Here is a 50,700-nt window from a genome sequence, read left to right as displayed (position 1 = left end):
GCCGTTCGTCAGATCCCCACGTCCCACAGGACGTGATCATCAACGAACAAGATCCACTTTCGCAACAGACCCTAGGGGCACATCGAGCACAGCGGACAGACATCGGAGGTAGAAGTTCCTGGGCTCTACCTTCGAACGCTCCCAGCGGCTGATGTACTCCCGATCGATGTTCGTACCGAACGCCTCGTTGATCTCGCGAGCAAGGCGTCCCTGCGACCATCCTCGGGCCTTACGTAGGTCGTGAATCAAGGCCCCAACGCTCATAGCCTCATCTTGCCCCTAAGACTGCCCCTACGCAGGCAACCTCTGTGCTTCCGGATCAACTTGACCCTAGAGATGCCCCTAGCTAGTCTTCTCAGCCCTCGGGATGCTTCAGCTCTCGGTAGCGACGGAGCCACGAAGAGCAACTATGCGTGCCTGGCGAGCGAAGCCGGCCGGGCCGTGAAGTTGCCCTGGAGACAGCCTCCTGCGGGCAGACGAGGAGAAGCGGGTGATGACTAGCGTGACGAATGGCGCGAGTACGAGGAACGTTTTCGTGGACGAGGCGCGCGTCATCCTCAGCGACCTCCAGCACGTCGGCAACATGAGGGTGGGCACCTCGACCCGCGCCCAGATCGACGACGCGGTCCGGTTGATGATCCGGAATCTGTCCCGCTTGCTGACGTTCGACTGGGACAGCCGGCCCGAGGTCCGTGCCCTGATCGAAGCGGCGAACAGGCAGCTCGAAGTCCCGCGCCGGCCGAACACGGAGTCCACCACCCACTACGCGTTCAACTGGCTCCGCGACAGCGCGACCGTCGGGGCCAGGCTCGCGAACCTGCACAAGGGCGGACCGACAGAGCCGCCCGGCACCCGGGCCGAGTCGTCCGAGGCGCACGATGTCCGGATCGGCGACTTCTACGAGGCGCGCCCCGGGCTCTTCTACCGGGTGGTGGACATGACGACACCCAAGGTCGGGGTCAAGACCCTGCGCTTCGCCAACGGAAGAACCGCCGTCGTGAGCGGGCTCGTGGACGTGTGGCGGCCCGTCGAGCGCGTATCGAGCGCCGCCGACACCTACGGGCCCCCGCCGTACGCCCCGGCGCGGTGATCCACAAGGCCATGCTGGCCCTGATGCTCATCGCGGTGGGCGCAGGCGCAGCAGCGCTCTACATCTGCACCCCTAAGCCGGCCGCGCCCCCGGGACAGCCCCACCTGGACCCGGCGGCGCGGCCCCCAAGCCTCCGCCCTCGCACCCGCCAGGGCGGTTTCACCAAGAAGAAGAGGAGTGGGAAATGAGCGGCAAGCACAGCGGAGGGTCCGGAAGCGGGACCGGCGGCAGCCAGCAGGACGACTCCAGCAGCGGCGCCAAGCACGGCGGCGGTGGCTCCGACGAGGGCGGCAACACCTCCGACGGCTCCGGCCCCGCGAGCAAGTAGGGCGCAGGTGGACACCAGCAAGAGGGAGGCGGGCCTGAAGAGGCTCGCCTCCGCCCTCCTCGAAAAGGGCACCATCGAATCCGACTGGCTGCCCGCGTTCAACGCCGTCCCGCGCGACGTGTTCCTGCCGGCCCGGGTGTGGCCGGGCATCGCGGACGGCACCAAGCAGGCCGCCGTCGTCGACCGCACCAAGGACCCCGAGCGCTGGTTCGAGGCGGTGTACTCCGACATCCCCCTGACCACCCAGTGGGACGAAGGCCGGCACACCGGCGATGACGTCGGGACCACGCCGACCAGCTCCAACTCCCTGCCCACGATGGTCTTCACGATGCTGAAAGACCTGGACGTCCAGCTCGGTCACCAGGTCCTGGAGATCGGAACCGGCACCGGCTGGAACGCGGGCCTGCTGGCTCACCGCGTCGGGGGAAACAGCGTCACCACCATCGAGTACGACCCCGATGTGGCCCAGGACGGGGCGGCGAACCTGCTCACCCTCGGGATCCGGCCGACCCTCGTCGTCGGCGACGGCCGGCGTGGACACCCCCGCCCCCGCCCCTACGACCGCGTGATCGCCACCTGCTCCGTGGGGAGCGTCCCGCACGACTGGGTCGAGCAGACCCGGACCGGCGGCGTCATCGTGGCCCCGTGGGGCCCCACCTACGGCGGGGAGGCGATCGTTCGTCTCACGGTCCAGGAGAACGGGGTGGCGGAAGGACGCTTCACCCGCAGCAGCGCCTTCATGCGCCTGCGGCAGCAGCGCCCCGACCGCCCGCCCCACCACCTCTACCTGAGGGGCGAACCGTGGCCCGCCGGCGGGGAGACGAGCAAGACCTCCCTGTCGCCGGCGAAGGTCGGAGGGTGGATCGAACAGTTCGTCGTCGGCGTCATGGTCCCGGGAGCGTTCTGGCGCACCGAGCGGTACCAGGACGGCTCGTACACGCTCTGGGTGTACAGCCTGGACACGAAGTCGTGGGCCTCCGCCGACTACGAGCCCGACGCGAACGAGTTCGAGATCGTCCAGGCAGGGGGCCGCCGGCTCTGGGATGAGATCGAGAGCGCGTTCCACTGGTGGCAGGAGCGCAACAGGCCGGGCTTCGAACGCTTCGGCCTGACGGTCTCGGAGGCCGGCCAGATGGTCTGGCTGGACACCCCGAGCCGGGTCGTGGCGTCGATCCCGCACCACTGAACAGCGCGTCGGCCGTCCCGGAGAGTGGGGACTCCGGGACGGCCCCCAACATCGAGCCCCTACAGGAGGGGGAAGTCCATGTCCCACCCCGTTTCCCCGAACACGGTCCTCGCCAACGCCCTGACGCACGCCGAGGACGTCTTAGCGCCGCGCATCCTGAGCTGCCCGCCCGAGCGGATCGTGCTGGTGGTCGGAACCCAGATCAACGGCGCCCCGCACCTGGGTACCTCTCTGGTGCAGACCCTGGCCTTCGCGATGGCGGCCCGCCTGGGAGACCGCTACGGCTTTCCCACCGAGGTGCGCTTCGGGGCCCTCGACAACGCCCCGTACGAGCTGGGCACCGACTTCGTCAGCGGCCACGCCTACCAGCGGGCCTACGCCCAGGCCCTCGGCGAGCAGGCCCTGCACGACGTCGTCGACGCGCTGTACCAGCCCCTCTTCACCGCCCTGTCCAGGCGCCTGGGCATCCCGCACCGCATCGAGACGTACACCCAGCAGCAGGCCGGCGAGCACTACCGCCGCACCTGGCTCCGGCTCCTGCCCCGCATCGACGCCGCCCGCTGGTGGCTCGACCCCTCCCACGGCACCCCGCACCTGCGCGTGCCGTGCCCCCGGCCCGGCTGCGGCTGGGCCGAGAAGCACGCCGAGCGCACCCAGGTCCGCCTCGTCGACAGCGAGACGGCACACGTCTCCGCTGTCTGCCTCCACCACGGCCCGTACGAGGTCGTCATCACGCCCACCGCCGGCGGCTACCTCGACCTGGCCACCCTCTACCGGAACCTGGTCAAGGAACTCAGCCTGGCCGACGACAGGGACACCCTGTACGTGATGGTCAAGGGCGGCGACTGGATCTTCGGCTCCCAGCTCGTCGACGAGGCACTCCGGGCCGTGGGACTCACCGGGGGTCAGCTTCCCGCCCGGCTGTTCTGCCCCCAGATCGTCACCGACACCGGCGCCAAGCTGTCGAAGTCCCTCATCCGGGAAGGCCGTGCTGCCTTGCCCGAGGGGGCAGCGCCTTGGATGCTCGACACCCGGCTGTGGCCCGGCAGCATCACCGAGTACGCCGACCAGCTCCTCGCCATGACCGAGACCCTGCTGTCCGACCCCCGCCACTTCTTCCGCTCGTACTCGGCCGCCGAGGTCGGCCGCCTGATCACCGTTCCGCCGCCCAGGAGTGTTCCTTCCCGATGAGTAACAGCACCACCCGCGTCCACGAGCTGAACCTCTACCGCCAGTACTTCGAGCTGGTCTCCTCCGGCCAGAAGACGACCGAGGTGAGGGTCAAGTACCCGCACCTCGCGGACCTCGCCGCCGGCGACACGATTCGCTTCCGGATCAAGGGCACCGACGAGACGTGCGACGTGAACGTCCTCCGCGTCACCGAGTACCCCGACTTCGAGGCGCTGCTCGACGGGGAGGGGCCGGCCAACGTCAACCCGACCGCGACTCGGGACCAGCAGCTCACCAACATCCGCACCATCTACGGGCCCGAGAAGGAGGCGCTCGGCGCCCTCGCGGTCAAGATCGAGCTGGTCGCCTCGTAGCGTTTCGCGATCGGCGCCCCCTGGCCATAGGGCCAGGGGGCGCTTCTGCGTTGCCGGAAGACCTTCATGCGGCGAGCGGTCTTGCCCTCAAACGCCCTCCGAGCTGCACGAGTTGATTGCTCAGGCGGCTCGTGATTACTGTATGCGTGCACGGGATCACGGATCCTTTGCTTCGGACGCACCGAGGCGATGCCAGTTGCATCGCCGAGCGAGCGAACGTGACATGCCGCCCCTACTCAGTGGGTGCGGTGGTTCCTCAGGGCTGGTCCGACGGCCCATGAAAACGGTGAACGGAACAAGCCGACACCGGAAGCCCGCAGTACCAAAGCAACACCTTGAGTTTCGGTGACCAGTGTCATCCGGTCTCAACGATTACCCGCGTGGGGTAGACAACGCGTGGGGGCACGACTAGCGGGCGGTCGTGTTTGGCAGGAATTGACCTGCCTTCGTTGGGATCGGCGCCCTCCCGTGCGGAGACGCCTTCTCTTCGAAGGCGCCCGCACCTTGGGAGGGAAACATGAGTACTTCGACGACGCTTCAGCTCCTTCAGAGCTATCCGGTGCCGACCTTCGCGCTGGTCCTGCTGGTCATGTTCGCCATCGACCGGGCGACCCGTGCCTGGACGTTCCACGTCTCCATGCGCGGCGCCCCGCCGGCTGATCGCCCGGCCATCATGCGCGAGCACAAGAACATGTGGCAGATCCGCCGCAAGCCGCCCACCATGTACTGACTCTTCGCGAGGCAGGCTCCGAAACGCAAAAAGGCCCCCTCCGCCGTGAGGCAGAGGGGGCCCGAATTGCCCAGCGCAGCGCAGCCCGAGTGGGGGCCGCCTTCCTATTGATCGGATGGCAGGCTCGTAAAGCACTGCATGCCCCGAGATATGAACTCCCCCACGCGTGGGCGGACTGCAATGAAACTCATTGCTCATCCTGTCGAGTAGGCGGGATGGCTGCCTGCGGATCTTTACCGGGGCCTTCAATGCGGACGTTGGTGGGGTAGTCCTTTGGTGTGCCCTCGTCGAGCATTCGCATGACCTCTGCCATTTGCTCCGCCGAAAGAAGTTGCGCTTCCCTGATTGTGATCAGCTTTCCATCGCGCTCAATTGTTACGCGAGTTCCAGAAAGGTCCCTTTCGGGCTTTCTGCGGGCGATTCGAAAAGTTGTGACAGCTAGCGAGAAAGCCACGAGTGTGGCAACTGCAGCCCCAGCGGTGGCAAAGTAGTCGAGACCGGTCATTGTTCCTTCTCCACCTCGGCCAGAACGGTGCTGGTGCCTGTAGTAATAAGTGTGATCGCGAAGAACCACAAGGACAGTTCTGCCATAACATCCCGCCTGACATTCGGATCAGCTTCGGAGCTGGGTGCTACGGCGTCCGCATAGAAGAAGGAGGTAAGGAAGAAAAGTCCAATATTTGTGAAGGTTAGAATGGCATGCAGGAAGCGATGTTTGTTGTTCTTCTTCATGAAAGACTGCCCAACGGCCGCCGCCGTCAAGCCTGCTGACACGATGTAGAGCTCTCCGTGGCTGATCAGATCCGAGAATGAACGATCGCTTTGCCGGGTGATGTCGATCACGTAACCGGCCCCAATGGGGAGTACGGCGAAGATCACACTAAAGAAGGCCCAGTGTAGAACCTTCATCCACGGATCGTGGCCACTAGGTGAAGAGGACGCCTGCGCGGCTGCTTGGGGGGTTGCTGGTGACTCGCTGATCTGTACCGAGCCGTCACCAGTGGCTGTCACGGTGATGTTGCTGGAGTCCGAGGTGTTACTTGCCGATGTGCTGCTATTTACGCTGGCCGGGTTTTCCCCAGTCAGTACTGGTTCAGCCGGTGGCGTCGGAGTGGTCATCCAAGACCTCCATCTCCATCGGGCCTGCGATGTGCAGCCCTCGGCTCGAACGTTTGGCTCACGATTATCCCCCTGTTCCCACAAGTGGCCCTGAGATGCGCCGAGTTCGCGGGGCGAGCACGGAGTCTACCCCTGCCCTGATCCATAGCTCCGGGGCTGCTTCTTCCGGATCACCTTGCGGACCAGATGGAGGTGCTGCTTCAAGCGGTGTGCAGAAGGCTGGCTTTGGGGAGGGCGCGATCGGTCCTGGCCAACATGCGGCAGATCCGCAAGCCGCCCACCCTGTACTGACCATAGGACTGAGTCGGTACTCTCGGCGAGGCCCAGCTCGCACGCTTGCCCCGTGGTGCGCGGGCTGGGCCGCGACGAAAAAAGGCCCCCCTCCGCCGAGTTGGCAGAGGGGGGCGCAGTTCGCCGGGCGCGACCCGGCACGAGACCGGATCACCTCCTAGCTAGGCGGCGGCGTCCTTCTTCAGGAAGGACGGGAGCAGGTTGTCCACGAGCGGCAGCGCCATCAGGCGCGTGACGGCGGCGGCGACGGCGAGGACGACGCCGACGCCGGGGGCCGCCTCCGGGATGCCCGAGGCGTCCAGGAGGAGCGGCATACCTGCGGCGACGGACACGACGGTCTGGAAGACCGTGCGCACGGTACGCCGGGTGGAGTCCTTCATGGTGGGTGATCCTTTCTCTTACCGGTACTGCTGGGTCCACGCCGGGTAGGGGTCCGGCGCAGGGTCGGGGCCACGCCGGGCCAGGCCGTCGCGGTCTTCCCGCCACTGCTGGATCTGGCTCTTCGCGGCCGGGGACATCTCCCGGTCGCCGATCGCCACGGCGTGGATGTGGTAGTCGAAGGCCGGCGGCACGCGCAGCCAGGCGACCAGGCCAGCTCGGCGCAGGGCCTGCACGGCACTGTCCATGCGGGCGCGGGACCAGCCAGAGACAGAGATGTCGACGACGCCGCCACCGTCGTGGGTGCCGGCGCTGGCGGCGACACCGCCGGCGTTGTACGAGCCCTGGGTGAGGGTGAAGGCCCGCCCGAAGTCGGCGGCGGCGGCCTCCAGCATCACCTTCGTGCGGGCGTTGACCCGCTTCCCGCCGTACGTCACGCGCCGGTAGTCATGCGCCGGCTCACCCGGCGCCGGCGGGGGCGTGGTGCCGCCCGCCAGGCGCAGGCCCAGGTGCTCGATGGTCTGGGGCCCCGGGAGACCGTCAGCGCCGTCCCCGGACCAGCCCTGTGCCCGCTGGAAGTCGGCGCAGGCGGCCTTCGTCCGGTCCCCGAAGACGCCGTCGACCGGGCCCGGGTCGAAGCCCTTCGCCTTCAGGGCGGCCTGGAAGTCCTTGACGTCGTCGGTGCGGTCGCCGAACTCCAGGTTCGCCAGGCTGACCTCGGCGCCGACGGGTGCCGGCGGCGGGGGAGGTGCCGGTGCCGGTGCCGGTGGCGTCGTCGGTGCCGGTGCCCGGCTGGGGAGCAGGAGCACCTGGCCGACGTCGATGGTGTAGGGGGACAGGATGCCGTTGAGGGCGGCGATGTCCTGCCAGCGGACTCCGATGGCCTTCCCGATTCGGGACAGGGTGTCGCCAGCCTTGGCGGTGTAGGTGTTGGCGCCGGGCTCCGCCGGGTAGGCCGGGCGGCCGTAGCCGGCGATGTCGTCGGCGTGCCGGACGCGCCGGGCGACGCGGTCATCGGTGTTGCCCTCGATCGTGAGGATGTCGCGGCCGTTGACCCCGGTGACGATTCCGACGTGGTCGATGTGGGCGATGCTGTTCGAGCCCTGCCAGTCGAAGAAGACGATGTCGCCTCGACGTATGCCGGCGGTGTCGGTGTGCCACTGGCCGTTGTTCTGGAACTCCTGCGCGTGCCAGACGGTGTAGGCGAAGTCCTTGCCGAAGCAGACCTGGCTGTAGTTGCCGGACTCGTGTGCCGCCCAGGTGAGGAACATGTTGCACCAGGCGGCGTTGGCGAAGTAGGGGCCGTTGCGGGCCGCGTACCAACGGGTGGCGATGTTGGGCCGGCCGGTGGTGCCGAGCCGGGACTCGACCTTCGCGATCATCGCTTCGAGGCTCACCGGTACACCCCCTCGGCGTCGGGCTCCCCGTAGATCTCTCGGAGCAGCCCTTCCTCGTAGCTGACGGTCGGGCCGTTGCCGGTCTCCCTCAGGCGGTGGTCGACGACCGGGGGTTCCTCCTGCTGGAGAGCCTCGGCGATCTCGATGGCTTCGTCGGCGGTGTAACCGTCCGCGATCACCGCCGCCGTGGCGGCCTTCTTGGGCTTAGGCATCGTTCGCCTCCTCCTCGTCGATGTTGGAGAGGGCGGCTCGGAGCCAGGCTCGGTAGTTCGCACGGCGGGCCTTGAGCATTTCGATCTTCTCGGCCAGCTCGGCGCGCTCGGACTCCAGCCGGTTGAGGATCGTCTGGCGCTCGGCCTCGGCCGTCTGCTTGATGCTTTCGGCGTCGGCGCGGGCGGCGGCCCGGAGCCTGCCGGCCTCCGTGTTGGCTTCGGCCTCGACCTGGTCGGCGGTGCGCTGGGCGGCGGCCAGGATGCGCTCGGCACTGGCGGCCGGGGGGACCGGTATGACGCTGGTGACGGCGTCGGTGGAGGCGCGCTGAGCGGTGGCCAGGTCGGACCGGAGCCGGACGACGCTCGCCTCCAGCTCGGCGACGCGGGCGAGCGCCGAGCGGTAGTCGGCGGCCACGGCGTCGAGGAAGTTGTCGACCTCAAGCTGGTCGTAGCCTTCCTTGATCCGGGTGGTGCCGAACTCCTTCTTGTCGATGTCAGCGGGTGTGAGCATCGATCCTCTCCATGTTCAGTTGTACATTCGGAAGTGTTCGATTTAGTTTGATCAACTTCCTTGACCGCCCTGAAGATCGCGGTACCCTCGGGCTTGTCCCGCCCAGCAGTAGCCCGCCGTCGGCCGCGAACCGCTCGTGCATGTGGCCTGGTCCGCCCGCCTCGGCGACCGCAAGGGAGCCGGGGTGGCAGGTACGACGTACCTGGGGCTGAAGAGGGTTGAGGTTGAAGCTCAACCACAGGACGCGCGCGTGAGGACGCCCTCGCTGAAGCTCGGGCGCCCCCAAACTGGCCGGATCAAACACGACCCAACACGTCGGCTGGACGTCAGACGGTGACCCCGTGGCTACGCAGCCACCTGGTCGGATCCAAGAAGACGCTGGCGGAGAACGCCGTCGGATCCGTTCGCACCTCGAAGTGCAGGTGTGGGCCCGAGCTGTTGCCGGTCGAGCCGACGTAGCCGATCCGCTCGCCTGCGGCGACCGTCTGCCCCTTCGCGACGGTGTAGCCGCTCAGGTGGGCGTACAGGGTGTAGATCCCGCCGGAGTGCGACAGGATCACGTGGTTGCCGTAGGCGGAGCCGGCCGCGTTGATGGCGACCACCGTGCCGGCGGTAGCCGCCCGGACTGGCGTGCCGGACGGGGCGCTGATGTCCAGGCCTGAGTGGCCGCCGGCCGACCGGCTCATCGAGCCGCCAGCGCCGATGATCAGGCTGTCACCGATCGAACCGTTGACCGGGAGGAAATAGTTGCCCGACGGCGCCGGAGTTGTCGGTGCCGGGGTCGGCTTCGGCGACGGTGCGGGCGTCGGCTTCGGTGCCGGGGTGGCGTCGGCGTCGGGCACCGGCTTCGGGTACTTCACCGCGTCCGAGGTCATGTCGCGGAGGTGAGCCCAGCCCTTGGGGCCGATCTGCACGTCCGGCTTGTCCTCGACGGTGCGGTACTCGGGGTGCTCCTCGTGGAAGCGGCCGACGGCTTCCTGCGTCTTGGGCCCGTAGGTGTCGGCGCGCTCGACGGTCTTCGCCATGAAGCCCACGCGCTGGAGCTCGGCCTGGAGGGCCTTCGCGGACGGCGTCTTCTCGCCGGCCTTCGGCAGGCCGTCCTTGTAGGGGTCGGTCGCCGGGGCCTCGTGGCCGGGCAGGGTCAGCTTCATCCCGACCTTGATCAGGTGGGGGTTGGGGCCGATGACGTCCTTGTTGATCTCGTAGAGCTTCTGCCAGCCGCCGTCGATCTTGAGGGTGCTGGCGATCTTGGCGAGGTAGTCGCCGGCCTTGACGACGTACACCCCGTCGTCACCGTCGCTGTCGTCCACCGGGGGCGGCGTCGGCTTCGGCGTTGGGGTCGGAGTCGGCGTGGGGGCCGGCGCCGGGGCGTCGTAGGGGGTGCTGGAGAGGCCGACGCCGCAGACGGGCCAGGCGCCCTTGCCCTGCGGCTTGAGGTTCCCGTGCCCCTTCCACAGGACGCGCTCGGCGACGGTGATCTGCTGGGTCTTGGTGGCGAGGTCGGCGCGCGGAGCGAAGGCGAGACCGCCGTACGCTTCCCACGTCGACTGGGCGAACTGCACCCCGCCGTAGTATCCGTTGCCGGTGTTGATGGACCAGTTGCCCGAGGACTCACACTGAGCGGTGGTCTCCCATTCGGATGCGGTCGCCGCGTTCGCGGATCCGGCGAGAGCAATGGGGACGACGGATCCACCGGACAGGAGCGCGGTGGCGCCGAGAGCTATTCGCTTAGCGGAGTTCGGCTGAGTGGGGCGTGCATGTCGTCCCTTGGACATTTCTTCTTACCTCATTATTCAGTTTTTGAGGTTCACTACGTACATGACGACGGTCGCTATTAGAGAAAGCGATGCCACCAGTACGGCTATGGTGGGGAGCGGGAATTTCCGCTCCTCCAATTTTCGGATGCGGTTCTCGTGGTCTTCGCCCCGGCTCTTGTTCAGCTCCAATAGCTGATCCAGCTTTACTTCGAGCACAGCGAGACGGGTCTCGACGGTGGCCGGCTGCCCCTCAGGAATCACAGGAAGTACTCCACTCCGTTCAAGGACACCCAGTCCGGCGCGGTCGCGGTGTGCGAGTGGGCGCCGCCGGAGAAGCCGTGGTCGTGGCTGGCGCCGAAGCTGTGGTCATGGCCGCCGTCGGAGCTGGTTACGCCGCCGGAGTCGCCGAGGTGGTTGTGCGTGCCGCCCACCGACGTGAAGCCGCTGATGCTCGTGAAGCCGACGTCGCCGCTGACCGTGGAGGTGGAGGTCGAGTAGGTGTGCCCGGTGAGGAGCACCCGGCCGTCGGTGCGGAAGTCGAGGACGACGGACGTGGCGGTGCTGACCTGACGGGCAGCGATGACCGAGCGGTGCGACTTCGGGCGGTACTCGGTGGCCAGGGCCTCCGCGGTGTCGATCATGGTGGACGAGCCGTTCGGGTCCCAGCCGCCGCGCCACTGCATCTTCCAGGAGCCGTGGTCGAGGATCAGGCGGTAGTAGACGTCGCCGTTGCTGTTGCCGTTGTGGGATCCGTTGGAGAGTGTCGCCTTGATCCAGCCGCTGCCGGTCTGCCCGAGGGCCGTCCCGCTGGCGTCGGCGGTGTGGCCAGTGATGACGATGTCCGGACCCTGCTTGCGGATGTCGACCGTCTGGCCGACGACCGGGGTGTAGTTGTTCATGATCCGGACGCCCGAGATCTCCACGGACGTCTCGCCCTGGATCTGGATCGTCACGGTGGGAGGGAGGCCGGCGTGGTTCACCGCCGTGATGACGCCCTTGACGTGCACCGAGGCGTTGGGGTTGAAGCCCTTGACGCCTTGCGACTGCATCACCGCGACCAGGTCCCGGATCGCGCCGTCGAGGTCGGCGTTGTTGATCGCCTGCGTCTCGGCCAGCGAGGGGGCAATGAGGGGCTGGTTAGTTGGGGTTGACATTCGTCGGCCTCTGCTCCCTCAGTGTCAGGGCCTGCGTGCCCGCCCTCAACGGAATGCTGAATGCTTCGACGGAGTAGAGGCCGTCGATCTTCGACTTGGCCCGCTTGACCCGGACGATGTCGCCGCACTCGTACGAGGGATTGACGATGCCGGTGATGGCGATCCGGGAAGCGGCGCCGAGAATCAGGTTGAGCTGGGCCCTCGCTATCGCCTTGCACTGCTCTTCCGTCTTGGCGAGGTTGTCGGTGATGAACACCGGCACCTCGCCGTACGGGCCCAGCCGGTAGGTCGGGGAGGTGGGGTTGTCGTCCCAGATCTCTCCGCGCACCGGCGGGAGCTGGTCGCCGATCGACTCCCCGGTGACGATGACGCCGTTGAAGGCGTTCTCGTCGTTGAACTCCTTGCTGAGATCGACCATCACGTTGCCCTGGCCCTCCACGTACGTGAAGTCGGGCGAGGGAAGGGCGTTGAGGTCGCTCGGAGGCAGGACGGCCAGGCGGCCCTCGACGTCGAAGTAGACCTCGCACCCCATGGACCGGGCGAGCTGGTAGACGGCCTCCCACGGGTCGCTGCCGGCGTCGAACAGCAGGGGAGCGGTGGTCGTCACCGTCGAGGTGATGGTGTCGTACTGGATCGCGGGGAAGGTCATCTTGATGATGTCCTTCAGCGCGGTCATGGCGTTGGTGCCGGAGGCGATGGTGTACGGGACCTTGAACTTGTCCCGCTGCACCGTGCGCGCCCGGTCGTACGCTTCGAGCTGGATCACCGGCGAGCCGGTGTTGCTGTCGGAGATCGACGACTTCGACAGCCGGAACGTACCGAGCTTGCAGACCTCCTGGGTCCCGTCGGAGTACTCGATCCCCCGGTAGGCGCGGAGCTCTGTCCCGTAAGGCGTCAGCAGCTCCCCCTCGTCGCGGGGGGTGAGCAGGCCGAGGGGGTCGATGCACTGGCAGGACAGCTTCCGCCGCACTGCCGCCGACCTGTCGACGTCCACCTGGCCGTCCGTCGCCGGCAGCCGGATAAGCTCCTGGTCCGGGCCGATCACGTCGATCCACGAAACGATCGTGTGAGAGCCGCGAATCTCGCGGTAGAACCTATCCGACTGCGTCGGCATGGCCACTCCGTATTCAGTTGTGCGGTCCGGCCTACTCCTCCGGCTTGACCTGGACGAACTTGCAGGTCACGAACTTCACGGGGTCCGTGGTCCTGCGCTGCTGGCTCACGGCCAAGCTGGAGACGGTCAGGGCGTCGACCGGGCGCACCCACCAGGCGTAGTCGGTGTCGCTCTGGAGCAGCAGAGTGCGTTTGGCCCTCAGCAGCCGGTAGAGCGCCGCCTCCTCCTGCCGGTCGCAGACGACCGTGATGGTGAGCGAGTCGGCCTTGTACCCCTCGGTCACGACCACCGGATAGTCCTCGCCCAGAGGGTGGAAGACGGTCGCGGTGTTGTCGGTCGTGACGACCACGTCCTCGTACTTCACCCGGAGGCGAAGCGCGGTGGACAGGTCATGGAAGTCCTTCAGCCACCAGTTGAGCGCGGAGAACGACACTTCGTTGCTCTCCGGGCCCCAGCCCGAGGCGAAGACCTCGCCCTGGAGCCCGTAGGAGATCGTCTGCACCCGGTACTTCCGCACGTTGAGCGGCACCACCGAATGGTCGACGTAGGCGAGCTGGCCCGTGTCCGAGCGGAACGCTGGCGGGATCAGCTTCTGGCCCGGAAGGTCGGTCCAGCTTGAGAAGCCTGTGCCGGTGTCGTCGGTGTACTGGATGATCGGCTTCGACCAGACGGGATGCTCCGCCCGGGACGTGCCGTTCCTCCAGGCCGGCGTCTCGCCGGCGACCGGCGCCCCGAGCATGAGCCCGACGCGGTCGAACTTCACGATGTCGTCGGTCTCCCGCCCGAGCGCGGACAGGACCGGCCGCATCCGGGTCGTACCCTCCGGCACGGTGAATGTGGCGTACGACTTATTCCAGGTGACGGTGTTGAAGACCGCGCCGTTGGCGGACGCGTCGCTGATCGCCTGGTTGGCCCGGGCGAACTCGATGCCGAGGACGGGAGTGCCGTCGCTCGTGCCCAGGAAGGACGCCATCACGGTGACCTTGTTCCCGGCCAGGTCGAGGATGTCCGGGTCCATCTCGGAGATGTCCACCCAGACGTTCGGCCGCGCCGAGGCGACGTTGGCGGGAACGCTGCTGGCCGGCTTGAGGATGCCGATCCAGGACGCCATCGAGCCGGCGAACCCGTTCCCGCCGCCGGCGAAAAGCCCGTACAGCGATGTGGCCCCGGCCGGGATGACCCCGTTGGAGTCGTACACGGCGGTGCTCATCCACGGGTTGGACGAGCCGTTGTTGTTGTCGACGCGCTCGGTCTCGTTGCCCGGCTGCGCGGGTGGGGCCGACAGCGGCTTGAGGATGCCGATCCATCCGATGGCGGCGAAGAAGTTGCCGCTGGGGACATTCGACTGCGAATTGCTGATTGAGTTGATCTGCCCGGTCCTTTTGTGCGTACCGGTCGAGATCGGCCCATTGGAGTCCGAGAAACTGAGGACCGCATCGGGGAAATTATCGAGACTGGTAGAGGAATCACATCGCTCGGATATGTCCCCTGCGCTCCAGGACGACGCGAACGGCGTGGTCGCACCGAACATGCAGACCCGCCAGGCGGCCGAGTTCGAGTTCGTCACCTCAGGGGTGGGAACCTTGGACGTATTGTGGCTACCGGCGGAATTCTGCGCGATGAACTGATTCGCCGCATCGTCACAATTCCTGTAGGCCACCACCTGGGTCACCTTCGGCTGCCCGGCGGCGCTGTGCGTCCCCGTCCAGGAGTGGGGCTCGGAGGAGCCCGCCGTCCGCTTCAGGATCGCCATGGTGACGTCACCGGAGTGCACGCCGCCGTCGCTGGAGCCGGAGAAGGGCTGCGAGTGCCACTTCACCAGGGTCCACCCGGCCGGCGGGGTGACCGTGGGGGCGTAGCCGCTCATCACCACGGACGCGATCATCAGGTCGCCGGACTGGACGCCGGTCGGCTTGTGGATCGTGTACGAGGTGGTCAGGCTGTGCTGCACCCACTTCGAGGAGGCGCCGACGAACGAGATCGGCGGAGCGTCCGCGCCCGGCGGAGCCACCCGGTTCGCCGAGAAGGTGGCGCCGGCCAGGTCGTCGCTGGCCGCGAAGGCCCCGACCCGCCACGCGTTCGGGTCGGTGTTCTGGACGATCTGCGTCCGGTGGACCGGGGAGCCCCCGGGATCCTTCCTGATGTTGTCGGCGATGAACTGGTCATCGGCGTGCGCCGTGCCGCTGTACGCGACCACCACGGCCGTCCTGCGGGACGAGGCGGTGGCCAGCTTGCCCGTCGTCCAGGACGAGGGGTCCGAGGACGTCGCGGTCCGCTTGAGGACGTGCAGCGAGACGTCGTACGTCGAGTCGTCGTCCACCGTGGCGCTCGCCACCAGGGACCAGCCCGTCGGAGGCACGATCGAGCCGCCGGCCGTCGAGGTGACGAAGGCCAGGAGCAGATCGTTCTGCACCGTGCCGGCGGGCTTATTCAGGGTGTAGTTCGTGCCGGACGTCGGCGACGTGAACACCGTGCCCGTCGCGCGGAACGCGATGGCCGAGGCGGCCCCCACGTACTGCATCTGCTGGCACAGCAGACCGTGACCGCCGGTGCCGGTGACAGCCGTCCGCGTGACAGTCGTCGCCGAGTTCGCCTGCTCCCATTCCTCGACCGCCGACTCGGGGTCGTCGGCCGTGGCCAGGTAGGAGGAGAGGAGGTTGTGCGACTGGTGGCCGCCGTCGGTCCAGGCGGAGTTCGTCCCGTACATCAGGCCGGCGTGGTCGACGTAGTGGACCTCGGACAGGTTCGGGGTGACGATCTCCACCTTGAGCTTCGCGTACAGCGCGGTGGCCGGCGTCGTGCCGGTGCCGACCAGCTCGCTCCAGGTGGTGGCGGAGTCGGTCAGGCTGACCGCCGTCGTGCTGCTGATGTACGTGAAGGTCTCGTCGTAGAAGTCGGCCCACAGCCGCGCGGTGCGCGCCGACGAGCCGGCGAGCACCTGGGCCCGGCAGGTCACCGGAAGGCCCGGCGCGACCTCGACGAACGTCGTCTCCGCCGACATCGTCGCCGCCGCCGTCGCCGTCATCGACATCGAGGCCAGGCCGCCGCCGAAGGCCTTGGAGACGACCCGCGCCAGCGAGGCGCCGGACGCCGTCCACTCCAGCGGATCGGAGGCGATCTCGAAGTCGGCCTGCTGGACGCTCAGGAGGTTCGAGGCGTCGCGCATGCGGAGCTGCGCCGAGGAGGTGTAGGTGTCGGGGATTGCGGAGGGGACGCCGACGCCGGGGGTGCCGCCCTCGCCGGCGTTGTCGTCGCCGGGGACGCCGGGCGACGGGGCGTTGATGGTGAAGTCCTTGTAGGCCCAGGTCGACTTCGCGTTGTGCTCGGACCAGACCCGGACGTACACCCGGTACCCGTTGTTGTTGAGCGTGGTGCCGATCTGATGCTGGGGGGCGGAGCCGGTCTGGGTCTGTTTGTAGAGCGGGGGCTCCGTCTCCGGGTTGAAGGTGTTGACCGCCGCCACCTGCTGCGAGGTGAACAGCTTGATGTCGGCCTTGAGCTGCGGCTCGCCCTCGGCCTGGGTGTAGTTCCACTTCACCAGGGGAGAGGGCGAGACGCTGGTGCCGGTCGGCGCCGTGACGACCGCCTTCGGCTTCACGTGGTAGTTGACCTTCACGTAAAGCTGGGAGATCTGTACGGCGTCGAAGAGATCGTTGAGAGAGTAGATCCGGAGCCGGAGCTTGTTCAGGCGGTGGATGTCCCACGCCTTGCCCATCGGATCCTTGGTGTAGGTGCCGACCTCGTGGGTGGTGAACGCGCTCGTCGCCTGGAGCGTGCGCGACGTGTACCGCGACATGTTCTCCGACGAGAGCACGTTCACCGTCACGGTGCGGGGGCCCGACCCCGCGCTCGTCCTCATGCGGACGATGACGGTCACCGAGTCGATAATGGCCCCCGCAGGGAGATCTTCCGAGTCGATCGGGAAAGACACCGTGGCGCTTCCCCGATACACAGGACACCGGACGTAGCAGTCGTCCTCCAGCCAACCGATCACTTCCCACACCTCGGTGACACTGGAGCCGACGAGTTCCCACCCGTCGTTCTCGATGTCACCGCTGGGGAGAAGCTGGAACGACTGCGCCATCGTTAGCCTCCTATTCGCCTCCCGGTACCCGCCTGAAGAGCGGTACGGAGCTTCGGAATTGCCTCGTCCACGGCGCGACGCACGTCTTCGCCGTTGCTGACAGGACCGTTGAATGTGAACTCGACGTTGATGCCGCCGCCGTCCGAGACCGAGCCACGAACGGAACCGGCGCTCGCCTCCATGAGGGAGGTGAACTCTCGGCGCCCGCCGTCGGAGCGGAAGAACTGCGACTTCTTCGGGTTCCAGCCCCGTCGTCGGCGAAGCCCGCTGGCGAACATGCTGCTCGCCAGGTGCGGCATGACCTCTTCGCCGCCACGCATGCGCAGAAGCTCAGGGCCGGCCTCGCCCACCCACGTCCAGCCGGGGGGCGCGTTGTTCGAGCCCCTCGCCAGGTTGCCGGGAATACCGAGGCCGGAGCCGCCGGCGTAGTAGTCCTGGACCTGCCACCTTGCCTGCGGAGACAGGTCAGGTGCACCGGGAAGGATCATGTGAGCGTGCTCGTTGCCGGCCCAGGCGGGACCCGAGCGGATCCAGCCGATGAAGCCAGCAGCGATCATGGCGTCGAAGGCTGAGACGGGCACGTCGACGACACCGCCGCCTGTGTGCGTTCCCGCACTCAGGGAGCCGTCGCTGTACGGGCCCTGGATGACCTGAGGGTTACCGGCCCGGGCAAGGGCCGCCTCCAGGTCGCTCCCGCCGTTGACGCCACCGCCACCGGCGCCACCACCGCCACCGCCCGACGCCGCAGCAGCAGCTTGGGCTGCCGCCAGGGCCTCGGCAGCAGCGATGGCCGCCTCGGTGGCTGCGATGAACTCCTCGATCTTGGCGATGGCCGTGTCGAGCTGGGCGACGATGGTCTCCACCATCGTGGTGAACGCTGCGGAGACCGCCTCGTTCATCGCCTGCGCAGCCGCCGGCATCGTCGTCTGCATGTGTTCCTCGAACGGGAGGATCTGACCGTCCCGGATCAAGGTCCACTGCGCGAGCGACGTCGCCTGCATCGTGGTCCACGCGAGATCGTGCGCAGTCTGCATGGTGACCGCCATCTGCGGCATGGTCGTCCCCATGTGCGTTTCCGCTTCCAGATACTGCGTATCGCGCATGATGGTCCACGTCGCCAGGGACGTGGCATTCATCGTGGTCCAGGCGAGATCGTGCGCCGTCTGCATCGCCACTGCCATCTGAGGCATGGTCGTACCCATATGCGTTTCCGCTTCCAGGTACTGGACATCCCTCATGATGGTCCAGGTCGCCAGCGACGTGGCGTTCATCGTGGTCCACGCAAGATCGTGGGCCGTCTGCATCGCGAGCGACATGGCGGGCATGGTCGTCCCCATGTGCGTTTCCGCAGGGGTGTAGACCGTGGCGAGCTGGGCCGCCCAGTTGGCCTGGCCGGTTGCCGTCATGGCTGCCCAGTTGGCGGCAGCAGAGGCAGCCATCGCCTCAAGCTGTGCCGGGATCTGGACTCCGACCTCGGTGCCCACCGCCGTGGTGGTGGCCGTGATCGCAGGCTGGGCGGAAACTCCCGCCGCGACCGTGCCGTCCCAGGCCGTCTGCGCCGTCGTCAGCATGTGCTGAGCGGCGGCGATGATCTCCCCGAACCAGCCCTCCGCCTCCGGAGGGGCGGTGAACTGCTGCATCTGCTCCAGCATCGGGGACTGGATGGCCGCGTCCTGCGGGACGCCGCCGCCTTCGGGAACGGCCGGCTCTGTGATCATCGGGACGTTCGCGCCCGAAAGGAGCGAGGCCGTCTCGCCGGCCGGAGTCACCGACTCGCCGCCATGGAAGTTCAGCAGCTCGGGACCCTCTTCGCCGACGAGCGCCAGGCCGCGCGGAGCGCTCGGCGTACCCTCGGCGAAACGGCTCCACGTTCCGTCGTCCAGGAACTTGTACCCGGCCGCGAGCAGCATGTCGTTGTTCGCAGCCGCCTGGTCGGCGGCACGCCTCTGCGCTGCCGTGCCGCCTCCGGACGGAGCCATCCAGGTCCCGTCGTCGAGTGGAGTCCAGCCACCCGCGAGCAGCATGTCGTTGTTCGCGGCTGCCTGGTTGAGAGCGGCCGAGAGCCCGGAGGATGCGCCTCCAGTCCCGGATCCAGCCGACGCTCCGCCACTGACGGAACCGCCGCCGGCCGCTACACCTACAGCGGAACGGATCGCGGTAGCGGCCTGGTTGGCCTTGGCGATGGCCGAGTCCATCTTGGAGATGAAGCTGTCGACCGGGCCCATGGTGCTTTCGACGGCGCTGATGACGTTGGTGGCCATGCTCTTGGATTCGGAGCTGACACCCGTGTTCATCGTGTTCGCGGCACCAGGGACCTCGGTGGTCATGGTGCTCTGAAGCGGCGTGAACGCGGAATCGTTCATGGCTGTCCACTGCGAGGACGACTGGAGAGCCATGTCGTTCCACGCGGTACCGGAAGCCGTCTGCATCGCCACCGCGGAGGCGGGCATGGTGGACGTCTGCATGAGGTTGGACTCAGCGAACGTCGTGTCCCGCATGGCTGCCCACTGCGTGGCCGACTGGAAACCCATGTCGTTCCACGCGGTGTTGGAGGCGTTCTGCATCGCAGCGGTCGCGGCCGGAAGCGTGACGCCCTGCTGGAGGCTGGCCTCGTTCAGGGTGGTGTCACGCATCAGAGCCCACTGCGTGGCCGACTGGAGGTTCATGTCAGCCCACGCGGAAGCGTTCTTGGAACGCATCACCTCCATGGAGTCCGGAACCGTACCGCCGTGGCCCATCGCTACGTCGCCGAGGACAGGCCTGAGGCCGGTCCAGCCGCTGGTGCTGGAGTAGACCACGTTGCCCCACGACGCCTTGACGTTCGCCGCCATCCACTTCGCAGCGGAGACGATCTCCTCAAAGCTCCGGTTCTTCAGCGAAGCCTCAATGCCGCCGCGTCCCGTCGAAGGGCCGGACATCAGCGCTGCCGTATCGGCGGCGTCGTAGACAGTCTCCCCGCCGCCGAAGTTGGCGTATCCGGGGCTGGTGACCAGCTCCGGGCCTTCCTCGCCGACCAGGTGGAGGCCGGCCGTGGCACTGGTGGTGCCGTCGGCGTACGGAGACCCCGGAACCTGTCCGCCATAGCGCGCCTGGATGTAATTCGCAGACGCCACCATGTTGGCGAGGGGGTCCAGAATGTTGTTCGACAGAGAGGGATCGCGGTAAGCCGCGAAGGTCGTCGGTATTACTTGCATGAGGCCCTGACTGGGCACGCCGTTCTTGGCGTTGATGTCCCAGCCGTTGAAGGCGTTCGGGTTACCGCCCGACTCGGCCATCATCAGCGCGAGGAAGCGCTGGAGCTGGCTCGGGTCGAGGCCAGCGATCTGGAGAGCCTTCGCGGCCAGCGGGGCCCATCCCTGGACGGACTGGGTGCCCGCCACGGACATGGCCGTGAACTGCTGCTTGGCCTCCTCGTCCTTCTTGACCAGGTTGTCGATCATCCCGGTCAGGATCTTCTTGGTGCCCGCGACGAGCAGCTTGCCGAAGTCGCCGGCCTCGCCGAAGGCTTCGAGGGTTTTCATGATGGCGGCGAACGCGGCTTCGATGGCAGCGCGGCCAAGGAAGCCGAGCACCATGCCGCCGGTCTTCATCATGTTCTCGATGCCGCCGGTGATGACGCCGACGCCCAGAGGGTCGCCGTCGCCGACCTTGACGTCCGCAGCGTCGGGGCTCGTCGAAGCCTCGCCGCCGATGATGATGCCGCCGGGGCCGACCGTACCGGGGTTGTCGGGGTCGACGACGCCGCCACCCTGGAAGAAGTGGGTGCCCCACCCTTCCTTGTTCCGGGGGTCCCGGCCGAAGGCGACGATGCCGCCGCCGGCGTAGTGGTTCAGTTCGCAACCGCGCGCGATCCCGCCCTTGGCATAGCCGGGGAAGGCCACGTTCTTGCCGCCGCGTCCGTGGGAGAAAGTGAAGTTCGCCCAGTGGACGAAGTCCGGGCCCAGGGCCTTGACCGCCTCGGGGACGAGGATGCCCTCACCTCGGGACAGCATCGCCGGAACGGTGTCCCGGCCGGGCGCGTAGCCGGGGAGAACGCCGCCGGCCTTGAAGTGAGGCATGCCGCCGGCGATGCCGCCATTGGCGAACTCGACGACGCCGCCGGTGGCGAAGTTGAAGCTGACCGTGGGGATCTCGCCGATATTGAGACTGTCGAGACCAACCGCACCAGAAATCTTGTTCCAGGCACCGATGATGCCGTTGATGATCCCGATGATGCCGTTGACGGCCTTCTCGATGATCTCGCCGATCTCGTGCCAGATCTTCTGGGCGGTGTCCTTGAGCCAGTTCCAGGCGGTCTCCCAAGCGGACTTCAGGGTTTCCGAGACGGTGTCCCAGAGTTCCTTGATGCCGTTGATGAAGTCGTCCCAGCGCTGCTTAACCTCGTCCCAGATCCTCTGAGCGGTTTCCCTGATCCAGTTCCAGACCGCCTCCCACACGGACTTGAGAGCTTCGGACACCGTGTCCCAGAGACTCTTGACCGCGTTGAGGAATGCCTCCCAGGCGACCTTGATTGCGTTCCAGATCGTCTCGGCGACGGTCTTGATCGCGTTCCAGATCGTTTCCCAGGCCGTCCTGAGCGCCGCTGAAACTGTGTCCCACACCGTCTTGACGGCGTTGAGGAACGCTTCCCAGGCGACCTTGAGCGCGTTCCAGATCGTCTCCGCTGCCGTCTTGATCGCGTTCCAGACCGTGTTCCAGGCCGTCGACAGGGCACCGGAGACGGTGGTCCAGATGGACTGAACTGCCGTCAGAAATGCCTGCCACGCCGTCTGGAGTGCAGTCCATATCGTGGTAGCAACCGTCCGGATGGCGTTCCAGGCCGTATTCCAGGCCGTGGAGAGCGCCGCCGACACCGTCGACCAGATGGTCTGGAGCCCCTGGATGAAGGCGTTCCACGCCGTCCGAAGCGCATTCCAGACCGCCTCGGCCGCCGTCCGGAGCGCATTCCAGACAGTATTCCAGGCGGTAGAGAGGGCACCCGAGACGGTGGTCCAGATGGTCTGGAGCCCCTGAATGAACGCGTTCCACGCCGTCCGAAGCGCATTCCAGACCGCCTCGGCCGCCGTTTTGATCGCGTTCCAGACCGTGTTCCACGCCGAAGACAAAGCACCGGAAACCGTGGACCAGATGGTCTGGAGCCCCTGGACGAACGCGTTCCAGGCTGTCCGAAGCGCATTCCAGACCGCCTCGGCGGCAGTGCGAATCGCATTCCAGACGGTGTTCCAGGCCGAGGAGAGGGCACCGGAGACGGTGGTCCAGATGGTCTGGAGCCCCTGAATGAAGGCGTTCCAAGCAGCTTTGAGGGCATTCCAGACCGTCTCGGCCGCCGTCCGGAGCGCATTCCAGACGGTGTTCCAGGCGGCGGAGAGGGCCCCACCAACCGTGCTCCAGATGATCGAGAAGGAGTTGCAGATCGCCTGCCACGCCGTCTTGATGGCGTTCCAGACCGTCGCGGCCGCCGTCCGGAGTGCGTTCCAGACCGTGTTCCAGGCCGTGGAGATGGCGCCAGAGACGGCATTCCACGTAATGGTGAACGCGTTGCAGACGGCCTGCCACGCCGTCTTGAGGCCGTTCCATATCGTCTCGGCGACCTGCTTGATGAAGTTCCAGGTCGCGTTCCAGGCCGTCTTGAAAGCATTCGAGACGGTCTCCCAGTTGGTGACCAGGAGATAGATTGCCGCGATGATTGCGGTGATTACGAGAACGATCGGATTGGCGTTCAGCAGCAGCATGGCGGCGTTCACCAGGAGGACTGCGGCACGCCAGGCCATGAACCCGATCACCAAAGCCTGGAGGAGATCCGGCGGGATGGCCGCTATAACCTTGAGGAATACGGTGATCAGTCCGAGGGAAACCGGGGCAAGTTCCCTCATGACGGTGCCGATGTTCTTCAGCGCATCCCCGAGCGCCTGGAAGAACTCCCTCACCTGAGGGGCGGTATCCCGGACGTACTGAAGGAAGCGCTGAAAACCGCCGCCGTCGGACCATTCCTTAAGAGCGGCAGCGCCTTCGCGAAGCTTCTGAGCGAGCGCAACGCCGTGGGGAAGGAAGGCGCGGAAGCCGTCGCCCAGGACGTTGATGACGTCCTTGCCGGCGGTGATCAAGTCCTGAAGCGCTGGCACCGCAGAGGCCTTGATCAGGTTGGCGTAGTTCCTGGCGCTGTCGCCCTTCATCCACTCCGCGAAGTCCTTGGAGACCTTCAGAAGTGAGGGGTGGACGGCGTCCAGGATGGGCTTCAGGAGCCCGATGCCGGACGTCAGGCCTTTCACGACGTTGGTCGCCGTGGCCAAGGTCTTGTCCTGCGTGGAAGTGATGAACTTCTTCCAGGCGGCGCTCATGCTGTCGGTGGCCTGGATGAAACTGCGCTGCGAAGGCGACAGCGCCTTCAGAGCGGCGTCGAGTTCTTTCTGGGTGGCGGCGACCTTCTTGAGCTGGTTGGCGTATGCCTCGGTGCCCGGCTTGAGGGTGGCGAGCACCGCCTTCTGCTTGTCCAGCTCGGACCGCAGGGCGGATATCTCCTTCTGTGCCGCCTGGGTATTGGTGATGGCGCCCTTCATGGCGGCGCCGTAGATGCCGACGGCCGCCCCTACGGACACACCCATGGCTGAGGCGGCGGCGGTGATGGCGGTCAGGTTGGCGGCGATCGGGACCAGGGCGGGGCCGAAGACAGCCAGCGCCTTCGCTGCCAGGACTATTCGTCCCTGCCAAGAATTCAAGGAGCTGGTATTGCGATTGATGCTGCCATTGAAATCTTCGATCGCCCGGCGGGCGTCCCTGATACCGCTCCCGTCGAACCGGGAGAAGATGGAGAATCCCAGACTTCTTATGGTCGCCACAGGTAACCCTCCATCTTCACCCTTATTTAGTTGTTTTTCGCGAAGGGGTCGGTAGCCGGGTCGTACTCCGACTTCGGCTTCCTCTCCTTCTGGAGGCCCTTCTCGTCGTACTCGTCCTCGTCGTCTTCTTCGTCGTCGTCCCAGCCCTCTGGCGGGGCGTACAACTCGTCCGGGCGAAGCACTTTTCGGAACTTGCCGGCCGGGTTCTTCTTGCCCTTTTTAGTGATGGCTGCGCCGGTCAAGATGTTGTTGAGCTGGATCAGCTCGTGGATTTCGCAGAGCATTTCCTGCTCAAACGCCTGATCCAGGGGGCCGGCGGCCCGTTCGTACGCTTCCCATTCCTTGTACTCACGGGCCGTCATGCTCGCCATCATTCGATCAACATCGGGACGGCGCATTGCCAGCGCTAGACGGAACTTGAACCGTCGGTCCGGTCGTCGTCGAAATCCTCCTCAAGCTCCTTGAGGTCTTCGTCGGAGAAGGCGGACATCTCGTTGACCTTGTTGTAGACGCGCTGGAGGCCGGCCGCTGGGAGATTGCCGAGCGTCTTGATGTCGTGCTTGGTGAACATCGGGCTGCCGTCCTCGTTGACGACGGCGAGCTGCACCAGGCGCGCGCGGAAGTTCTCGTTGTTGAGCTTCTGCCGGCCGTTCCGGGTCACCTGCACCATGGACGACTCGAAGTCGTCGCGCTCCTTGGCGGAGAGCTGCTTGAGGCGGATCTTGCCGCCGCCCCACTCGGGGACGATCAGCTCCTCGATCACCAGATTCGGCTGCTCCAGGATGGCGCCGGGGGAGAGGAAGCCGTTCTCATCTACGCGGAATTCGTAAGCCACGGGTCTGACTCCTATTAAGTTGTTTCGCAGGTCTTTTACGGGTCGAAGGCGGCGAGGGGGACCCGCGCACCCCTCGCCGCCCGTCTTGTCTGGTTCAGAAGTCCATCAGCGCCGCTCTGTCGAGAGCATTGGCAATGGCTCTCTCGATTTCGTCAGCGCTGTCGGCGATCGTGTCGGTGAACCAGCCGGGCCTGACCGGCCTGGACTGGAACCAGAAATTTTTGTCACCGAACAGCGGGTGTCGCCATCCCTTCGGGGAGTCGAGTCCCCTGGGGATCGGCAGCTCCGCCTGATTGGCCATCTCGGTGAAGATCCGGAAGTAGGCGGTTGATTTGGTGCTGATGCCTTTACGGACACCGACGCTGGCGGCCACGCGGGACCTCAGTCCCGTGTGGCCGGCCGGGCCGCCCTGCACTTCCGTGTGCATTGCTGCTGCCTTGGCCCGCGCGACCACAGGTTTGAGCGCTTCGTCCACCTCTTCTTCGATCCAGCGGGGGAGCCGGTTCTCGATGGCCTGGAGCTGGGCAGCGGCCCGCTTCCATTCAGGCCCGGGGACGATCCATGCTCGCGTGGGCATAGGTCACGCCGTCGCGCGGGTGAAGGTTCCTCGCTGGACGTTGAAGGTGACCTCGGTCTCGGAGAGGTCGCCCACGTCGCCGGAGAGCGGCTGGTACTCCAGCAGGATGCAGGTGCCGGTGTAGCGGGGGTTCGACGCGGAAACGGCGGCCGAGGTGGGCCGGATTTCGACGGTGAACTCGTTCTCGTTGTTCCACAGCGGGAAGAGAACGGAGTCGACGGACGAAGCCGCGAAGTCCTGCTGGAAGGTGACGGTGAAGGAGTTGTCCTGGAGGCCGTGAACACGCTCACGACCGGAGCCGGAGAAGTTGGTCGTTTCGACCTCGTCCTTGCTCATGTTGATTTCGCACGAAGAGACGTGGTCGGAGAAGTTAGTTCCGTTCACCACCACGTAGCAATCGCGCAGCACAAGCTTGGCCATTGGCTAAGCGCCTTTCACTATTCTGTTGTTATTGAGTTGTTTAAGCGCTTAGCGCTCAGCCCATCCGGACGATGGCGACGGTGATGCCGGCATCCTGTGCGGAGGTCTTGAGGACGCAGCGGCCGACGCCGGCCTCCGCGTCGTCGGCGTACTCCTTGCGGAGCGGGATCCAGAGTTCTCCGGTGGTGATCGGGAGAGCGATCACCTTGTCCGGGTGCGCGTCGCCGGTAGCGAGAGTGAGGTGGTCCATTTCCACGGTTACGTTGCAGGCCGTGGCGCTGGTGTTCTTGTAGACCGCGAAAGTGTTGGTTCCGTCACCCACTTCCGCGTAGTCAACTGCGGCGGCCGCAACGAAGGTCGGCTTCGTACCGGCAGCCACGATGTTCTGAGTAGTCAGAGAAGCCATCTCGGCTTTACCTTTCTTGTGGCACGCCGCTAAAAGGCATGCACCTGGAGTTGCAGTGCGGCTCCGACGTGTTCAATCCGCACCATGCTGTAGCTGCCGTGGTATTCGGCTACGCCGGTGACCATGACATCGACATCGCCCAGACCGACATCGGGCTTCTGCCAGATGGCCTGCCGTACGCTGAGCGGGCCGGCCTTGTCGATGAACTTGTCCAGCTCCTGCTGTCCGCTGTCCTCGTGGGTACGGGCGCAGAGAACGAGGAGCTGGAAGCTCCATTTCTCCGTTCCCCGCGCCATGGTCATGGTGAAATCTCCGGCTTTGTTGTCGCGGCCACCGCCACCCGGCATCACCATCGCGCACGGCAGATCCACTGTCCCTTGCACATACGGGTATGCGTAGATCTCACCTCCATTACCCGTGACGTAGTCGCGGATCGTGTCGGCGATAGCAGTTCGTATCTGTTCGAGAGTGGACATGCGGGGTTATCCGATCAGGAGCCGGGTCTTGGAATAGGGGGCGAGCTTGCTGACCGCCAGCTTGTTCTGCCGGACGCGCACGACACCGAATTCATCCAGGCCCAGAACACCGAAAGGGGCGTCCTTGAGCTTCCAGGTTTCGGCGGCCATGATTCGGCAGGCGGCTCGCACAGGAGCGGGGACCTCTGCCCAGCCCCACTGAGCCGTGACCTGGAGGGTGCGGGACCGGCCGTTGGAGGTGGCGGGGAAGCGCAGCCCGCCGAGCAGCCGGATCCGGTAGAAGGGCCAGCCGGTCATGCCGTCGACGATCCCGTTGGCCGGCGACAGCTCGTAGTCCGAGGCCGTCAGCGTGGTGGCGTACGTGCCGGTGCCGCTGCTGTCGATCTTCACCACCAGGCCGGTGGTGGTGTGGAAGTCGTCGACGTAGCTCCAGTCGCACCCGTCGGGCTCGTACTCGCGCGCCGTCGCCGTCTCCGTCCGGTTGAACTGCCGGGCGCAGATGCTGTCGATCTCCCGGCTCGCGGACAGCAGGGCTTCGCGGAAATTGTCGTCCTGGCCGGTCAGGTTCGCGTTGGCCTGGCCGACCATGTAGGACTTGAACTCCGCGAGCTGCACGTACGGATCGCCGAGGGCCATCGGTTACGTCCCCTCGGCCTTGACCCTGGTCGGCGCCGCTGCCACCTTCTTGGCCGGGAGCTGAGGCTTGGCCGGCGCCTCCGGCTTGGCCGGGGGAACGTGCTCGAACACCGGGGCGAGCTCGGTGAAAAGGTGGGGGTAGGCGACCAGCAGCGGGTGCCCTTCGCGCGCGGTGCAACCTCGCTCGACGACGAGCGGCTTGCCCTCCCACTCCACCGAGAATGACTCCACGGCCTTGAAGATCTTTCCAGCCATGTCGTCCCTCCTTTCGTGTTGAGGAGGGGCGGGCCCCCGTGAAGGGGCCCGCCCCTGGCGGGCTTGCGCCCTTACTGGGTGCCGTCGAGGACTCGGAAGGCGTTGTCGACGAGAACCTTCGAGTTGTTCCACCACACGGCGAGCAGCCCGCGCTGACCCGTGGGTCGGCGGTTGGAGCCGAGGATGTGCGGGACGAGCTCGACGTTCATGCCGATCCGGTCGATGATCAGGAACTGGCGGAAGTCGCCGTAGAGCAGGAAGCGGTCGGCCGCCGCGTGCGTCGCGGACATGGCCGAGGCCTCGTAGGCCGGCCGGCCGAGCAGCTCCGGCGGCATGCCGTTGCCGATCCGCTCCCACAGCGCGTGGCTGTCGGAGGTGCCGAACTGGCGGATCTTGTTGTAGATCGTGTGGTTCGCCATGTAGACGGCGTTGGCGCGGAAGCGCGGCGGGAGGGCCTGCTCCAGCGAGTAGACGTCGCCGACGACGAAGGCGCCGGTGGTGGCCACGGAGACGTTCGAGCTGGTGGCCAGGGTGGCGATGATGCCGTTCGCGTTCGGGGCGACACCGTCACCGGTGAAGAAGGAGTCGGACTCCTCCTCTTCCTTGGCGTCGGCGAGGATCGAGGTGACCTCGGACCGCATCTGGCTCCAGTCCTGCTCGACCTCCATCGAGTAGGTCACGAAGCCGGTGACGCGCTCCGCCTTGACGGTGGGCTGCGCCAGGGTCGGGTCCGTGGCCGCGACCTCGGAGGCCTCCGCCGAACGCGACACCGTCACGCCGGCGCTGGTCACGCCCTGCCACTCCTTGCCGACGATCTGGACCTGGCGCGCGACCGAGCGCAGCGGGTTGATGCGGCCGTCGTTGGTCAGGATCACGGTCGGGTCGAGCTGGAAGGGAACGGCGTAGCCGCCGGTCGAGCCGGAGCCGACGGCCAGGGCGGCGCGCTCCTCGGAGGAGAGGCCGTTGGTGTGGAGCTGCGATGCGACCTTGCCGAAGGCACGCTCGTAGACCGGGGAGCCGGTGGCCAGCATGCGGCGGGCCAGGTCGCCGTGCTTGTTGTCCACGTTTTCGAGCAGGTGGGCGGCACGGTCCTGGGCGGCCTCGCGGTTCTCGACGCCCGGGAAGCGGCTGATCTCGATGGCGCGCATCGCGTTGTCGCGGAACAGCGAGCCCATCTCGTCGACCGAGCGGGCCTTGGTGCGGATCGCCGACAGGTCGTAGATGTTGGTGTCGCGGCGGTGGAAGGCCGGCGACGAGCTGAAGCGGCGCTCCGGGGTGACGCGGACGTCGGGCTCGTCGTGGGTGGACTCGTTCTCGGCCAGCTCGTGGAGGCGGGCGAGGCGGGCCTCCGCTGCCGTGATGGCGCGGCCGTGCTCGTCGAACTCGCGGGACAGGTTGTCCCACTCGGACCGGATGTCGACGGGCAGCTCGGCGCCGGAGTACTCGGTGTCGATGTCGGAGAGGCGCTGCCGGATCTCATCCCGGCGAGCCCGACGCTCCTCGATGGTCATGACGTCCATGGGGACACTTGCCTTTCGATATTCAGTTTTGTGTTCAGTTGTTGCGGGCTTTCTTTGCCCGCTTTCGTGTCCCTCAGGAGTGGTGCCCTTAGGGGCGGCGACACCTTCGGGTGCTGCCCGCTCTTCGTCGGTCTCCTCTTCCGGGACCACCGACTCGTCGGGAAGTTCTTCGGCGCGGAATTCCTCTACGCGCCATTCGTCGGAGCTGGTCCGAACGCATTCCTGGATGAACGCTTCGCGGTCCTCGTCGGTGAGGTCTGCGGAGCGGACGCCGACCGAGGTCTGGCTGTAGGCCGGGGTGGAGACGGGGCCGGCCTCGAAGAGCTTGACCTCCTGGATCTCCCGGGTCAGGGGGCCTCGGTCGCCGGCGTCGTAGAGAAGCTCGTACAGCTCCTGGTCGCGCACGACGTTGCCCGCGTTGTCCGTCCACCGGTCGCGGGTGACGGCGAACTTGAAGCTCATGCCGCGTACGGCTTGGGCCTCGATCGCCTGCCGTACCGGTTCGACGACGGGGTTGTTGAAGAGGCGCCCCTCCACCTTGAGACCGCGCTCGTCCTCGACGAGGGAGGTGTAGACGCCGATCGGGGTGGAGCCGACGCGCGTGTCGCGGCCGTGGTCCCACTGCATGATCGGGGTGCGCTCGCGCAGGGTCTTCCGGAAGGCGCCGGGCGCGATCGTCTCGGAGAACTTTCCTTCCCACGAGTTGATTTCGGTCGCGGTGTTGAAAACAGCGGCATACCCGGAGAGAGACCTGCCGTCGCCGTGCTCTTCAGGTCCTGCTCTCTCTTCGCTCTGATCACGGGGCGCGAACATGAAGTCGACGTCCCGCACGCAGAGATGCTTCTGCATCTCCTTCTCCCTATTCAGTTGTTTTGCGGTGGTGCGGTTACTTCGTCGGCTTCTTGGCCGGGGCCTTCTTGGCGGGGGCCTTCTTCGCCGGGGGTGCGCCCTTGGCCGGCGGCTTCTCCTCGCCCGGCTTCGGCTTCTGGCTCGGGGGCGGCTTCTTGGCCGCCTTCTTCTTCGGGTCAGGCTTCTTCGGAGGCGTCGTCGCCATCGCGGGATCCCTTCGGTTGTGCCGGGGGCTTGGCGCCCGGCCTCTGCTGTCCGATCGCCGGGCGGCCGGCCGCGCCGGGGCCGGTGGCGGGCTGGAGCTTCCCGGCCTTCGCGCCCGGGGCTGCCGGCTGCTGCTTGACCGGCTTCCCGTTCTGGTCCACGACCTTGGTCGGCGGGCCGTCGGGCATCGGCGGCTGGAGCTGGACGCTGAACAGGCCGGTGTGCTTGAGCTTCCGCCAGTCACCGGTGCAGCCGCTCTCCATGAGGGCTTCGATGGCCGAGTCCTGGGTCCAGCCCTGCATGACCAGGCCTTGGAGGATGTCCGCCTCCTGGGCGAGCACCTTGGCCTTCTCCGCGATGTCGTCGCGGAGGAAGGAGATGTGGCGGTCGTCGTAGTGCAGCCGGGCCCCTTCCGGGACCCTGACCAGCGGGCGGTACGCCTGGCAGATCGACTCCCACAGGGGGCGCATCTCGCCGTCCGCCCAGGAGTCCTTGGCGGCCTTGAAGTTGCCGGCGTTCAGGGAGGAGCCCTGCATCCCCTCGGACAGGCCGACGATGACGGGGTGGACGCGGGCCGCTGCCGCGATCCTGGTCTCGCCGGCGCCCTGGGTGGCCTTGAAGTCGAGCTGCCGCAGGTCGTACATCAGGGGCGTGATGTCGGCGCCGCCGCCGACGAAGAGCGGCTTGTAGGCGTTGTCGGCGCCCTGGTGCGACTCCCGCATCGTGCGAATGAACTGTTTGAACTGGTCGTTGGTGACCGTTTCCTTGAAGCTCATCGCGAAGCTGGGGGTGGCCGCGTTCTCGAAGAACTTCCCCTTGTGCTTCGTCGCCGCCTTGTCCGACATGATCTCCCGGATGACCGGGGTCAGCCACGACATCCCCTTGTACTGCGCCTCGGGGTCGGGGGTGGGCGCCCAGTGGGCGAACCGGCTGCTGCCGACCTCGTAGAGCTTCCACCGGCTGGGATCCGGGTGGCCGCCTGGCATGTAGATCCAGCCGGCGATGTCGGACTGCACGGCCTCGTCGGGCGGGGCCGTGAGGATCGTGCGCACCCAGTTCGGCCGCAGGATCCGGAGCCGGCTCACGGGGACCGCGCCCCTGGCGCTCGTCTCGCGGACGACGTAGTGGTTCCCGGCGAGGTCGGCCTGCTGGATGGCGCGGTTCAGGAGCCCGATGGTGGAGCCGCCGACCGGCCACGGCTCCTCGAAGATTCCCAGCTCCTTGGTGCCGAAGAGGTCACCGGGCCGGCCGGCCTGCATCTTCTGCCACTGGAACCGGGCCTGCGAGAAGAGCCGCATGCGGGCGACCATGCAGGCGAAGACGATCCCGTCGGCCTTGAAGGCATGCTGCACATAGCCCTCGAAGTCGTGCTCGATAGCCTCGTAATTCTCTCCGGCGCCCCCACCCTGGGAAACGGGGTATTCCAGCCCCTGATACTTGACGACCTGCTGATAGAGGTCGTCAAGAGTCAGCCGCTCCTCCTCGGACTTTCCCTTGAAGAGCGAGGACCAGATCTTAGCCATCGTCGTCCTCCCTCCTGTCGGTGAACAGCGTCGTCACGAGCAAGGCAGCGCCGCCGCCGATCAGACCGTATGGACCGAAGAGCCAGGAGAAACCGGCGGTGAGCAGCAGGATGGACATAAGAATGGCGCACAGCGCCTCGCGGGTCGTCATATGTCGTCCAATCCGGCATAGAAGAATGGCGTGGCAGCTTTAGGCTTTTCGAAGAGGATTTTCCGGTAGCCCCAAGCGGCCAGGGTCGCCGCCACCAGCGGTGTGATATCCGATGCCGACGTCTTCTTGTCCCAGGCCCATTTGTCGGCGAGCATGCGCTTGTCTGCGCCGGCTACCGCCGAATTCAGGGTGGGCTGTCCGATGTGGACGATGTCCGCGACCTCGCCCCTGCGCGGCTGGACCCCCGAGTAGAACTGCCCGCACCCCTGGGCGTACTCGGCCGTGGTCGGCGAGATCACGGTGACGCCCTGGTGCTCCAGTTGGTCGATGAGGGAGCCGGCCTGGGAGACCTTGTCGATGACGACGGCGTCCGGCTTGGCCTGGTCCCAGATCTCCTTGACCCGCCTGACCACCCAGTCGACGCCCGGCCGGTGGTCGACGCTCAGCTCGCCGGACGTGATCTCGACGTGCAAGCAGTGCCCGTTGGATCCGCAGACCGCCACCGCCGAGAACTCGCGGTTGGGGCTGACGTCCACGGCGAGCACCTTGATGCTGCCGGCCTCGACCTCGGAGTTCTCGTCGAGCCGGGCCCGCCAGGCCTTCTCGTCGATGACCGACCACTGGTCGCCCTGGACGGGCCAGCGCCCGACCGACAGGCGCTCGACCTTGAAGGCCTCCCCGGTGGGGTCGGCTCGCCGCTCGTTGTCGACGGTCTCGTACGAGATGCGGATGCCGTAGCCGGGGTTGGTCTTGGCCCACACCTCTTCGTCGTCGAGGGAGTCGTGCTCGTCGCAGCCGGGCAGGCAGAAGTCGTTGCAGACCTCGGCGGACCACTCGGCGAAGAACAGGTAGGGGTCGAGGTCGCCGGATTCGAGGGCCTTGAGCGCCCGCTGGCGGACCATGCCGAACTCGTGCGCGTCCTCCAGGCCGGCGGAGCCGGTGAAGAAGAGCTGCGGGTTCGGCTGGGCGGACAGGGTGGGCCGCAGGGCCATCATCGAGTCGTTGTCCAGGAACATCGCCTCGTCCAGGACGACGAGCTGGGGGCTGAAGCCACGGCCGAGCTTCTTGGTGCGCGTCTTGAACAGGAGCCGCGCGCCGTTCTTCAGCTCGATGCGCTCCTTGCCGTTCGCCTCGTAGGCGCCCTTGAGCTGCTTGTTCAGGACCGGGGTGTCCTGGATCAGGGCGGCGACGCGCCTGAAGTGCTCGCCCGAGGTGGCGAAGTCCTGGGCGGAGTGAATGATCGTTTTTTCGCTGAAGCGGGGAAGGAAGAGGCCCGCGAGTTCGCGGGCCTCCAGAATGCTTCCCTTTCCGTTCTGCCGGGCTACTACGAGCCCGACGTCCCGGGCCGCCCACATTCGTTCCATTTTCTTCGTGAATGGATTGACGAATGTGTCGGCTCGCTGCGCACACGCGTTGATCAGGAACCACTGCTGCCACGGATCCAGCTCCAAGCCGGCCATGGCAGCGAGCTCGATGGCATCGCGCCCCAGGCTGAAATCAACGGCCGCCGGTGGAAGGTGGGAAATCCGGGGGTGCTGATGACCAATCAGCCTCCCTCGCGATGAGGCGGTCAAATTCGTCCACCTCCCCATCCGGATCCGATATAGCGGCAATGTCCTCGATCAGCTTCTGGAGCCTCAGGACAAGCGCGGAAAGCTCACCGGTGCGCATCTGCGTCATGTAGCAGGTCTTGCACCGATTGCCTTCCAATTCGTGTGCGACGAAATCCCTCATCGCAATGAGGGACTCGCGGTAGTCACCCCTCTTGACGACCTCTTCGAGGTTCGGCCGAGGGGCGAAGAACTCCATCTCGTCGGACATCGCTCATCACCTCAGCGGGGCAGGGAAGGACGTCGGGTCCCCCCTGTCCTGGCGGTGGAGGAGGTAGACCACCGAGCAGAGCTGGGCGGTCGAGCCGACGTCGGCGATGTCCACGCTCAGGTAGTTGTCGGCGTCCGGGAGCTGGTCGGCGCGGACGGTGAAAACGATGAGCTGCTGGGACTCGGCCGAGGCGCCGGCGCCGCCCGGGTCCGTGATCGTCGCCGCAGCAGGCTGCGTCACCCGCGTCCAGATCTCGTCGCCGTCGAGAGTCGCTTCCGACTTCACGTAGTACTCGGTGATGACCGGCAGGTTCGTGGAGACGCCGCCGGTGCTCGCGGTGTGCGACTTCAGGGTGATCACCGGGTCCTCTTTGGAGCCCTGTACCGTGGTGTTGACCGTCACCGTGCCGCCCGTCAGCCCCGTCGGTGTGACTGTCACCTGCGGGACGTTCACGCCCTGGTACTGACCGCCGAACGTCAGGGTGATGGTGCCGGGGAGCGGCCCGCCGCTGACCGTGACGTCGCCGGGGGCGATGTTCGACAGGCCCTCCAGCGCCGTCTGCACCGTCGCTGCTGCGGCGTTGTGCGCGACGCTGCCGGTGGTCTGCCCGTCGAAGGTGATGGTGATGGTGCCGGCCGTGGCGCTGCCGAGGTTGATGGTCTGCTGCTCGTTGACGTCGGCGGCGCCGGCGCCCTTGAGGATGAGCACGTCGACGCTCCTGATGAGCGCCATGCTGATCCGCTTGCCCGTCGAACCGGCCGTGGCGAGGTTGACCGGCGCCTGGCCGATGGAGATGTCGTAATCTCCCAGGCTGCTGGTGGAGGACATGATCGCCTTACCTCAGCGGGGCCGGGAAGGACGTCGGCTCACCCTTGTCGTGCTTGTGGATGATGTAGAACGCGCCGCCGAGCTGCGCTGCGGCGCCCGGGTCGGCGATGTCGACGCTCAGGTAGTTGTCCGTCTGCGGAAGCTGGTCCGCGCGCACGTTGATGACGATGATCTGCTCGTTGTCGGCCACGCCGGTCACCGTCGCTGCCGCCGCCTGCGTCACCCGCGTCCAGGTCTCGTCGCCGTCGAGGGTCGCCTCGCTCTTGTGGTGGTACTCGGTGATGACGGCGAGGTTCGAGGTGGTGCCGCCGGTGCTCGCGGTGTGCGACTTCAGGGTGATCACCGGGTTCTGGCCCGCCGTGCCCGCTGCCTTGAGCAGGACGATGTCGACGCTCTTGACGTTGGTCATGTTGAGGCGATGGCCCGTGTTGTTGCCGGCCGCGAGGTCCACGGGGGTAAGGGCCGACGAGATGTCGTAGTCAGGGCCGAGGCCGTTGCTAGAGGCCATTGTCCAACCTTTCAAGTTGCTTTGCCTCCAAAGGCGTTGATACGCCAGGGTGTGGAAGCGGTGGCTGCTGGGAAGCAGGCCGAAGCCAAGCGGCGGGCAGGGAACCGAAGTTGCGGGCGATGCGTTTCAGGCAGCAACAGGCGAGCCTGCGTGACCGGTCCAGGGGGGCAGATGAGCAGTGGGACATCTGGGGCGGGCGAGTCGCCAGGGAACGGGCGAGACTGGGGCAAGATCGCGGCTATCGCCACTGCCGTGGGAACCCTGTTGGCAGGGATCGCTGCTCTGGTTTCGATCTTTGCGTACGGGCTTTCGTCGCCGTCGCGAGGAGCAGGGCCCACCCAGGTCGCCCCTCCGGCTGGGGAATCGCCCACACAGACCCCAGAGGGGGCGACGACCCTCAGTCCGTCGGAGAGTGCTGCTCCGGCGTCGGAATCTTCGTCCTTGCCAGCTACGCCTTCGAAAGCCGCCAAGCCGCCGGCGGCCCGCTCGACGCAGTTCGATCTCGTAGAGGACTACGGCTTCAACCTGGACGACAACCCTGTGCGACCACGTGAGCTGGACCCAAAAGGGCAAGGGCTGGAAGTCTGGTGGGACGACTTCTATAACAGCGTGATGACAGGTAGGGGTGCCAGGCTGATCGAGGACGAGTCGGATTCTCTGGCGGAATGCAAGAATGCGACCCGATACACGTCAAAGCTCAACCAGTACGAGCTTCTCAAGGGTGACAAGATCTGCGTGATCTCCGAGACGGGAACAGTGGGCCTGATGGAGATCACGGAGGCGGGAAGTGAGTACTTCGGAGTCAGGCTCACCGTGTGGCCAGCACAGTAGGTTCTGAGTATGATCAACCCCAGCCCGCGCCGATATGGCGTGCGTGGGTGAGGCCCGGCGCCCGTGGGTATCCCCCGGGGGCAGTACCGCCGGGCCGCCTTTTTCATGGGGGCGGCTGGAGCCATGCCTGGGGCTCCCAAGAGTCCAGCAGACGCCAGGGGGGCTCGTGAGCACTCACGACCTAGAAGACTTCTTCGAGCAGACCGCAGCTCGTTTGGCCTCCGAGTACCAGCGCATCCGCAAGCGAAATGACGACCACGGCACGTCTGGGGACGAAGGCGAGGCTAACTGGGCTCGCATAGTGCTGGAACAATGGCTTCCGGAGGGCTACCACGTCGTAACTAAGGGAAGAATTCTCAGTGCCAGGCACCGGGGGGTGGATCCGAATGGCGCGCCTGAGATCAGTCCCCAGATCGACGTGTTGATCCTCTCGCCGTTCTACCCGAAATTCCTGGTGGACAACGAGGTGAAGACCTATCTCGCTGACGGAGTGGTAGCGGCCTTTGAGTGCAAGAACACGTTGAAGGCCAAGCATTTGGCTGAAGCTGCACGCACTGCCGCCATCGTGCGAAAGATCACGGCACCGAGGCGGGGGACTCCTTATAGGGAACTGTTTGGCACGCCGATCTATGGTGTTCTAGCCCACTCTCACGAGTGGAAAGGGGAAAACTCCGACCCGATTCGCAACGTAGATAATGCCCTGCATAAGGGGATTCAGGAGCTGAGTCACCCAAGGGAGATGCTGGACATGGTGTGCGTTGCTGACCTCGCCACCTGGTATCCTGTGAAAATGCCGTGGGTTAGCCGGCAGGTGCGCTCAGGTGACTGGAGCATTATCAAGAAGGCCATGTCGATGCCTGACTCCTATGCCATGACGCATATGATCCGGGATGACAGAACGGCGCCTTTGTTGAGTTTCATGACGAGCCTCATGCGTCGGCTGGCGTGGGAGGAACCTCGGCTACTGCCCATTGCCGGATATTTCCACGAGGTGGCACCGTTTGGAGGTACCGGCCCAGGGAGGTTGTGGGGAGAAGAGATTTATAGTGAGAAAGTACGGAAGGTAGTTACGCGCCCCGGCTGGGATGCCGAGGAAAGGCGCTGGAAGACTGGTGACGAATGGGCCAGGTTCATGGCCTAGAACTTGCTACCGGTCCGTCACGCGGATCGCGATCGTTCGCTCGTCGGTCCGCCCCTGGTTGGTCGTGATCCGGCAGGCGACCTTGTAGGTGGCGCCAAGGGTGCCGCCACTGAGCCAACACGTCACCTTCGTAGTGGTGTTGGACTGGCTGTCCTTCGTCAGGCCCGAGTCGACCGTGACCACAGGGGTGCCGGATATCGACTCGCCGGCTGCGAGCCAGTTGGACCAGTCGAACATCCAGTCGAGTACAGCCTGGGGGTCCTTTTCCCACGTCCTCACGAAAGCCGCACCTCCAGTACGCGCTCGTCTTCCTGCACGGCCAGCACGCGCGTCTCGCGCATGATGAGCAGTTCTTCGGCCTTTTCCATTCGGAGCGTTCGCCGTTCGACGAAGACCCGGAGAATGCGTTCTTCGTTCACGAAGTACGTCCTGTGTCTCGGTGTCGGAGAGTCGTTGGCCACCGACGGCCCGTACGCCGTCGCCGTGACGATGACCGGCCCGGCGTCGAGGTCCACCCGGTTGCCCTGCGGGCTCGCACCGAAGCCCTGGAGGGAGGCGAGAGCCGACCGTGCCACCGCCTCGACGCGCACCATGGCGCCGAAGGCAAGGGCAGAAACCTCCACCGCGTCGGCGGCGGCCTGGAGCACCGCGAGGGCGTTCTGGGGCGCGGCTTCGGCGAGCACCGTCCCCGCACTCGACCTGATGACGATCAGCGGAGGGTTCGCCGACACCAGGGCGCCGGAGGAGTCGGCCGGAGCTCCGGTGACCGGCGCTGTCGAGACCGACGCATCCTGGGCGGCCACCGAAGCGGAGACCGAATCGCGAGGCGACGTGACGACCGCCAGGCCGTCGCCGGCCGCCACCGAAGCGGCGGCCAAGCCGGCTGGGGCATTCCTCTCGGCGGCCGAGGAGACCGTGGCGTTCTCGGCCGTGGCAGAGACCGCAAGGGTGCCCGCCAGGACCTGAAGGCCGACGGCCGGCGCCTCGGCTACGGTCGCGGCAGCGGTCGAGGAGGGACAGCTCGCCGGGTCAGCCACGGGAGCGGTCGAAGCCACCGAGGCAGCGGCATGCCCGGCGGTCGCCAGGACGGTGCCGGTGGTCGTGGTGCCGTACGCCGTCGCCGCCGCCGAGCACTCGCCGGAGGTCGAGGAGACCGCCGGCGAGGCGGCGAGAGCAGAGGCCGCAGCCCCTGCGGCCCCTGCCGGAGCGCTGGTGGAGCCCACCGACGCTACCGAGGCCGCGTACGCAGACCCGGCGGCCGTCGGGTTGCCCGCGAGGGCCTGCACGGACCCTGCCGGGTTCCCCGAAGCCGCCGACGCGGTCGCGAGACCGGCCGGAGCATTCGTGGAGCCCGCGACGGAGACCGTGGCGTCGTGCGCGGACGCTGTGGCGCTCGCGGAAGGGGAGAGGGTGCCCAGCGTGGCCGAACCGGCGTGGGCGCTCGCGGTGACCGGCGCCTGCTGCGCCAGGCCGAGGGAGTCGTCGAGGTCGGCTGCGGCGGCGTTCGCTGCTGCCGCCGCCGGCACCACGCCGGCGCCGACGGTGATCACCGGGATGGGAGCAGCGGTGACGGTCGAAGCCGTCACGCTGCCCGGTAGGGCCGCCAGCGCAGGACCCGTTGCGCTGGCGGAGACAGCGGCCGAGGCATGCCCGGCGGAAGGCCGCACGCTGGGGACGGCGGTGACCGTGGCATCACTGGTTGTGACCACCGCGGTGGTCGGGCCGGCCGAAGACCTGATCGCGACCACCGACTGGTACGAGGTCGCGGTACCGGTCGGAGAAGAGGGCTTCGGGCCCGCGCCGCCCGTCGCGGCGTAGCCGGTGCCGGTGCCGGTGACCGTCCCCGCGTTGGCCGAGGTGCCGGACGCGGCGGTATAGGTGATCTCGATCTTGCCCTGCGCGCCGGTGCCGCCGAGACGGTCGGTCGCGTTGGGGGCGTAGCCGCCGGAGCCGCCACCGCCGTAGTTCGAGCCTGCCGTACCTGCGGCGCCGCCGCTCGTGGTGGGGCCGTTGGCGCCGTTACCGCCACCGAGGGAAGCGCCCGTACCGCCCGTACCGGCAGAGGCGTTGCCACCGACCGCCGTCGTACCCGCGCCGCCACCGCCGGCGCCACCTCGACCACCGGCGAGACCGTTGTTGTGCGAGCCTGCCGTTCCAGATCCACCGGCGCGCACCGTGGTGCCGAAGCAGCCCGTGCTGCTTCCCGTGCCACCTGCGCCGTTTGCCGTACCAGCCGAAGCGAGGGCGCCACCGTTACCGCCGACCGCGACAACTCCGCCAGAGCCGTTTACGGAGAACCAGGTGGTGTCGCCCTTGTTCGCCGTCGCAGAGCTGGTGGTGGTCGGCACTCGGGTGGTGGCGACGTAGAGGTTGTAGGTGTTGCCCGGAGTTACCGAGAAGGTGAGGGTTTCGGCGTAGCACCCACCGGCACCGCCGCCGCCCGCACTGACGTTGCCGGTAGCCGAACCGCCGGCACCGCCACCGCCCCAGCATCGGACTGCGATCGTGGTGACTCCGGCCGGCGCCTGCCAGGTGCCGGCGCCCGTGGTGGTGATGACGTCGGTAGGCACCGACCCACCCCCTTACCCGATCACCTGCGCCCTGGGCTTCACCTGCGGGGTCGGCTTGTTCGCCGTCACCGGATTGGAGATCGCCGCCGTCGGTGACGCGCTCAGGTCGGCGTCGGCGGCCCGGAGGGCGATCGTGCGCTCGACGGAGGCGGTGATGACGTCGTTGGCGTTGAAGGAGGTGCCGCTGTACGTGCCCGGCGCCACCTGGACGACGCCGTCGGTCACCAGGCGCCCGCCGTAGGCGGTGCTCGCGCCCCGGTTGCCGAACTGGAGGCGCGTGGTCAGGCTCGTCGTGAACGACGGCTCGGTGGACACGTCGGCGCCGGTCTGCTCGCGCGATGCGCGGAAGTGCAGCAGGAGGCACGTCGCCGTCGTGGTGATGGACGGCGTGCTGACCGTGTCCGTGCCGGTGGTGGACGAATTCTCCTGGTCGTTGATCGGGTTGGCGGTGTCCACACCCCGGAAGGTGGCGATTGCGCCGCACATCGGAGCAGCGTTGCTGTTGTCGTCCGTGAAGGTGTAGTTGGTCCCCTCGGAACCGCCCGCCACCCGGTAGTAGGCGTTCGTCACGAACGACACCGTCGGGTGGACATAGTTGTGGATCAGGGTCCAGCCGGCAGGCGCGGTGATGATCGCGTTGGCGGTGATGATGAACGCGATCATCACGTCGCCGGAAGCGGTCCCCGTGGGCTTCGCGATGTTGCACGTGGACGTGTTGTTCGACGAGGCCGGGTAGGAGGTGGGGGCTTTGGTGCCCGCGATGTACGAGATGGCCACCTCGACCCCCTACTCCTCAGACCGTGATCCTGAAAAGGCCGTTGGCGTGCCACACGATGGTGAAGGTGCCGGTGGTCACCGACTGCGCACCGCCGAAGTAGTGGTAGCTGATGCCCTGGTCGGCGACCGTGCCCGCCGTGATGCTGTCGTCGTAGACGAGGCAGCCGTACGCGTTCGTGATGGTCACGGTGTTCGCGTGCGTGGTGTCGGCCGCGTCGAACATCACGACGCCGGATCCCTGGTCGGTGACCGCCTTCGAGGAGAGCGCGATGCCGGCGACCGGCCAGTCGTCCGAACCATCGGTGTCGTTGAGGGCGTTGGTGTTCGCCCAGGTGCCGGTGTTGTAGCCGGTGGAGCCGACGGCGGCGTCCTTGTCCGGGGTGATCGAGTTGTTGTAGAGGGCGGCCTTGACCGTGTCGCTGTCGAGGCCCGTGTACCCGGTGCCGCTCGCCTCCTGGGTCATCTTGGCCCACTCGACGAACATGGCGCTTCCAGACCATGCCATGTCAGTTCACTCCGCTTCGTGAGTTCGCGCACGGTGCGAGCACCGCCACGTCGTTGCCGTCGTCGCGAGTCGTCTCGACTCGCATGATCGGGCGCTGTTCGCCGTCGAGGGTGACGGCTTCCTTTCCTACGTAGTCCTCGCGCTCGACGGCCTCGACCTTGCATCGAGTCCCGGCGGGAACGAACGGGGCGGTCAGCCCCTTCAGCCCCCGGCACGTGTGGAAACGCGTGTGGGGCTTGGTCTCGTACGTCACGTCGGTCTGGGTGCAGTTCGGGCACTCCCAGCGCTGCTCCGCCGTGAGGATCGGAACCTTCCTGTTGAGGAGGTTCTTGATGAAGTTCATGCGGGTCCTTAGTTGTGGCAGGCGACCGAGGCGTGGCCGGCTGTCGGCCGTACACCAGGCACCTTCGTGACGGTCGGGGCGTTCGCGGCGACCGAAACCGCCGCATGCCCGGCGTTCGGCTGGATGCCGCCACCGGTGGTGACCGTGGCCGCGTTCGTGGCGACCGTGACGGACGCCAGGCCGGCAGAGGCGTCGACGTTCGTGACGTCCGGGACCTCGACCTGCACCTCGGCCAGCTCGGCGTTGACGAAGAGCGTGCTCAGCGAATCGATCACCGCGTCCTCGGCGGAACCACCGACGTCGATGGACTCGGACACGCCCAGGGCGCCGTTCTCCATCGCGATGGCGCTAGCGGCGCCCGAAGCGCTCGCGGCGCCGGCGGAGAACGTCGTGGTGACCGACGCACCGAAGGCCTCCACCAGGACGTCCGGGGAGGGCGCCTCCGGGGCCGTCGTGGCGCTGATGAGGACCACGGGCAGCGACAGCTCGACCACCAGGGGCACGAACCGGACGTTGCGGCGTCCGAGGTACCAGCCGTCCTGCGTCATGACGAACCAGCGCTCGCCACGGTCGACGTTCACCACGTTCTCGGCGAACCGACGGGTCTCGCCGACGATCTCGACGATCGGAGGCAGCGAGATCTCCAGCGGGCCGCGAGGGGGAGTCCGCCCGGCTATGTCGACCGCGATCGGGACCTCGACCGACAGCGGTCCCTCGTAGAAGCCGTGGAAAGCCTCGCCCTCCATCGTCGGCATCGGCAGATCCGCGTCCAGCGTCGCCGGGTACGCCACCGAGCCCGACATGCTCACCGAGGAGATAGCCGGAAGGTCGACGTCCACGGTGCCGGAGGTGCCGCCGGCCTTGATGGCCATCGTGACGGTGACGTTGTGGGTCTCCGTCGTCGAGGCGGTGATCGCGAGGCCAGCCTTGCTGCCCCCGCTCGCGTAGTCGCTGGTGGCCATGTACAGGCCGCCGGAGTAGGCGAAGGCGTTCCCGGAGGCCGCCACCCCGCTATCCGACAGCTCGGTGACACCGGAAGCCGTGTACGTGATCGGCGTACCCGAGCTGGCACGCCGCGCCGCCCGGAAGTAGACCAGCCGGCCCTGCGTTCCGCCGGACACGGCCTCCGTATCCATCGGCTCGGAACTGTTGAAGGAGGCGGACAGCACAGGCGTGATGTCGATCGGGGTGGTGTTGTCCACCCCGCGCCAGGCGGTCGCCTGGCACAGCAGCGTGGCCGAGCTGGGCACCGTGAAGGTGTAGCTCGACCCCTCCGAGCCGCTGGCCACCTTCCGGAAGACGTGCACCCTGAAGGTCTCGATGCCGTAGTCGCCGATCTCGGTCCAGCCGGCCGGCGGGGTCACGGCCTGATAGTTCGAGGTGACGAACGCGGTGAGGAGGTCGCCGGAGGCCGTACCCGTCGGCTTCGTCACCACCACCGAAGTGCTGCTCGCGCTCGACCCGACCTGCGTGTTGACATGGGAGACAGCCACCGTTCCCCCTTCAATCCGTGGCGCCGAGCCTCGGCTTCACAGTCCGGTCCTCGCGTTCCGGAGTGATCGTGCGAATCCCGAAGAACCGCGTCTCGCCGACCACGTCCACCACCGGCACCGCGATCACGTTCAGGGAGCCCTGAGCCGCCGACGCGCCCGCCAACGACACCGTCACGGCCACCGGGACATCGAGGCTGCCCGACGGGGGAGACGCGATGCCGGCGGCGGTCATCGTCGGCAGGAACAGAGAAGCCGCCAGGATGCCGCTGTAGCTCAGCGCGCCCGACGCCGTCATCGTGGGCAGCGGGAGCGAGCCCGAGAGCGTGCCGGAGGACGCGGCGCCCTCCTGGTTGTCCAGGATGCCGATCCAGGCCATCGCCGACTCCCAGGCCGCGCCACGCGAGACCTGCCGGGACGTCGAGCCCGTACCGATCGTGCCGTTCGAGTCCCAGATCGCCGGCTCGACGTTGGTGTTCGGCTGCCGGTCCCGCAGGGACACCTCGTTCGAGGCGATGGCGTAGCTGGTCGACGCCGACGAATACGCCGCCGCGACCACCCGCCAGTTCGTCGCCGACGGGTTCGACACCGACGCCGTGTTCAGCGTCGTCGCCGAGCCGGTGCTCGACTCCCCGTCGACCGCCAGGCCGGCGACCCCGCGATACGCACAGACGACGGACGCCCGGTCCGGGGTTGAGCCTCCCGTGAAAGAGCCGCTCCAGGAAGACGGCTCGGAAGAGCCGGCCGTGCGGGTCATCACGTGGATGAAGCCGTTGGCCCCGCCGTAGACGTGCCCCACGGTCGTCCAGCCCGACGGGTTGGTCACCGTGCGGTCGCCGCCGCCGCTGTCGAAGGTGTCGGCCGCGAAGATGGCCACCAGGAAGTCGCCCGACGCGACGCCGGCCGGCTTGTTCAAGGTGAAGGAGCTGCCGGAGGTCGAGGCGGAATCCCAGGACGCGACCCCGACGAAGGAGATAGCCACCGGTACCTCCTCTAGACTCCCAGCCCATGCGAATAGTCATGTACCGCGTTGGCGAGCACCGCACGGCCTACCACTGGGACGGCACGTGCCCGAGACTCACCGGGAAGCTCGACACCGTGACGGACTGGGGAGCCGTGCCGGAGGAGAAGGCACAGACCGACCTGGAGCTCAAGGCCTGCAAGCTGTGCGCGGAAGGAACCTGACGGCACCGTCGCCCCCAGGGGCCGTACGGTCGGCGTAGGCCTTCCGCCCTACGAGGTCGGCATCGTGATCGTGCCCGAGGTGATCGTGACGTTCACGCCCGAGGTGATGCTCGTGGTGTTCAGGTTGATCTGCTGCCCCGACGTGCCCACCGAGCCGTCCAGGACGGTGACCGTGGCACCGCCGTTGGACTCCATGCGGAACCAGCCGGCCGTACCCGTCGCTGCCGCCGCCACCGTCAGCGGGACACCGTTCAGCGTGATGGTGCCGCTGGCGGCAGCACCGAAGGCCGGGTCGGACAGTGTGAACGTCGCCAGGAGCGTTCCGGACGCTGCCGTGTCGGCGGTCGCGGGCTGCGAGCCCGTGTAGATCTTGATGGTCCCTGCGCCGGTACCAGCGTTCACGGCGTCGTCAACCGCGTTCGCGAGGCTATTCGCGAGAGAAGCGGAGAGCCGAACTGCCATCGTGGGTCCTTTCTACCGCTCGGTGACGCGGATCGTTATAGAGCGGTCGTCGGTGCGACCGGCCGAAGAAGTAATGCGGTTGGTGACCTGGTAGACCTGACCGGCAGTGCCACCGGAAAGCCACACCGTCGCTGTCTTCGTCGTGTTCGACTCGGAATCGACAGTGATGCCGACAGAGACAATGAATTCCGAAGTGACGATGGTCTCGCCCTCGTCCAGGTACTCATTCCAGTCCCAGACCCAGTCGAGTACGGCATCGGGGTCTTTCTTATGGTCCGAGACAGCCATTGAATATCCCTTGCGTATTCATATTGCAATCCCGGCGGAAAGGGCTGGAATTGCAATTCATATCGACGGTGCGCGATTCGACCAGGGCGATGCGAGAGGGCCCCATAAGCATCCGTTGACTTCTCGAATGCAAATCACGAGAGGTACCCCGCGGGGGTAATAGGGCCATGATTGGTGCTGGCTGCGCCTCGTCGACCGGCCCGGCAGAGGTCGAGCCGATATCGTCGCCTATCAAGCCTCTGACCTGCGAAAATGCAAGATCCCTGCGGAAATTTCTCATCGGGGAGAGAAAGCGGTCGAGAGGCGGGGTCGACCGGCTAAATTCAATTCCCGTTGCATATACCCCCCCTACCCCATTGCGTCGCCATTCGCTATAGCAATGTGTCGGGCGTGAAAGGGTCCCGTATCCTGCGGGCGTCGCTGTGTCCCTTGCCATTTTCGGGACGTCGCCGCTGACGGCGCGTTAGCGTTCCCGGTGTTTTAGCAGGTCAGGTGGGGTGTGTGCCGGCGTCGAGGGGCAATGAGGTTTTGGTTTGCCGAATGAGCCTGTTTCGATTTTCTCGGAATGGGTCCCATATGACTGTGAATTGCGTTTGCCCTTCAAGTGGGATGTCTTTGCACTGTCCTGTATAGGGTCCCATATTCGGCCTTGCCGACTGGTGCCCTGTCGGGGCTACCTGCACCTATCACCCATTCCCATTCGGGTCCCATATCCGCCTATTCCATTCACTGGGGGATAGGGTGACGTGTGTTCGTAATGGGTTGCTTTGTTCGATGTTTCGATTTACGGAATGAGCTTAATAGCTTATTCGTAATCGGGTTCATGGCATTGGAAAGCGAAAGCGATAGCGGGCCATCCGACGGCATGTTGTGCGCCTGGTTCATGCGCGCATGGGTTGGGGCCTGGAGGTGGAGTGCGGCTCCGCAATCCTGGTTCACTCTCGTGTCGGCATGGGGTGTTGGGTAGCAACTAGAGGTGTGCATGATCAATGTGATGACAGTGCTACCTAGATCACTGTGAACTTGCGTTCAAAGTCAAGGTGAGAGTTGCGTTCTCTGTGTGAGAGTGAGGCAGGCGAGTAGAGGCATGGATGCCAACGGGATATCGGCACTGCCTAGCTCACCATGAACCACATGTGCAGGGTCGACGCATGAGGCATTGGGATAGGCGATTGCGAGTGTGCATGCCTTATGTGCAGTGCAACCTAGCTCACCATGCATGCATGATCGATATATAGGATGTTCGCTGTATCGAGTTGACAATAGGCATTGCATGCATGGTGTGTATGTGGTGCGTGATGTGTGCTGTGTAGTGCTGTGCACTGTGGTGTACATGCAGTGCATGCATGGTTGGTAGTGCATATGTGGTGCATGGTAGTGCAGCAGTCTGGATGCATGCTGTGTGCAATTTGGGTGCTACTGCGGCGCACTGTACGGATGACTGATAGGCGGTGCTGCCTCAGTGCTCCGAGTAGGGGCCTATCTACGAGAGCGGGTAGTAGTAAGGCCGGCTCTTACCCGTGGGCCTACCAGACACGAGACTGACGGGGCTTTTCGTGTTGGTAGCTGGGTTTAGCACCCTTGCGTGAGTTGCACGTCCGGTGTGCTGGGGCAAGGTTGCCGGGGTCCTCCGCTAGGTGGGGGGCGACGGTGAGGGGTACCCGGTGATCTAGCGTCCAGGCCATGCGGTCATTCCACGGCAGGGACGCGTCTATCAGGCGCCCGCATATATGGCATATGGGCGGTAGCTCTTTCCTTGCCCATGCCACTAGTCGCCGCCACTGTCGGCCATCTCTACCTTTCATATAGTCACCCCCAATGACAAGGTCACATATCGATATGACCTTGCATATTCATATCAAAGAATCATGGTCTTCCTGCCCCATATATATTGCAATATGGGGGGTGTGGTGCGACTATAGAAGTACAAGGAAATAGGGAGTGCGGGAGCGAAGGTCATTCACCCGATACGCGGATTCCGCCCCTAGATTCCATGATCTTTCTTAAGTCAATAGTTGATCTACCGACATAGCTGATAGCGCGCGTCTCGTACGTGCGTTGTCAAGATTGCCGGTAGTCGCGACGCAGACACAGCCGTAACCAGGGCTTGAAAGATACCGGGGCGCATTCGATCACCCGGCGGTAATCAGTCCGAAGAGCCCGCGCCTGAAACAGAACGTCGTGCTACAACAACCATCCCGCTCAATCGTGAAGGTCTGAATCATGAGAGTCATTTCCGGCGCCGTCACTCACAATGTGACCCAGTCTCGCCGACACAATCACAACACCCCGCATTGGCTGAAAGCCGTATACGCCGTCATCGTCGGCATCGTCGTGATCGTTGCGCTGTCCCTGATGTTCGCGCCGTCCGGCGGCACGCTTCCCGCTTGTGAGTGGGAGGACGGTTCGGGGAATCCCGGGGCCCCGTGTCTCTGGGATTCCGACTCCAGTGGTGACCGTCAGGGCCGTGACGTACTCCACTACAACGGCCAGGTGTTCGTAGAGGCCAAGTGATCACCATGCGACGGATTCAGATCCGCAAGTCCACCCGTAAGCCCAATGAACCACAGCCGATTGACACTCGTACCCCGAGTGGTCGACGACTCCCGTACTGAGGTGACGTCATGAGCGCAACCGTCAAGGCAGCACGCAACCGGCTCAACAGGTGGGCGTCTCAGCGTGAATACGCCAACGGCCACGGATCCACTGGGAAGTGATCGGCAATGTCATGCATGCTCGACAGGTGGCATGACGCGTATCACGCGGAAGCCCCGGACTACGCCAACTGTCCCTATTGCCAGGATGAGTTGGCACTCACGGCCCCGACTCTTCCGCTCCCTCAAGTCGAAATCGACATGGAAGCGGAAAGGGGGGTGTGGCTCGAAACGACATACGACCCCGACGTCGATCTCTCTTGGAAGATCGAAGAGCTCGGGTTCGATCCGGACGCCAACCCCATTGATCGCATTGAAGAGCTGGAGCTTTGAGCCTAGCCGCTGACTCCCGTACCCGTGACGGGAGTTGGCGAAATGGCTCAACCCCCCAAAGAACCATTCAGGAAGTGCGCCATGATCCCCACCAACCCCAGCGACTCCACCCGTCGCCGCTACGTCCGCAACATCGTCAAGGTCTACCGGCAGGCAACCCCTGATCAGGAAGCGCGCGGCCTCTCCTGGTACCGGACGGCACATCAGCTTGCCGACATGATGAGCGGCGGGAACGTCGTCGCAGGGGCCGGGGTCATCGCGGCGTTGTCGGCAAACAAGGCATGGGACATGAATCGCCGGCTTGCCCATGACGCTTTCGCGGGCAGGGTCCACGGTCACACCGGGGACGCGCTCGGCAAGGTCGTCAAGATTATGTCCGGTGTCGATCCGGCGGAAGTGCTCCCCATGGGAATCAAGACAGGGAACTTCTACCGATGCATTCTCGATCCCGACGACGCTGAGGCCGTCTGCATAGACAGACACGCGCACGATGTCGCTGTCGGCAAACCGCAAGGGAATCGAGATCGCGGACTCTCCTCCAAGGGGCGGTATGCGGCACTGTCCCTGGCCTACCGCAACGCGGCGGCCGTTCTCGGAGTGCTCCCCAGTCAGGTTCAGGCCGTGACATGGGTGGTCTGGACGGAATCCCTCGCCGGTGTGAAGCATCGGCCGACTCTCGAAAGGTACAGCCATGAACATCGCTGAGCGAAAGCGTATTCACAACAAGTTCGCCCCGTATGGCAGCGGCCCGCATCCCCTTGATGGACGAAGCGTCGCCGAATGGGTTAGGGAGGCCCGGCAAGGATGGCCCAGAGTACCAGTCCCCAGTGATCCAATTGCGGCCGCCCGCAAGGTATTCGAGCGGCACGCGGGTGAGGACGGCATGGAACTCGAAATTTCACACGACGACGACTCGTGACTAACGCGTGTGCCTCAACGGCGATTTGGGGCATAGGCGCAGCATCACGGACCCCCCACACAAAGAAAGGTGACGTCATGTCACGCGAAACTCTGGAATGGCTTTCGAACAACACCCTGATCGGGTTCACCAACAAGCGGGGTCACGCTTGGCACCACCGTGCCGGAGATGACAACTGGTACCCCGACGCCATCCCCGTCCAGGACGTTCACAAGCGGCTCTTTTCCTGGGTCGCGGAAGAGCGCACCCTCTACGTCCCTTCCGGCCCCGGTGAACCGGGCGCGCTTAACGGCCTCTTCGCCGTCCCCGGCCGTAAGGCCATTGTCCGCAGTGACACCGGCGCGGTGCTCGGAATCTTCAAGGATGGGTATCAGCCTCACCAGTACGGGGAATGGCTGCTCGACAACGTCGCCACCATCCTTGACGACTCCCTCATGATCGGTTCCGCCGGGCTGCTGAAGGGCGGCGCCGTCGCATGGGTGTCCGTGGAGATGCCCGACACCGTGGAGACACGGGAGGGGGTCAGGTTCCGCCCGTTCCTCATGGCATGCACTTCCTTCGACGGCTCAATTGCCACCACATACAAAGAAGTTGTAACCAACGTCGTTTGCGACAACACGATGACGGCGGCACTCGGCGAAAAGTCCTCCACGGTCAAGGTCCGACACTCCGCAAAGAGCCTCACCCGGATTCAGTCCGTGCGTGACGCGCTCGGCATCGTCCACAAGATCTCCGACGATTTCCAGGCCGAAGTAGCCAGGCTGACGGCCGTCAAGGTCGACGACGCCACGTGGGAACGCATCGTCGCCGACATCGTCCCCATGCCGGATGACCCGGCCAAGGAAAAGCGGGCCGCGACAATGGCGACGACAAAGCGGGACGCCATAATGCGACTGTGGCGCCACGACGAACGCGTTGCCCCCTGGGCCGGTACCGCATTCGGAGCCTGGCAGGCTTTCAACACCCACGCCCAGCATGAGGGCATCGTTCGCGGCATGTCCCGGCAAGAGCGAAACATGCTCAGTGCGGTCAACGGAACCATCGAGACGTCGGACGCCGACACCGTGCGGCGCATCCTGGCACTCACGGCGTAGGAGTGTCCCATGCCGACTGTCACTGTCCGCGTAGTCAACGCGTACGACAACGGCACGGAAGTGATCACCACGCCGACTGCCGATGTTCCGGCGCCCCCCGACGATGACAGGGAGGAATGGTGGTACGAATGCATCTTCCCTGTCACCGGCACCGGCCGCACGGAGGGGAACGCGTACTACAGCGTGGAGATCATCGAGTCTGACGTACCGGCCCTGGTCGGTCTCACCTACGAATTCGGGTGACCCATGAGAAACCCCCGGGCTGCAAACGCAGCACTGGACGCTTACGGAAAGCTGGTCTCCGGCGAGCGTACCGAACCGATCGAAACGCAGGCCGCCGATCTGATCACGGATCTTCTGCACCTGGTGGCGAACTCCGAAGGGGAAGAGACGGCCGTGCAGGCGGCCGAAAGAGCCATCTTCCACTTTCAGTATGAACACGAAACGACGTGACTAACGCGAGCGCCCCGGCATTGTCCGGGGCGTTGGCGCAGCATCACGTCAACTCGGAAGGAAGAGCAATGCAGTTCAACCCGCAGGAGGGCCCGTTCACCGGCATGGCCAGTGTGACGGCATCCTCAGAGTTCCCCCGCATCCTCACCTATCAGGATGCGGCCGGAGTCATTTGGGACACCGGCCCCGATGAGTACATGCTCGGCGTCAACGGCAGGGGCGAAACAGAGACTTTCGATCTTGTCGCCGACTCGCCGCACATGTTCGTCTCGGCGGAGAGCGGCGCCGGTAAGTCCGTCGTTGCCGCGAGCATCGCCACACAGTCACTCGTCAAGGGTGGCTCGGCCGTCTTCCTGGACGTCAAGCGAATCAGCCACCGGTGGGCAAAGAACCTCCCCGGCGTCACGTACGCGGTAGAGGTAGACGAAATCGCCAACGTCATTGTGAGCGTCGCAGCGGAACTGCGGCGCCGCATGCGCGTGATCGAGAACTACCCCGGGAAGATCAGCGATGCGCCGGTAGGCCCGCGCATCGTTCTCGTCGCCGAGGAGATCAATTCGATGATGAGCGAGCTTGAGGAGTTCGAGCGATCACTACCCCCGCGAGGGGTGTACCGGCCGCGTCGCGCGTTCCGGGACATCCTGAACCTTGGCCGCGCAGCGAAAGTCCACGTGGTGGCGTTCGCGCAATACCCCGACACCAAGCTGATACCCCGTCCGGTGATCGAAGCGTTCGGCACCCGCATCCTGATCAGGCACACCAGGGAGTCTTGGAACTCCCTTGCGTGGTCTCTCGGGTACGCACCCCCCGCTCCCCAAGCACGCGGACGCGGTCTGATCATCCGGGCCGGTAAGGCCATCGAGACGCAGTTCCTGTATCTGACGGAGGAGGAGTGCGCGCACCTGGTGCGGACAC

Annotated in this window: 56 protein-coding genes (1 of these 56 running past the window's edge); 17 read left to right on the top strand and 39 right to left on the bottom strand. The window is 65.9% G+C overall.

The window, feature by feature from the left end; genetic code table 11:
• Positions 1 to 39: 39 nt before the first annotated feature.
• Positions 40 to 264, bottom strand: a complete 225-nt coding sequence (locus IE245_RS25420) for a helix-turn-helix domain-containing protein (protein WP_189951514.1) — start codon at positions 262 to 264, stop codon at positions 40 to 42.
• Between the two features lie 271 nt (positions 265 to 535).
• Here IE245_RS25420 and IE245_RS25415 point away from each other — a divergent pair, with 271 nt between their 5' ends.
• The 6 genes from IE245_RS25415 (at position 536) to IE245_RS25390 (ending at position 4,878) form a co-directional block, all read left to right on the top strand.
• The gene (locus tag IE245_RS25415) at positions 536 to 1,090 is read left to right on the top strand and encodes a hypothetical protein (protein ID WP_189951513.1); all 555 of its coding nucleotides are present in this window, start codon (positions 536 to 538) and stop codon (positions 1,088 to 1,090) included.
• 184 nt (positions 1,091 to 1,274) lie between these two features.
• The gene (locus IE245_RS25410) at positions 1,275 to 1,418 is read left to right on the top strand and encodes a hypothetical protein (protein ID WP_189951511.1); all 144 of its coding nucleotides are present in this window, start codon (positions 1,275 to 1,277) and stop codon (positions 1,416 to 1,418) included.
• 7 nt (positions 1,419 to 1,425) lie between these two features.
• Entirely contained in the window at positions 1,426 to 2,604 is a 1,179-nt protein-coding gene (locus tag IE245_RS25405; RefSeq protein ID WP_189951510.1) for a methyltransferase domain-containing protein, read from the top strand.
• Positions 2,605 to 2,682: 78 nt separating this feature from the next.
• Positions 2,683 to 3,795, top strand: a complete 1,113-nt coding sequence (locus tag IE245_RS25400; protein WP_189951508.1) for a hypothetical protein — start codon at positions 2,683 to 2,685, stop codon at positions 3,793 to 3,795.
• Positions 3,792 to 4,148: an ASCH domain-containing protein gene (locus tag IE245_RS25395; RefSeq protein ID WP_189951506.1), complete on the top strand. Its 357-nt coding sequence runs from the start codon at positions 3,792 to 3,794 to the stop codon at positions 4,146 to 4,148. The genes IE245_RS25400 and IE245_RS25395 overlap by 4 nt, the downstream gene beginning before the upstream one ends.
• A 517-nt stretch (positions 4,149 to 4,665) precedes the next feature.
• A complete protein-coding gene (locus IE245_RS25390) occupies positions 4,666 to 4,878 on the top strand; it encodes a hypothetical protein (protein ID WP_189951504.1) in 213 nt (70 codons plus the stop codon).
• A 187-nt stretch (positions 4,879 to 5,065) separates the two neighbouring features.
• Here the strand turns inward: IE245_RS25390 and IE245_RS25385 are convergent, their stop codons facing one another.
• From IE245_RS25385 to IE245_RS25250, 28 genes are all read right to left on the bottom strand, one after another.
• The gene (locus tag IE245_RS25385; protein ID WP_189951502.1) at positions 5,066 to 5,383 is read right to left on the bottom strand and encodes a hypothetical protein; all 318 of its coding nucleotides are present in this window, start codon (positions 5,381 to 5,383) and stop codon (positions 5,066 to 5,068) included.
• Positions 5,380 to 5,997 carry a hypothetical protein gene (locus IE245_RS25380; RefSeq protein WP_189951499.1) on the bottom strand — a complete coding sequence of 206 codons (618 nt, stop codon included), beginning with the start codon at positions 5,995 to 5,997 and terminating at the stop codon, positions 5,380 to 5,382. Before IE245_RS25380 ends, IE245_RS25385 begins: the two co-directional genes overlap by 4 nt.
• Positions 5,998 to 6,449: 452 nt before the next feature.
• Positions 6,450 to 6,668: a hypothetical protein gene (locus IE245_RS25375; RefSeq protein WP_189951497.1), complete on the bottom strand. Its 219-nt coding sequence runs from the start codon at positions 6,666 to 6,668 to the stop codon at positions 6,450 to 6,452.
• Positions 6,669 to 6,686: 18 nt separating this feature from the next.
• On the bottom strand, positions 6,687 to 8,063 hold the full coding sequence (locus IE245_RS25370) for a peptidoglycan-binding protein (RefSeq protein ID WP_189951495.1): 1,377 nt from the start codon (positions 8,061 to 8,063) through the stop codon (positions 6,687 to 6,689).
• The gene (locus IE245_RS25365; RefSeq protein WP_189951493.1) at positions 8,060 to 8,275 is read right to left on the bottom strand and encodes a hypothetical protein; all 216 of its coding nucleotides are present in this window, start codon (positions 8,273 to 8,275) and stop codon (positions 8,060 to 8,062) included. The genes IE245_RS25370 and IE245_RS25365 overlap by 4 nt, the downstream gene beginning before the upstream one ends.
• On the bottom strand, positions 8,268 to 8,786 hold the full coding sequence (locus IE245_RS25360; protein WP_189951491.1) for a DivIVA domain-containing protein: 519 nt from the start codon (positions 8,784 to 8,786) through the stop codon (positions 8,268 to 8,270). Before IE245_RS25360 ends, IE245_RS25365 begins: the two co-directional genes overlap by 8 nt.
• Before the next feature lie 326 nt (positions 8,787 to 9,112).
• Positions 9,113 to 10,561, bottom strand: a complete 1,449-nt coding sequence (locus tag IE245_RS37785; protein ID WP_189951489.1) for a peptidoglycan DD-metalloendopeptidase family protein — start codon at positions 10,559 to 10,561, stop codon at positions 9,113 to 9,115.
• Positions 10,562 to 10,579: 18 nt separating this feature from the next.
• Positions 10,580 to 10,804 carry a hypothetical protein gene (locus IE245_RS25350; protein ID WP_189951487.1) on the bottom strand — a complete coding sequence of 75 codons (225 nt, stop codon included), beginning with the start codon at positions 10,802 to 10,804 and terminating at the stop codon, positions 10,580 to 10,582.
• Entirely contained in the window at positions 10,801 to 11,697 is an 897-nt protein-coding gene (locus IE245_RS25345) for a hypothetical protein (protein ID WP_189951485.1), read from the bottom strand. Before IE245_RS25345 ends, IE245_RS25350 begins: the two co-directional genes overlap by 4 nt.
• A complete protein-coding gene (locus IE245_RS25340) occupies positions 11,681 to 12,742 on the bottom strand; it encodes a DUF5047 domain-containing protein (RefSeq protein WP_189951483.1) in 1,062 nt (353 codons plus the stop codon). The genes IE245_RS25345 and IE245_RS25340 overlap by 17 nt, the downstream gene beginning before the upstream one ends.
• Before the next feature lie 100 nt (positions 12,743 to 12,842).
• Positions 12,843 to 16,688, bottom strand: coding sequence for a hypothetical protein (locus IE245_RS25335; protein ID WP_189951481.1), 3,846 nt, complete (start codon positions 16,686 to 16,688; stop codon positions 12,843 to 12,845).
• 209 nt (positions 16,689 to 16,897) lie between these two features.
• Positions 16,898 to 23,731, bottom strand: a complete 6,834-nt coding sequence (locus IE245_RS25330) for a transglycosylase SLT domain-containing protein (RefSeq protein ID WP_189951478.1) — start codon at positions 23,729 to 23,731, stop codon at positions 16,898 to 16,900.
• Between the two features lie 26 nt (positions 23,732 to 23,757).
• Positions 23,758 to 24,093, bottom strand: a complete 336-nt coding sequence (locus IE245_RS25325; RefSeq protein ID WP_189951476.1) for a hypothetical protein — start codon at positions 24,091 to 24,093, stop codon at positions 23,758 to 23,760.
• A gap of 44 nt (positions 24,094 to 24,137) precedes the next feature.
• Positions 24,138 to 24,566 carry a phage tail assembly chaperone gene (locus tag IE245_RS25320; protein ID WP_189951474.1) on the bottom strand — a complete coding sequence of 143 codons (429 nt, stop codon included), beginning with the start codon at positions 24,564 to 24,566 and terminating at the stop codon, positions 24,138 to 24,140.
• A 94-nt stretch (positions 24,567 to 24,660) separates the two neighbouring features.
• Entirely contained in the window at positions 24,661 to 25,143 is a 483-nt protein-coding gene (locus IE245_RS25315) for a hypothetical protein (protein ID WP_189951472.1), read from the bottom strand.
• Positions 25,144 to 25,146: 3 nt separating this feature from the next.
• Positions 25,147 to 25,563, bottom strand: coding sequence for a hypothetical protein (locus IE245_RS25310; protein WP_189951470.1), 417 nt, complete (start codon positions 25,561 to 25,563; stop codon positions 25,147 to 25,149).
• A gap of 55 nt (positions 25,564 to 25,618) precedes the next feature.
• Positions 25,619 to 25,969: a hypothetical protein gene (locus tag IE245_RS25305; RefSeq protein WP_189951468.1), complete on the bottom strand. Its 351-nt coding sequence runs from the start codon at positions 25,967 to 25,969 to the stop codon at positions 25,619 to 25,621.
• Positions 25,970 to 25,998: 29 nt separating this feature from the next.
• Positions 25,999 to 26,445: a hypothetical protein gene (locus IE245_RS25300; RefSeq protein WP_189951466.1), complete on the bottom strand. Its 447-nt coding sequence runs from the start codon at positions 26,443 to 26,445 to the stop codon at positions 25,999 to 26,001.
• Positions 26,446 to 26,451: 6 nt separating this feature from the next.
• Positions 26,452 to 27,081 carry a hypothetical protein gene (locus tag IE245_RS25295; RefSeq protein WP_189951464.1) on the bottom strand — a complete coding sequence of 210 codons (630 nt, stop codon included), beginning with the start codon at positions 27,079 to 27,081 and terminating at the stop codon, positions 26,452 to 26,454.
• A 3-nt stretch (positions 27,082 to 27,084) separates the two neighbouring features.
• Entirely contained in the window at positions 27,085 to 27,336 is a 252-nt protein-coding gene (locus tag IE245_RS25290; RefSeq protein ID WP_189951462.1) for a hypothetical protein, read from the bottom strand.
• A gap of 71 nt (positions 27,337 to 27,407) precedes the next feature.
• Entirely contained in the window at positions 27,408 to 29,705 is a 2,298-nt protein-coding gene (locus IE245_RS25285) for a phage major capsid protein (protein ID WP_229851490.1), read from the bottom strand.
• Positions 29,706 to 29,742: 37 nt separating this feature from the next.
• Positions 29,743 to 29,910, bottom strand: coding sequence for a hypothetical protein (locus IE245_RS25280; RefSeq protein WP_189951460.1), 168 nt, complete (start codon positions 29,908 to 29,910; stop codon positions 29,743 to 29,745).
• Positions 29,882 to 31,432: a phage portal protein gene (locus IE245_RS25275; RefSeq protein WP_189951458.1), complete on the bottom strand. Its 1,551-nt coding sequence runs from the start codon at positions 31,430 to 31,432 to the stop codon at positions 29,882 to 29,884. The genes IE245_RS25280 and IE245_RS25275 overlap by 29 nt, the downstream gene beginning before the upstream one ends.
• Positions 31,425 to 31,583 (bottom strand): hypothetical protein, encoded by a 159-nt coding sequence (locus tag IE245_RS25270; RefSeq protein WP_189951456.1) that lies wholly within the window; start codon positions 31,581 to 31,583, stop codon positions 31,425 to 31,427. The genes IE245_RS25275 and IE245_RS25270 overlap by 8 nt, the downstream gene beginning before the upstream one ends.
• Positions 31,580 to 32,947 (bottom strand): terminase large subunit domain-containing protein, encoded by a 1,368-nt coding sequence (locus IE245_RS25265; RefSeq protein ID WP_189951454.1) that lies wholly within the window; start codon positions 32,945 to 32,947, stop codon positions 31,580 to 31,582. Before IE245_RS25265 ends, IE245_RS25270 begins: the two co-directional genes overlap by 4 nt.
• Before the next feature lie 133 nt (positions 32,948 to 33,080).
• Complete coding sequence (locus IE245_RS25260) at positions 33,081 to 33,404, bottom strand: hypothetical protein (protein ID WP_189951452.1); 324 nt, start codon at positions 33,402 to 33,404, stop codon at positions 33,081 to 33,083.
• A 6-nt stretch (positions 33,405 to 33,410) separates the two neighbouring features.
• Positions 33,411 to 34,232: a hypothetical protein gene (locus IE245_RS25255; RefSeq protein ID WP_189951449.1), complete on the bottom strand. Its 822-nt coding sequence runs from the start codon at positions 34,230 to 34,232 to the stop codon at positions 33,411 to 33,413.
• A 7-nt stretch (positions 34,233 to 34,239) separates the two neighbouring features.
• Positions 34,240 to 34,740 carry a hypothetical protein gene (locus IE245_RS25250; protein ID WP_189951447.1) on the bottom strand — a complete coding sequence of 167 codons (501 nt, stop codon included), beginning with the start codon at positions 34,738 to 34,740 and terminating at the stop codon, positions 34,240 to 34,242.
• Positions 34,741 to 35,181: 441 nt separating this feature from the next.
• Here IE245_RS25250 and IE245_RS25245 point away from each other — a divergent pair, with 441 nt between their 5' ends.
• Positions 35,182 to 35,571, top strand: a complete 390-nt coding sequence (locus IE245_RS25245; protein WP_189951446.1) for a hypothetical protein — start codon at positions 35,182 to 35,184, stop codon at positions 35,569 to 35,571.
• Positions 35,572 to 35,737: 166 nt separating this feature from the next.
• Entirely contained in the window at positions 35,738 to 36,712 is a 975-nt protein-coding gene (locus tag IE245_RS25240; protein ID WP_189951444.1) for a DUF6602 domain-containing protein, read from the top strand.
• 6 nt (positions 36,713 to 36,718) lie between these two features.
• On the opposite strand, the gene IE245_RS25235 is transcribed toward IE245_RS25240, so the two are convergent.
• From IE245_RS25235 to IE245_RS25205, 7 genes are read right to left on the bottom strand one after another with little or no spacing between them, the layout of a single operon-like run.
• Positions 36,719 to 36,991, bottom strand: a complete 273-nt coding sequence (locus IE245_RS25235; RefSeq protein WP_189951442.1) for a phage fiber-tail adaptor protein — start codon at positions 36,989 to 36,991, stop codon at positions 36,719 to 36,721.
• Positions 36,988 to 39,282 carry a glycine-rich domain-containing protein gene (locus tag IE245_RS25230; RefSeq protein WP_189951440.1) on the bottom strand — a complete coding sequence of 765 codons (2,295 nt, stop codon included), beginning with the start codon at positions 39,280 to 39,282 and terminating at the stop codon, positions 36,988 to 36,990. Before IE245_RS25230 ends, IE245_RS25235 begins: the two co-directional genes overlap by 4 nt.
• A gap of 12 nt (positions 39,283 to 39,294) precedes the next feature.
• Positions 39,295 to 40,059, bottom strand: a complete 765-nt coding sequence (locus tag IE245_RS25225) for a hypothetical protein (protein WP_189951438.1) — start codon at positions 40,057 to 40,059, stop codon at positions 39,295 to 39,297.
• A 16-nt stretch (positions 40,060 to 40,075) separates the two neighbouring features.
• Positions 40,076 to 40,564, bottom strand: coding sequence for a hypothetical protein (locus IE245_RS25220; protein ID WP_189951436.1), 489 nt, complete (start codon positions 40,562 to 40,564; stop codon positions 40,076 to 40,078).
• A gap of 1 nt (position 40,565) precedes the next feature.
• A complete protein-coding gene (locus IE245_RS25215; RefSeq protein ID WP_189951434.1) occupies positions 40,566 to 40,907 on the bottom strand; it encodes a hypothetical protein in 342 nt (113 codons plus the stop codon).
• A gap of 8 nt (positions 40,908 to 40,915) precedes the next feature.
• Positions 40,916 to 42,400, bottom strand: a complete 1,485-nt coding sequence (locus tag IE245_RS25210) for a hypothetical protein (RefSeq protein ID WP_189951432.1) — start codon at positions 42,398 to 42,400, stop codon at positions 40,916 to 40,918.
• A gap of 10 nt (positions 42,401 to 42,410) precedes the next feature.
• Positions 42,411 to 43,313, bottom strand: a complete 903-nt coding sequence (locus IE245_RS25205) for a hypothetical protein (RefSeq protein WP_189951431.1) — start codon at positions 43,311 to 43,313, stop codon at positions 42,411 to 42,413.
• Between the two features lie 92 nt (positions 43,314 to 43,405).
• On the opposite strand from IE245_RS25205, the gene IE245_RS25200 reads away from it, so the two are divergent.
• Positions 43,406 to 43,582 (top strand): hypothetical protein, encoded by a 177-nt coding sequence (locus IE245_RS25200; RefSeq protein ID WP_189951429.1) that lies wholly within the window; start codon positions 43,406 to 43,408, stop codon positions 43,580 to 43,582.
• Positions 43,583 to 43,630: 48 nt separating this feature from the next.
• Here IE245_RS25200 and IE245_RS25195 read toward each other — a convergent pair whose 3' ends face one another.
• The 3 genes from IE245_RS25195 to IE245_RS37780 all read right to left on the bottom strand — a co-directional run bounded on the left by IE245_RS25195 (position 43,631) and on the right by IE245_RS37780 (position 46,137).
• Complete coding sequence (locus IE245_RS25195) at positions 43,631 to 44,044, bottom strand: hypothetical protein (protein ID WP_189951427.1); 414 nt, start codon at positions 44,042 to 44,044, stop codon at positions 43,631 to 43,633.
• A 12-nt stretch (positions 44,045 to 44,056) separates the two neighbouring features.
• Positions 44,057 to 44,332 (bottom strand): phage fiber-tail adaptor protein, encoded by a 276-nt coding sequence (locus IE245_RS25190; RefSeq protein WP_189951425.1) that lies wholly within the window; start codon positions 44,330 to 44,332, stop codon positions 44,057 to 44,059.
• 1,526 nt (positions 44,333 to 45,858) lie between these two features.
• Positions 45,859 to 46,137: an HNH endonuclease gene (locus tag IE245_RS37780; protein WP_189951424.1), complete on the bottom strand. Its 279-nt coding sequence runs from the start codon at positions 46,135 to 46,137 to the stop codon at positions 45,859 to 45,861.
• Positions 46,138 to 46,555: 418 nt separating this feature from the next.
• On the opposite strand from IE245_RS37780, the gene IE245_RS25180 reads away from it, so the two are divergent.
• The 8 genes from IE245_RS25180 to IE245_RS25145 form a co-directional block, all read left to right on the top strand.
• Positions 46,556 to 46,846 (top strand): hypothetical protein, encoded by a 291-nt coding sequence (locus IE245_RS25180; RefSeq protein ID WP_189951422.1) that lies wholly within the window; start codon positions 46,556 to 46,558, stop codon positions 46,844 to 46,846.
• 218 nt (positions 46,847 to 47,064) lie between these two features.
• Complete coding sequence (locus IE245_RS25175) at positions 47,065 to 47,319, top strand: hypothetical protein (protein WP_189951420.1); 255 nt, start codon at positions 47,065 to 47,067, stop codon at positions 47,317 to 47,319.
• 81 nt (positions 47,320 to 47,400) lie between these two features.
• Complete coding sequence (locus IE245_RS25170) at positions 47,401 to 48,024, top strand: DUF7178 family protein (RefSeq protein ID WP_189951418.1); 624 nt, start codon at positions 47,401 to 47,403, stop codon at positions 48,022 to 48,024.
• Complete coding sequence (locus IE245_RS25165; RefSeq protein ID WP_189951416.1) at positions 48,011 to 48,238, top strand: hypothetical protein; 228 nt, start codon at positions 48,011 to 48,013, stop codon at positions 48,236 to 48,238. The genes IE245_RS25170 and IE245_RS25165 overlap by 14 nt, the downstream gene beginning before the upstream one ends.
• A 77-nt stretch (positions 48,239 to 48,315) precedes the next feature.
• On the top strand, positions 48,316 to 49,332 hold the full coding sequence (locus IE245_RS25160) for a DUF932 domain-containing protein (protein WP_189951414.1): 1,017 nt from the start codon (positions 48,316 to 48,318) through the stop codon (positions 49,330 to 49,332).
• Positions 49,333 to 49,341: 9 nt separating this feature from the next.
• Positions 49,342 to 49,575, top strand: a complete 234-nt coding sequence (locus IE245_RS25155) for a hypothetical protein (protein WP_189951411.1) — start codon at positions 49,342 to 49,344, stop codon at positions 49,573 to 49,575.
• A gap of 3 nt (positions 49,576 to 49,578) precedes the next feature.
• Positions 49,579 to 49,785, top strand: a complete 207-nt coding sequence (locus IE245_RS25150; RefSeq protein ID WP_189951409.1) for a hypothetical protein — start codon at positions 49,579 to 49,581, stop codon at positions 49,783 to 49,785.
• A gap of 68 nt (positions 49,786 to 49,853) precedes the next feature.
• On the top strand, positions 49,854 to 50,700 hold the 5' portion of the coding sequence (locus IE245_RS25145; protein ID WP_189951407.1) for a hypothetical protein. 101 nt of this gene lie beyond the right edge of the window; 847 of the gene's 948 nt are visible here — the first part of the coding sequence; it begins with the start codon at positions 49,854 to 49,856; the stop codon falls past the right edge of the window.

This window comes from Streptomyces roseolus, assembly GCF_014649855.1.
Classification (GTDB): Bacteria; Actinomycetota; Actinomycetes; order Streptomycetales; family Streptomycetaceae; genus Streptomyces; species Streptomyces roseolus.
Note: the sequence above shows the minus strand (reverse complement) of the source record. Positions and strands in the feature narration are given on the sequence as shown.

What these genes read in the sequence shown, in the direction of transcription:
- IE245_RS25420 (WP_189951514.1), bottom strand. Translation starts at nt 264, where the DNA reads ATGAGCGTTGGGGCCTTGATTCACGACCTACGTAAGGCCCGAGGATGG.
- IE245_RS25410 (WP_189951511.1), top strand. Translation starts at nt 1,275, where the DNA reads ATGAGCGGCAAGCACAGCGGAGGGTCCGGAAGCGGGACCGGCGGCAGC.
- IE245_RS25400 (WP_189951508.1), top strand. Translation starts at nt 2,683, where the DNA reads ATGTCCCACCCCGTTTCCCCGAACACGGTCCTCGCCAACGCCCTGACG.
- IE245_RS25395 (WP_189951506.1), top strand. Translation starts at nt 3,792, where the DNA reads ATGAGTAACAGCACCACCCGCGTCCACGAGCTGAACCTCTACCGCCAG.
- IE245_RS25390 (WP_189951504.1), top strand. Translation starts at nt 4,666, where the DNA reads ATGAGTACTTCGACGACGCTTCAGCTCCTTCAGAGCTATCCGGTGCCG.
- IE245_RS25385 (WP_189951502.1), bottom strand. Translation starts at nt 5,383, where the DNA reads ATGACCGGTCTCGACTACTTTGCCACCGCTGGGGCTGCAGTTGCCACA.
- IE245_RS25380 (WP_189951499.1), bottom strand. Translation starts at nt 5,997, where the DNA reads ATGACCACTCCGACGCCACCGGCTGAACCAGTACTGACTGGGGAAAAC.
- IE245_RS25375 (WP_189951497.1), bottom strand. Translation starts at nt 6,668, where the DNA reads ATGAAGGACTCCACCCGGCGTACCGTGCGCACGGTCTTCCAGACCGTC.
- IE245_RS25365 (WP_189951493.1), bottom strand. Translation starts at nt 8,275, where the DNA reads ATGCCTAAGCCCAAGAAGGCCGCCACGGCGGCGGTGATCGCGGACGGT.
- IE245_RS25360 (WP_189951491.1), bottom strand. Translation starts at nt 8,786, where the DNA reads ATGCTCACACCCGCTGACATCGACAAGAAGGAGTTCGGCACCACCCGG.
- IE245_RS37785 (WP_189951489.1), bottom strand. Translation starts at nt 10,561, where the DNA reads ATGTCCAAGGGACGACATGCACGCCCCACTCAGCCGAACTCCGCTAAG.
- IE245_RS25345 (WP_189951485.1), bottom strand. Translation starts at nt 11,697, where the DNA reads ATGTCAACCCCAACTAACCAGCCCCTCATTGCCCCCTCGCTGGCCGAG.
- IE245_RS25325 (WP_189951476.1), bottom strand. Translation starts at nt 24,093, where the DNA reads ATGACGGCCCGTGAGTACAAGGAATGGGAAGCGTACGAACGGGCCGCC.
- IE245_RS25315 (WP_189951472.1), bottom strand. Translation starts at nt 25,143, where the DNA reads ATGCCCACGCGAGCATGGATCGTCCCCGGGCCTGAATGGAAGCGGGCC.
- IE245_RS25310 (WP_189951470.1), bottom strand. Translation starts at nt 25,563, where the DNA reads ATGGCCAAGCTTGTGCTGCGCGATTGCTACGTGGTGGTGAACGGAACT.
- IE245_RS25305 (WP_189951468.1), bottom strand. Translation starts at nt 25,969, where the DNA reads ATGGCTTCTCTGACTACTCAGAACATCGTGGCTGCCGGTACGAAGCCG.
- IE245_RS25300 (WP_189951466.1), bottom strand. Translation starts at nt 26,445, where the DNA reads ATGTCCACTCTCGAACAGATACGAACTGCTATCGCCGACACGATCCGC.
- IE245_RS25295 (WP_189951464.1), bottom strand. Translation starts at nt 27,081, where the DNA reads ATGGCCCTCGGCGATCCGTACGTGCAGCTCGCGGAGTTCAAGTCCTAC.
- IE245_RS25290 (WP_189951462.1), bottom strand. Translation starts at nt 27,336, where the DNA reads ATGGCTGGAAAGATCTTCAAGGCCGTGGAGTCATTCTCGGTGGAGTGG.
- IE245_RS25285 (WP_229851490.1), bottom strand. Translation starts at nt 29,705, where the DNA reads ATGCAGAAGCATCTCTGCGTGCGGGACGTCGACTTCATGTTCGCGCCC.
- IE245_RS25280 (WP_189951460.1), bottom strand. Translation starts at nt 29,910, where the DNA reads ATGGCGACGACGCCTCCGAAGAAGCCTGACCCGAAGAAGAAGGCGGCC.
- IE245_RS25275 (WP_189951458.1), bottom strand. Translation starts at nt 31,432, where the DNA reads ATGGCTAAGATCTGGTCCTCGCTCTTCAAGGGAAAGTCCGAGGAGGAG.
- IE245_RS25270 (WP_189951456.1), bottom strand. Translation starts at nt 31,583, where the DNA reads ATGACGACCCGCGAGGCGCTGTGCGCCATTCTTATGTCCATCCTGCTG.
- IE245_RS25265 (WP_189951454.1), bottom strand. Translation starts at nt 32,947, where the DNA reads ATGGAACGAATGTGGGCGGCCCGGGACGTCGGGCTCGTAGTAGCCCGG.
- IE245_RS25260 (WP_189951452.1), bottom strand. Translation starts at nt 33,404, where the DNA reads ATGTCCGACGAGATGGAGTTCTTCGCCCCTCGGCCGAACCTCGAAGAG.
- IE245_RS25255 (WP_189951449.1), bottom strand. Translation starts at nt 34,232, where the DNA reads ATGTCCTCCACCAGCAGCCTGGGAGATTACGACATCTCCATCGGCCAG.
- IE245_RS25250 (WP_189951447.1), bottom strand. Translation starts at nt 34,740, where the DNA reads ATGGCCTCTAGCAACGGCCTCGGCCCTGACTACGACATCTCGTCGGCC.
- IE245_RS25220 (WP_189951436.1), bottom strand. Translation starts at nt 40,564, where the DNA reads ATGGCATGGTCTGGAAGCGCCATGTTCGTCGAGTGGGCCAAGATGACC.
- IE245_RS25215 (WP_189951434.1), bottom strand. Translation starts at nt 40,907, where the DNA reads ATGAACTTCATCAAGAACCTCCTCAACAGGAAGGTTCCGATCCTCACG.
- IE245_RS25200 (WP_189951429.1), top strand. Translation starts at nt 43,406, where the DNA reads ATGCGAATAGTCATGTACCGCGTTGGCGAGCACCGCACGGCCTACCAC.
- IE245_RS25195 (WP_189951427.1), bottom strand. Translation starts at nt 44,044, where the DNA reads ATGGCAGTTCGGCTCTCCGCTTCTCTCGCGAATAGCCTCGCGAACGCG.
- IE245_RS25190 (WP_189951425.1), bottom strand. Translation starts at nt 44,332, where the DNA reads ATGGCTGTCTCGGACCATAAGAAAGACCCCGATGCCGTACTCGACTGG.
- IE245_RS37780 (WP_189951424.1), bottom strand. Translation starts at nt 46,137, where the DNA reads ATGAAAGGTAGAGATGGCCGACAGTGGCGGCGACTAGTGGCATGGGCA.
- IE245_RS25180 (WP_189951422.1), top strand. Translation starts at nt 46,556, where the DNA reads ATGAGAGTCATTTCCGGCGCCGTCACTCACAATGTGACCCAGTCTCGC.
- IE245_RS25175 (WP_189951420.1), top strand. Translation starts at nt 47,065, where the DNA reads ATGCTCGACAGGTGGCATGACGCGTATCACGCGGAAGCCCCGGACTAC.
- IE245_RS25170 (WP_189951418.1), top strand. Translation starts at nt 47,401, where the DNA reads ATGATCCCCACCAACCCCAGCGACTCCACCCGTCGCCGCTACGTCCGC.
- IE245_RS25165 (WP_189951416.1), top strand. Translation starts at nt 48,011, where the DNA reads ATGAACATCGCTGAGCGAAAGCGTATTCACAACAAGTTCGCCCCGTAT.
- IE245_RS25160 (WP_189951414.1), top strand. Translation starts at nt 48,316, where the DNA reads ATGTCACGCGAAACTCTGGAATGGCTTTCGAACAACACCCTGATCGGG.
- IE245_RS25155 (WP_189951411.1), top strand. Translation starts at nt 49,342, where the DNA reads ATGCCGACTGTCACTGTCCGCGTAGTCAACGCGTACGACAACGGCACG.
- IE245_RS25150 (WP_189951409.1), top strand. Translation starts at nt 49,579, where the DNA reads ATGAGAAACCCCCGGGCTGCAAACGCAGCACTGGACGCTTACGGAAAG.